This window comes from Geothrix sp. 21YS21S-2, from assembly GCF_030846775.1.
Taxonomy (GTDB): domain Bacteria; phylum Acidobacteriota; class Holophagae; order Holophagales; family Holophagaceae; genus Mesoterricola.
Genome location: NZ_CP132910.1, coordinates 3,530,293 through 3,585,792, shown reverse-complemented (window position 1 = coordinate 3,585,792; position 55,500 = coordinate 3,530,293). Strand labels below are relative to the sequence as shown.

Annotated in this window: 54 protein-coding genes and 2 pseudogenes (2 of these 56 cut by a window edge); 31 read left to right on the top strand and 25 right to left on the bottom strand. The window is 68.6% G+C overall.

Going from position 1 to position 55,500, the window contains the following annotated elements:
- From RAH40_RS15845 to RAH40_RS15830, 4 genes are all read left to right on the top strand, one after another.
- Window positions 1-979, top strand: partial view of a 2Fe-2S iron-sulfur cluster-binding protein gene (locus tag RAH40_RS15845; protein ID WP_306598538.1) — the 3' portion only. 449 nt of this gene lie to the left of the window's left edge; 979 of the gene's 1,428 nt are visible here — the last part of the coding sequence; the start codon falls outside the window, past its left edge; it ends in the stop codon at window positions 977-979.
- A complete protein-coding gene (locus RAH40_RS15840; protein WP_306598537.1) occupies window positions 980-1,303 on the top strand; it encodes a hypothetical protein in 324 nt (107 codons plus the stop codon).
- 35 nt (window positions 1,304-1,338) lie between these two features.
- Window positions 1,339-2,145, top strand: coding sequence for a ferredoxin--NADP reductase (locus tag RAH40_RS15835; protein ID WP_306598536.1), 807 nt, complete (start codon window positions 1,339-1,341; stop codon window positions 2,143-2,145).
- 154 nt (window positions 2,146-2,299) lie between these two features.
- On the top strand, window positions 2,300-2,854 hold the full coding sequence (locus RAH40_RS15830; RefSeq protein WP_306598535.1) for a hypothetical protein: 555 nt from the start codon (window positions 2,300-2,302) through the stop codon (window positions 2,852-2,854).
- Here the strand turns inward: RAH40_RS15830 and RAH40_RS15825 are convergent.
- Together RAH40_RS15825 and RAH40_RS15820 are read right to left on the bottom strand one after the other, a co-directional pair.
- The gene (locus RAH40_RS15825; RefSeq protein WP_306598534.1) at window positions 2,826-3,098 is read right to left on the bottom strand and encodes a hypothetical protein; all 273 of its coding nucleotides are present in this window, start codon (window positions 3,096-3,098) and stop codon (window positions 2,826-2,828) included. The two genes, RAH40_RS15830 and RAH40_RS15825, sit on opposite strands and share 29 nt — an antisense overlap.
- A 186-nt stretch (window positions 3,099-3,284) precedes the next feature.
- Window positions 3,285-3,935 carry a hypothetical protein gene (locus tag RAH40_RS15820; protein ID WP_306598533.1) on the bottom strand — a complete coding sequence of 217 codons (651 nt, stop codon included), beginning with the start codon at window positions 3,933-3,935 and terminating at the stop codon, window positions 3,285-3,287.
- A 145-nt stretch (window positions 3,936-4,080) separates the two neighbouring features.
- Between RAH40_RS15820 and RAH40_RS15815 the strand changes: the two genes are divergently transcribed.
- The 4 genes from RAH40_RS15815 to RAH40_RS15800 are packed head-to-tail and all read left to right on the top strand — an operon-like array spanning window position 4,081 to window position 7,924.
- Window positions 4,081-5,502, top strand: coding sequence for a sigma-54-dependent Fis family transcriptional regulator (locus tag RAH40_RS15815; protein ID WP_306598532.1), 1,422 nt, complete (start codon window positions 4,081-4,083; stop codon window positions 5,500-5,502).
- 12 nt (window positions 5,503-5,514) lie between these two features.
- A complete protein-coding gene (locus RAH40_RS15810; protein WP_306598531.1) occupies window positions 5,515-6,381 on the top strand; it encodes a 50S ribosomal protein L11 methyltransferase in 867 nt (288 codons plus the stop codon).
- Entirely contained in the window at window positions 6,378-7,169 is a 792-nt protein-coding gene (gene murI / locus RAH40_RS15805) for a glutamate racemase (RefSeq protein ID WP_306598530.1), read from the top strand. Before RAH40_RS15810 ends, murI begins: the two co-directional genes overlap by 4 nt.
- Window positions 7,169-7,924, top strand: coding sequence for a YiiX/YebB-like N1pC/P60 family cysteine hydrolase (locus RAH40_RS15800; protein ID WP_306598529.1), 756 nt, complete (start codon window positions 7,169-7,171; stop codon window positions 7,922-7,924). The genes murI and RAH40_RS15800 overlap by 1 nt, the downstream gene beginning before the upstream one ends.
- On the opposite strand, the gene rsgA is transcribed toward RAH40_RS15800, so the two are convergent.
- Both rsgA and efp read right to left on the bottom strand, forming a co-directional pair.
- Window positions 7,917-9,008, bottom strand: a complete 1,092-nt coding sequence (gene rsgA, locus RAH40_RS15795; RefSeq protein WP_306598528.1) for a ribosome small subunit-dependent GTPase A — start codon at window positions 9,006-9,008, stop codon at window positions 7,917-7,919. The genes RAH40_RS15800 and rsgA overlap by 8 nt on opposite strands.
- Complete coding sequence (gene efp, locus RAH40_RS15790) at window positions 9,008-9,583, bottom strand: elongation factor P (RefSeq protein WP_306598527.1); 576 nt, start codon at window positions 9,581-9,583, stop codon at window positions 9,008-9,010. Before efp ends, rsgA begins: the two co-directional genes overlap by 1 nt.
- Window positions 9,584-9,719: 136 nt before the next feature.
- On the opposite strand from efp, the gene RAH40_RS15785 reads away from it, so the two are divergent.
- Window positions 9,720-10,928, top strand: coding sequence for a serine/threonine-protein kinase (locus RAH40_RS15785; protein WP_306598526.1), 1,209 nt, complete (start codon window positions 9,720-9,722; stop codon window positions 10,926-10,928).
- Here the strand turns inward: RAH40_RS15785 and mce are convergent.
- Window positions 10,921-11,328, bottom strand: a complete 408-nt coding sequence (mce, locus tag RAH40_RS15780) for a methylmalonyl-CoA epimerase (RefSeq protein ID WP_306598525.1) — start codon at window positions 11,326-11,328, stop codon at window positions 10,921-10,923. The two genes, RAH40_RS15785 and mce, sit on opposite strands and share 8 nt — an antisense overlap.
- Before the next feature lie 57 nt (window positions 11,329-11,385).
- Here mce and RAH40_RS15775 point away from each other — a divergent pair, with 57 nt between their 5' ends.
- Together RAH40_RS15775 and tpx are read left to right on the top strand one after the other, a co-directional pair.
- Window positions 11,386-11,733 carry a hypothetical protein gene (locus tag RAH40_RS15775; RefSeq protein WP_306598524.1) on the top strand — a complete coding sequence of 116 codons (348 nt, stop codon included), beginning with the start codon at window positions 11,386-11,388 and terminating at the stop codon, window positions 11,731-11,733.
- Window positions 11,734-11,781: 48 nt separating this feature from the next.
- The gene (gene tpx / locus RAH40_RS15770; protein ID WP_306598523.1) at window positions 11,782-12,282 is read left to right on the top strand and encodes a thiol peroxidase; all 501 of its coding nucleotides are present in this window, start codon (window positions 11,782-11,784) and stop codon (window positions 12,280-12,282) included.
- 31 nt (window positions 12,283-12,313) lie between these two features.
- On the opposite strand, the gene RAH40_RS15765 is transcribed toward tpx, so the two are convergent.
- From RAH40_RS15765 to RAH40_RS15710, 12 genes are all read right to left on the bottom strand, one after another.
- Complete coding sequence (locus tag RAH40_RS15765) at window positions 12,314-12,718, bottom strand: DUF2752 domain-containing protein (protein WP_306598522.1); 405 nt, start codon at window positions 12,716-12,718, stop codon at window positions 12,314-12,316.
- Window positions 12,715-12,999 (bottom strand): hypothetical protein, encoded by a 285-nt coding sequence (locus RAH40_RS15760; RefSeq protein WP_306598521.1) that lies wholly within the window; start codon window positions 12,997-12,999, stop codon window positions 12,715-12,717. The genes RAH40_RS15765 and RAH40_RS15760 overlap by 4 nt, the downstream gene beginning before the upstream one ends.
- Before the next feature lie 60 nt (window positions 13,000-13,059).
- Window positions 13,060-14,289: an MFS transporter gene (locus tag RAH40_RS15755; RefSeq protein ID WP_306598520.1), complete on the bottom strand. Its 1,230-nt coding sequence runs from the start codon at window positions 14,287-14,289 to the stop codon at window positions 13,060-13,062.
- On the bottom strand, window positions 14,282-15,508 hold the full coding sequence (locus RAH40_RS15750) for an ABC transporter permease (RefSeq protein WP_306598519.1): 1,227 nt from the start codon (window positions 15,506-15,508) through the stop codon (window positions 14,282-14,284). Before RAH40_RS15750 ends, RAH40_RS15755 begins: the two co-directional genes overlap by 8 nt.
- A gap of 34 nt (window positions 15,509-15,542) precedes the next feature.
- Complete coding sequence (locus RAH40_RS15745) at window positions 15,543-17,036, bottom strand: efflux RND transporter periplasmic adaptor subunit (RefSeq protein WP_306598518.1); 1,494 nt, start codon at window positions 17,034-17,036, stop codon at window positions 15,543-15,545.
- A gap of 129 nt (window positions 17,037-17,165) precedes the next feature.
- Complete coding sequence (locus RAH40_RS15740) at window positions 17,166-18,653, bottom strand: NADH-quinone oxidoreductase subunit N (protein ID WP_306598517.1); 1,488 nt, start codon at window positions 18,651-18,653, stop codon at window positions 17,166-17,168.
- A complete protein-coding gene (locus RAH40_RS15735) occupies window positions 18,650-20,179 on the bottom strand; it encodes a NuoM family protein (protein WP_306598516.1) in 1,530 nt (509 codons plus the stop codon). The genes RAH40_RS15740 and RAH40_RS15735 overlap by 4 nt, the downstream gene beginning before the upstream one ends.
- Window positions 20,180-20,186: 7 nt before the next feature.
- Window positions 20,187-22,100 carry an NADH-quinone oxidoreductase subunit L gene (nuoL, locus tag RAH40_RS15730; RefSeq protein ID WP_306598515.1) on the bottom strand — a complete coding sequence of 638 codons (1,914 nt, stop codon included), beginning with the start codon at window positions 22,098-22,100 and terminating at the stop codon, window positions 20,187-20,189.
- 7 nt (window positions 22,101-22,107) lie between these two features.
- Window positions 22,108-22,428: an NADH-quinone oxidoreductase subunit NuoK gene (gene nuoK, locus RAH40_RS15725; protein ID WP_306598514.1), complete on the bottom strand. Its 321-nt coding sequence runs from the start codon at window positions 22,426-22,428 to the stop codon at window positions 22,108-22,110.
- A gap of 11 nt (window positions 22,429-22,439) precedes the next feature.
- Window positions 22,440-22,928, bottom strand: a complete 489-nt coding sequence (locus RAH40_RS15720) for an NADH-quinone oxidoreductase subunit J (RefSeq protein ID WP_306598513.1) — start codon at window positions 22,926-22,928, stop codon at window positions 22,440-22,442.
- Between the two features lie 9 nt (window positions 22,929-22,937).
- Window positions 22,938-23,501: an NADH-quinone oxidoreductase subunit I gene (locus RAH40_RS15715; RefSeq protein ID WP_306598512.1), complete on the bottom strand. Its 564-nt coding sequence runs from the start codon at window positions 23,499-23,501 to the stop codon at window positions 22,938-22,940.
- A 3-nt stretch (window positions 23,502-23,504) separates the two neighbouring features.
- A complete protein-coding gene (locus tag RAH40_RS15710; protein ID WP_306598511.1) occupies window positions 23,505-24,557 on the bottom strand; it encodes a complex I subunit 1 family protein in 1,053 nt (350 codons plus the stop codon).
- A gap of 184 nt (window positions 24,558-24,741) precedes the next feature.
- Here RAH40_RS15710 and RAH40_RS15705 point away from each other — a divergent pair, with 184 nt between their 5' ends.
- A complete protein-coding gene (locus tag RAH40_RS15705; RefSeq protein WP_306598510.1) occupies window positions 24,742-26,904 on the top strand; it encodes a nitric-oxide reductase large subunit in 2,163 nt (720 codons plus the stop codon).
- A gap of 96 nt (window positions 26,905-27,000) precedes the next feature.
- On the top strand, window positions 27,001-27,777 hold the full coding sequence (locus tag RAH40_RS15700; protein ID WP_306598509.1) for a transglutaminase family protein: 777 nt from the start codon (window positions 27,001-27,003) through the stop codon (window positions 27,775-27,777).
- On the opposite strand, the gene RAH40_RS15695 is transcribed toward RAH40_RS15700, so the two are convergent.
- The 4 genes and pseudogenes from RAH40_RS15695 to RAH40_RS15680 form a co-directional block, all read right to left on the bottom strand.
- Window positions 27,759-28,721, bottom strand: a complete 963-nt coding sequence (locus tag RAH40_RS15695; RefSeq protein WP_306598508.1) for a hypothetical protein — start codon at window positions 28,719-28,721, stop codon at window positions 27,759-27,761. The genes RAH40_RS15700 and RAH40_RS15695 overlap by 19 nt on opposite strands.
- 56 nt (window positions 28,722-28,777) lie before the next feature.
- Window positions 28,778-30,484 (bottom strand): glutamine--tRNA ligase/YqeY domain fusion protein, encoded by a 1,707-nt coding sequence (locus RAH40_RS15690; protein ID WP_306598507.1) that lies wholly within the window; start codon window positions 30,482-30,484, stop codon window positions 28,778-28,780.
- A gap of 1 nt (window position 30,485) precedes the next feature.
- Window positions 30,486-31,937 (bottom strand): glutamate--tRNA ligase, encoded by a 1,452-nt coding sequence (gene gltX / locus RAH40_RS15685; RefSeq protein WP_306598506.1) that lies wholly within the window; start codon window positions 31,935-31,937, stop codon window positions 30,486-30,488.
- 356 nt (window positions 31,938-32,293) lie between these two features.
- A pseudogene (locus tag RAH40_RS15680) lies at window positions 32,294-32,866 on the bottom strand (ATP/GTP-binding protein); the annotation flags it as partial.
- Window positions 32,867-33,035: 169 nt separating this feature from the next.
- Here RAH40_RS15680 and RAH40_RS15675 point away from each other — a divergent pair.
- The 3 genes from RAH40_RS15675 to RAH40_RS15665 all read left to right on the top strand — a co-directional run bounded on the left by RAH40_RS15675 (window position 33,036) and on the right by RAH40_RS15665 (window position 36,339).
- Window positions 33,036-34,004 (top strand): FHA domain-containing protein, encoded by a 969-nt coding sequence (locus RAH40_RS15675; protein ID WP_306598504.1) that lies wholly within the window; start codon window positions 33,036-33,038, stop codon window positions 34,002-34,004.
- Between the two features lie 110 nt (window positions 34,005-34,114).
- Complete coding sequence (locus tag RAH40_RS15670) at window positions 34,115-35,371, top strand: glucose-1-phosphate adenylyltransferase (RefSeq protein WP_306598503.1); 1,257 nt, start codon at window positions 34,115-34,117, stop codon at window positions 35,369-35,371.
- A 68-nt stretch (window positions 35,372-35,439) separates the two neighbouring features.
- Entirely contained in the window at window positions 35,440-36,339 is a 900-nt protein-coding gene (locus tag RAH40_RS15665) for a bifunctional 2-polyprenyl-6-hydroxyphenol methylase/3-demethylubiquinol 3-O-methyltransferase UbiG (RefSeq protein ID WP_306598502.1), read from the top strand.
- Window positions 36,340-36,493: 154 nt separating this feature from the next.
- On the opposite strand, the pseudogene RAH40_RS23055 reads toward RAH40_RS15665, so the two are convergent.
- Window positions 36,494-37,405: pseudogene (locus tag RAH40_RS23055) on the bottom strand (glycoside hydrolase family 5 protein); the annotation flags it as partial.
- 301 nt (window positions 37,406-37,706) lie between these two features.
- Complete coding sequence (locus tag RAH40_RS15660) at window positions 37,707-38,156, bottom strand: single-stranded DNA-binding protein (protein ID WP_306598501.1); 450 nt, start codon at window positions 38,154-38,156, stop codon at window positions 37,707-37,709.
- A gap of 99 nt (window positions 38,157-38,255) precedes the next feature.
- Here RAH40_RS15660 and RAH40_RS15655 point away from each other — a divergent pair, with 99 nt between their 5' ends.
- Window positions 38,256-38,984, top strand: a complete 729-nt coding sequence (locus RAH40_RS15655; protein ID WP_306598500.1) for a gamma-glutamyl-gamma-aminobutyrate hydrolase family protein — start codon at window positions 38,256-38,258, stop codon at window positions 38,982-38,984.
- Window positions 38,981-41,380, top strand: a complete 2,400-nt coding sequence (gene hrpB, locus RAH40_RS15650; protein WP_306598499.1) for an ATP-dependent helicase HrpB — start codon at window positions 38,981-38,983, stop codon at window positions 41,378-41,380. The genes RAH40_RS15655 and hrpB overlap by 4 nt, the downstream gene beginning before the upstream one ends.
- A 24-nt stretch (window positions 41,381-41,404) precedes the next feature.
- On the opposite strand, the gene RAH40_RS15645 is transcribed toward hrpB, so the two are convergent.
- Window positions 41,405-43,162, bottom strand: a complete 1,758-nt coding sequence (locus RAH40_RS15645; protein WP_306598498.1) for an ABC transporter ATP-binding protein — start codon at window positions 43,160-43,162, stop codon at window positions 41,405-41,407.
- Between the two features lie 60 nt (window positions 43,163-43,222).
- On the opposite strand from RAH40_RS15645, the gene RAH40_RS15640 reads away from it, so the two are divergent.
- Window positions 43,223-43,690 carry a peroxiredoxin gene (locus RAH40_RS15640; protein WP_306598497.1) on the top strand — a complete coding sequence of 156 codons (468 nt, stop codon included), beginning with the start codon at window positions 43,223-43,225 and terminating at the stop codon, window positions 43,688-43,690.
- A gap of 56 nt (window positions 43,691-43,746) precedes the next feature.
- Entirely contained in the window at window positions 43,747-45,366 is a 1,620-nt protein-coding gene (locus RAH40_RS15635; protein ID WP_306598496.1) for a hypothetical protein, read from the top strand.
- 95 nt (window positions 45,367-45,461) lie between these two features.
- On the opposite strand, the gene RAH40_RS15630 is transcribed toward RAH40_RS15635, so the two are convergent.
- Window positions 45,462-46,220, bottom strand: a complete 759-nt coding sequence (locus tag RAH40_RS15630) for an enoyl-ACP reductase (RefSeq protein WP_306598495.1) — start codon at window positions 46,218-46,220, stop codon at window positions 45,462-45,464.
- Between the two features lie 93 nt (window positions 46,221-46,313).
- Here RAH40_RS15630 and RAH40_RS15625 point away from each other — a divergent pair, with 93 nt between their 5' ends.
- The 11 genes in view from RAH40_RS15625 to RAH40_RS15575 are tightly spaced (at most 34 nt apart) and all read left to right on the top strand, a layout consistent with a single transcriptional unit that may run on beyond the window.
- Window positions 46,314-47,393, top strand: a complete 1,080-nt coding sequence (locus RAH40_RS15625) for a tetratricopeptide repeat protein (RefSeq protein WP_306598494.1) — start codon at window positions 46,314-46,316, stop codon at window positions 47,391-47,393.
- A gap of 34 nt (window positions 47,394-47,427) precedes the next feature.
- Window positions 47,428-48,555, top strand: a complete 1,128-nt coding sequence (gene rffA / locus RAH40_RS15620; protein ID WP_306598492.1) for a dTDP-4-amino-4,6-dideoxygalactose transaminase — start codon at window positions 47,428-47,430, stop codon at window positions 48,553-48,555.
- Window positions 48,556-48,563: 8 nt separating this feature from the next.
- The gene (locus RAH40_RS15615) at window positions 48,564-49,418 is read left to right on the top strand and encodes a bifunctional 2-polyprenyl-6-hydroxyphenol methylase/3-demethylubiquinol 3-O-methyltransferase UbiG (RefSeq protein ID WP_306598491.1); all 855 of its coding nucleotides are present in this window, start codon (window positions 48,564-48,566) and stop codon (window positions 49,416-49,418) included.
- On the top strand, window positions 49,415-50,350 hold the full coding sequence (locus tag RAH40_RS15610) for a lysylphosphatidylglycerol synthase transmembrane domain-containing protein (RefSeq protein ID WP_306598490.1): 936 nt from the start codon (window positions 49,415-49,417) through the stop codon (window positions 50,348-50,350). The genes RAH40_RS15615 and RAH40_RS15610 overlap by 4 nt, the downstream gene beginning before the upstream one ends.
- Window positions 50,350-51,291, top strand: coding sequence for a glycosyltransferase family 2 protein (locus RAH40_RS15605; RefSeq protein WP_306598489.1), 942 nt, complete (start codon window positions 50,350-50,352; stop codon window positions 51,289-51,291). Before RAH40_RS15610 ends, RAH40_RS15605 begins: the two co-directional genes overlap by 1 nt.
- Before the next feature lie 21 nt (window positions 51,292-51,312).
- Entirely contained in the window at window positions 51,313-52,839 is a 1,527-nt protein-coding gene (locus tag RAH40_RS15600) for an amino acid adenylation domain-containing protein (RefSeq protein ID WP_306598488.1), read from the top strand.
- Window positions 52,836-53,660, top strand: a complete 825-nt coding sequence (locus RAH40_RS15595) for a GNAT family N-acetyltransferase (protein WP_306598487.1) — start codon at window positions 52,836-52,838, stop codon at window positions 53,658-53,660. The genes RAH40_RS15600 and RAH40_RS15595 overlap by 4 nt, the downstream gene beginning before the upstream one ends.
- Window positions 53,657-53,884, top strand: a complete 228-nt coding sequence (locus RAH40_RS15590; RefSeq protein WP_306598486.1) for an acyl carrier protein — start codon at window positions 53,657-53,659, stop codon at window positions 53,882-53,884. The genes RAH40_RS15595 and RAH40_RS15590 overlap by 4 nt, the downstream gene beginning before the upstream one ends.
- Window positions 53,881-54,945: a 3-oxoacyl-ACP synthase III family protein gene (locus RAH40_RS15585; protein ID WP_306598485.1), complete on the top strand. Its 1,065-nt coding sequence runs from the start codon at window positions 53,881-53,883 to the stop codon at window positions 54,943-54,945. The genes RAH40_RS15590 and RAH40_RS15585 overlap by 4 nt, the downstream gene beginning before the upstream one ends.
- 20 nt (window positions 54,946-54,965) lie before the next feature.
- Window positions 54,966-55,187 (top strand): phosphopantetheine-binding protein, encoded by a 222-nt coding sequence (locus tag RAH40_RS15580; protein ID WP_306598484.1) that lies wholly within the window; start codon window positions 54,966-54,968, stop codon window positions 55,185-55,187.
- On the top strand, window positions 55,187-55,500 hold the start of the coding sequence (locus tag RAH40_RS15575) for an SDR family NAD(P)-dependent oxidoreductase (protein ID WP_306598483.1). It continues 427 nt past the right edge of the window; the window shows 314 of its 741 coding nt (coding positions 1-314); its start codon is at window positions 55,187-55,189; the stop codon falls past the right edge of the window. Before RAH40_RS15580 ends, RAH40_RS15575 begins: the two co-directional genes overlap by 1 nt.

The following is a 55,500-nucleotide window of genomic DNA, read 5'->3' as shown; positions in this document are numbered from 1 at the left end:
CCGTTGCGTGCGCTTCACCAAGGAGATCTCGGGCACGGGCGAGCTCATCGTGGCCAACCGGGGCTCGGAGCTGGAGGTCACCACCTACTCCGGGCGCACCATGGACGAGAACCCCCTGGCGGGCAACGTCGTGGACCTGTGCCCCGTGGGGGCGCTCACCAGCCGCGACTTCCGCTTCAACAAGCGCGTGTGGTACCTCAAGCCGGTGCCCACCATCAGCCGCCACTCCCCCATGGCCAACCCCATCTGGGCCGACGTGGACCAGAACCGCCTCTGGCGCTTCCGTCCCCGCCCCCAGGGGACGAAACTCTCCACCCAGTTCATGCTCGACGCCGAGCGCCTCGCCTGGCACCGCTACGACCTGGATCCCGCGACCCGCCTCGTCACGCCGCTCCTGGGCGGCGCGCCCGCCCCGGCCGAGGCCATCGCTGCGCGCCTTCGCGAGGCGGGCTCGGTGGCCGTGGCCGGCCAGGGCACCTTCGGCTGCGACGCCGCCCAGCGCCTGGGCGACCTCGCCTCCAGCCCCGACCTGCGCTACGGCACCGGCGACCGCCTGGAGCAGGTGCAGTTCCCCGCCCTGCAGCTCAGCGGCGACGGCATCTTCAATCGCCGCGGGTTCTCCGAGCGGGGCTTCCGCTTCGGTCACCTGGACGAGCTCCTGGCCCGGGTGAGGAGCGGCGAGGTGAAGGCCGTGGTCCTGCTCCACGACGCCGAGTTCTCCAGCCGCGCCGAGACCGCGAAGCTAGCCGAGATCCTGGAGGCCGTGCCCTTCAGCCTCCTCCTGGAGCCCATCCCTTCCGACCTGCACGGCTCCGCGCGCCTTCCGGTGGCCACCTACCTGGAGGAGAGCGACTTCGTGATCAACCACGAGGGCGAACTGCGCCGCTACCAGAAGGCCCTGGAACCTCCCAGGGGCGTCAAGACCCTCCCCGCCTGGGCCCGGGAACTGGCCGGCGCGATCCACGGAGTCAACGTCTAAGTGTCCGGCATTCTATTGATGGTCTATGACGCCGAGGACCACCGGTGCCGCCGCATGGTGGACTGGGTGGGGCGGCATGACCGGGACGGCCTGGTGGTGACCTTCCCCTACCAGAACGGCGAGCTGGTGCGGGTGGCCCCCGAACTGGCCGGCCTGGAGTTCCCCGGGGAGGTCTACACCCTGGACCTGGACAGCCGTGTGGTGCGCGGAGGCGCCGCCATGGCGCCGGACCTGCTCCGGCGCCTTCCGGGATGGTCCTGGGCCCAGGGGCCCGCGCGGATTCCCTGGGTGGCCCGGCTGATCATCGGGATCATTCGCCGCTGACGGCGAGGCGATAAATTGGATATCCTTTCACCCTCGTGAAAGGCTTCGCCATGCCGGACCTCAACGCCAAGGTCACCCAACGCAAGGATCTGGCGCCGGGCCTGATGATCATCCGGGTGAAGCCCGACGGCTGGGAGCTGCCCCCCTTCAAGCCCGGCCAGTTCGCGGTGCTGGGCCTGCCCGCCGAGGCCCCCCGGAGCCCGGGCGCCCTCCCCGAGGAGGGCAGGGACGCCTTCCCGCGGCGCGCCTATTCCATCGCGTCCTCCTCCCTGGACCGGGACTTCCTGGAGTTCTACATCGTGGAGGTGCCCGGCGGCGCGCTGACGCCGAGGCTCTTCGCGCTCCAGGAGGGCGACCGCCTTTGGCTGGGGCCCAAGCTCACCGGGCTGTTCACCCTGGACCAGGTGGCCCCCGGGCGGAACCTGGCCTTCATCGCCACCGGCACGGGCCTCGCCCCCTACATGTCCATGCTGCGCACGCACCTCGCCTCCGAGCCGGACCGGAAGTTCGCCGTGGTCCACGGCGCCCGCTACGCCAGCGACCTGGGCTACCGGAACGAGCTGTTCCACCTGGAGCGGGACCACGCGAACTTCACCTACCTGCCGGTCCTCTCCCGCCCGGAGTCCGGATGGCAGGGCTTCAGGGGCCACCTGCAGGACTTCTGGGCCGGCGGCGACCTGGAGAAGGGCTGGGGGCTCAGGCCCGCGCCCGGGGACACGGACTTCTTCCTCTGCGGGAACCCGGGGATGGTGGAGGCCATGCTGGGCATCCTGCAGGCGGAGGGCTTCCGGGAGCACACGAAGAAAGAGCCGGGACAGGTCCATTTCGAAAAGTACTGGTGACATCGCCCAAGGGGCGGATGCGGCGCCTTGAGGCGCTTTGTGGCACTTTGCCGTTTGCCGTCCCGGGGCCTTCCCTGGAAGAGTGGGCGTGTTCCAAAAAAACGGCTGACCGGCCCTGTCCGCAATCATTTTTACCTCAGAAAGGAGGACTCCCATGCGGAGGTTGTTCATCGTGGTCTTCCTCGCCTTCGCGGCGCTTTTCGCCGCCTCGGCGACCCAGCCCCCCAGCACCCTCCAGGTGAAGGGGATGGGCTGGGGCAAGTGCCCCTGCGACATCGTGCTCAACGACGGCGACTACTGGGGCGGTTCGATCTGGCTCACGCTGGACGGGAAGGAGTTCCTGGAAGGCGTCTGGTCCGGGCAGGACGGCACGGACACCTGGGCCGGGCCCGGCGAAGCCTTCGGAACCGGGAAGAACGGCGTCTATACCTACGCCTTCAACAAGCTCCCCGACGGGACCTACGCGGACACCTTCGTCGCGCACATCCCCATCGCGACCTTCTCCCTCCCTCCGGGCCTCATGGGCTTCGGAACCTACCAGGGCCCCCACCACATCGTCTCCGGCACCGGGCGCTTCAAGCACGCCAAGGGGATGATCGCGGTCAGCGGCACCTACGTCTGGGGCCCCGCCGCCGGCGGGACCGTGGAGGTGGGCTACTTCTCCCCTGAATACACAGGGTTCATAAACAACGTCCTTCCGGCGAAATAGGCTCCCGCAGGTCAGGAGGAACCTCCCGGCTCTCCAGCCACCGGTCGATCTCGACGGCATATGCGTAGACCGATCCCTGTTTCCGGTGCATGTGGCGGTGCACCGGGAGGTTCTCGCTCTTTTCCCACCGCTGGGCGGTGGCGACGCTGACACGGACGTAACTGGCGATCCCCTTCCAGGAATCCAGGCAATCGCCAGGGTGCCGCGCTTTCACGACGAGCGCTGCCTGCGTTTCGGGGGGCATCGGGCCTCCTCGGAAGGGCCATTGCAATAAATGCTGCATTGCTTTTATACCTGCAAAGATTGGCTTCGCCCGCCTGCCTGTCAAGGGCGCAAAAAACCGGTTGATGGGTTTTTGATGAACGGGAAAAACGGGCGCCCGACCAGGCTATATCTGGGGAAACACAGCCAGCCCCTGATCCAGCCCCCCCTAGAAGGCGACGCCCACCCCGAACGTCCACATGCGCTGGAATTCCTGTCCCGACCCCTGGGCGCCCAGGTAGCCGGCGACGTCGCCCACGGAATTGATGTTCACCGGCTTGTCCTTCGTGATGGGCTGCTGGTAGCTGGCCGCGAAGTAGGGATTGATCACCGGCAGCGGCAGGCTGTAGCGGATGCCCACGCGCAGCCAGGGGCGGGCGAGGTTCTTCGTCTGCTCCGCGCCGGCGAGGGTCAGCTTGTAGTTCTGGAAGCGCTCCATGACGCCCAGCTCCCCGGCGAGACCCGTGAAGGGCACCCAGAACTGGGCGTTGAGGCCCAGGCCCAGGCCCGACTGCTTCAGGCGGCTGTCCACGGTGGCGGCGCCCTGCTGGACCTGGCCGTTGGCCTTCCACTGGGAGAACTCGGCGCCCCACTCCAGCTTCAGGACGGGGCCCACCCGGACGATACGGTGGCTGGCGGTGAAGGTGAAGCCGCTGCCGGTGTCCAGGCTCTTCTGGCGGATCAGGGTGCCGGTGCCCTGGATGAGGGTCTGGGGGAGGTTCTGGCCCTGGGGGAAGGGCACGTCCAGGCGCAGATCCCAGGCCTGGGCGGAAAGGGGGAGGGCCAGGAGGGTCAGGGCCAGGGTCTGGGTCAGGTGCATGGGGGCCTCCGGAAACGCTTCCCTAGGATGCAGCAAAGGGGGTGGGGCTGGAAGTTTCTTGAACAATTCGCATGAAAGGGTGTCATGTTTTTGACTTGACCCTTTTCCCACACCATCTAGGCTATTTACAACTCAGAAAGTCCTGATGACCCCACTCCCCCGCCTCCACTGGTCCACGCTCGGCGAGCCCACCCTGGGGCTCGAGAACCGCTGGGCCGGCGCATGGGAAATCACGCTGGACCGCGCAGGCGCGCCGGCCCTGCCGCCCCGGGAGACCGATCTGTGGGTCATCACGGCCTCCGCCCCGGAACCGCCGCCCGCCCTGGTGAGGGCCGGCGCGGAGGCGGGGGCGCTGCCCATCCTCCTCCTGCTCCCGCCCGGGACCGACGGCGTGCAAGCCCCTTCGCTGTTCCATTGGAGCGCCCTGGGCTCGGTGCGCTGGGGGCCCATGCAGGACCTTCCTCCGGTGCCGGGGCTGCGCCCGGCCACCCTGCCTCCGCTCAACCTCACGGTCACCCAGGCCCTCGCGCTCGGCCTGGTGGGCATCGGCGCGGCCATGCAGGAGGTGCTGGCCAAGGCCAAGGCCGCCTCGGCCACCCGCGCCACGGTGCTCCTCCAAGGGGAGAGCGGCACCGGCAAGGAGATCATCGCCCGGGCCATCCACTCCATGAGCGCGCAGGCCGACCTGCCCTTCGTGCCCGTGCACTGCGGCGCCATCCCGGACAACCTCATCGAGTCCGAGCTCTTCGGCTACACCAAGGGCGCCTTCACCGACGCCCGCAAGGACGCCCCCGGCAAGTTCCGGGAAGCCACGGGCGGCACCATCTTCCTGGACGAGGTGAGCACCATGCCCCTGGGCGCCCAGGTGCGCCTGCTGCGGGTCCTCCAGGAACGGGAAGTGCAGCCCCTGGGCGGCGGAGGCCCCGTGAAGGTGGACGTGCGCGTGGTGGCGGCCACCAACTCCGACCTGTGGCAGCGGGTGCAGGAGGGCTCCTTCCGGGAGGACCTCTTCTACCGCCTGGAAGTGGTGCCCATCACCCTGCCCCCGCTGCGCGCGCGCCGGGAGGAGATCCCCTTCCTCGCCCAGCATTTCCTCAACCGCAAGGCCCGGGAGCACGGCCTCTATCCCAAGGCCATCCACCCTTCGGTGGATTCCCTGCTCATGGCCATGCCCTGGAGCGGCAACGTGCGCCAGCTTGAGAACGCCGTGGAGCGGGCCATCGTGCTCTCCGCGGGGCGCCCCGTGCTCACGCGGGAGGACTTCACGTTCCTGGCGGACCGCATCCCCGAAGGCCGGGAGATCGTCCAGTCCCTGCCCCCCATGGAGTCCTACGCGCCTTCCGGCGTGGTGTCGGCCGCGCAGTCCATGGACCTGCCCGCCGAGGGGGTCGACCTCAACCAGGTGGTCTCGGACGTGGAGAAGAAGCTCATGCTCCAGAGCCTCCAGGTGACGCGGGGCAACAAGAAGCGCGCGGCCGAGCTCCTGGGCCTCAAGCGGACCACGTTCCTGGAAAAGATGAAGCGGCTGGACCTGGAGGACGTCGCGCCGGACGGTGCCGAGGCCTGATAACCTAGTCGGATGGATCATGCATCTCCCCACACCCGCTGGCTGCTCGAGGTACCGGGGGCCGCGGAGGACCGCCTGGGCGACTGGCTCACCGAAGGGGGCGCCACCGCCACCTACCGCGAGGCGGACCCCCCCCACACCTTCTTCGCCTATTTCCCTCCGGGCCTGACCCCTCCCGACGCCGGAGGCCTGGCCGCCTTCGGCGCGCGCCTGCTCCGCGAGGAGCGCTTCGAGGACGAGGACTGGCTGGCCAAGAGCCGGGAGGGCTTCGGCCCCATCGAGGTCGGCCAGGGCTTCTACATCCGCCCGCTTTGGGACGCCAGCCCGGCTCCCGGCGGCCGCACCCCCATCGTCGTGAACCCGGGCCTCGCCTTCGGCACCGGCGGCCACGAGACCACCCGCCTGTGCATGGCCCACCTCGAGGAGCTGGCCGCGGCGGGCCGGCTCCAGGACCCGGTGCTGGACATCGGCGCGGGCACGGGCATCCTGGCGCTGACCGCCTGGCTCTGCGGGGCCCGGCGCATCGCGGCCCTGGACAACGACCCCGACTGCGGCCCGGCCATGGACGAGTTCATGGTCCTGAACGAGGCCGTCCTGGGCGGCGCGCGCCCCTTCACCCACTACGTGGGCCTCCTGGACGACCCCAGGGCCGACGGCCCCTGGAACACCCTCCTCGCCAACATCCTCCTGGAGACCATCCAGGACCTGCTGCCCCGCATGGCCTCCATCGCCGCGCCGGGAGCCCTGCTGGTGGCCTCGGGCATCCTGGCCGAGCGCCAGGACGAGGCCCTCATCAGCCTCGCGGCCTACGGCTTCCGGCCCCTGAAGGTGACCACCGAGGGCGCCTGGGTGGCCATCCTGGCGGAGAAGCTCCCATGAACCGTCAGGACCAGCCCATCGGGGTCTTCGACTCCGGCATCGGGGGGCTGACGGTGGTGCGCGCGCTGCGCAGGCTCCTGCCCGAGGAGTCCATCGTGTACCTGGGCGACACCGCCCGGGTGCCGTACGGCAACAAGTCCCACGCCACCATCGAGCGCTATGCCCTGCAGGCCGGGACGATCCTGGGCCGCCACAAGCCCAAGCTCATGGTCATCGCCTGCAACACCGCCTCGGCCCACGGCCTCGGGGCGCTGCAGGCCGCCGCGCCCTGCCCCGTCATCGGCGTGATCGAGCCGGGGGCGGAGGCCGCGAGCCTGGCCAAGGGGCCCGTGGGCGTCATCGGCACCCTGGCCACGATCCAGTCCGGCGCCTACGACGACGCCATCCGCCGACGGAACCCCCAGGCCGTCATCCACAGCCTGCCCTGCCCCCTCCTGGTGGGCTTCGCGGAGGAGGGCTGGCTGGACGACCCCATCACCGACGCCATCTGCCGCCGCTACCTGAACCAGATACCCTTCGAGGTGCGCACCATCGTCCTGGGCTGCACCCACTACCCCACCCTGCTGCCCAGCCTGAACCGCACCCGCCCGGACACCACCTGGCTGGACAGCGGCGAGCTCGCGGCGAAGGCGGTCGAGGACCTCCTGCGGGGCTCCCTGGGCTTCCGCACCGCCAGCGCCCGGGGCGACCTGAGGATCCTGCTCACGGACGCCGGCACCCGCCTCCAGGAGGTCGGTGAGCGCTTCCTGGGCGAGCCTCTGGACTCCGTGGAGCTCGTGGAGCTCTGATGCTCCTCCAGGACTCCCTGTCCCGCGCCCTGGTCGAGTACCTCACGGGCACCGTGTCCAGCTACCAGCGCCGGGTCCCCAACGACCCGGAGCTGCTGCGCGCCGTGCTGCGGCCCGGGGACGTGATCCTGGTGGAGGGCGACACCCGCATCAGCCAGATCATCAAGTACCTCACCCAGAGCTCCTGGAGCCACGCCACGATGTACATCGGGGACGCCCTCCTGCGCTGGGGCGGACCCGAGGCGGACCGGGCCCTGGACCGGTACGGCCCGGAGGCCGCGCGCCTCCTCATCGAGAGCGACCTGAAGGACGGCGTGCGGGTCGTGCCCCTGGCCATGTACCTGGACTGCAACCTCCGCGTCTGCCGGCCCCAGGGACTGCGTCCCGGGAGCCTGGACCGCGTGATGATGGAGCTGCTGACACACCTGGGCGTGCGCTACGACCAGCGCAACATCTTCGACCTGGCCCGGTACCTCTTCCCCTTCCATCTCGTGCCCCGGCGCTTCCGGCCGCGCAGCCTCTACCTGGGCAGCTCCAGCAGCCGCGAGGTGATCTGCTCGGCGCTCATCGCCAAGGCCTTCTACCGCGCCGGCATCACCATCCAGCCGCCCCTGGGCGAAGGCGCGGGGCCCCAGGTCCGCCACCCCAGCTACATCATGCCCCGGGACTTCGACCTGTCGGCCAACTTCCAGATCCTCAAGTTCGGGCCCCCGCGGCCCCTGCTGGAGACCGCGGCCCCCTGGGACCTCACCTGAAGACGTTCTGGTTCGGGTTGCGCTCGTCCATCTCCAGCCACAGCCGCTGCATGCTCAGGAGCCGCTCCGGGTAGTCCAGGCCGAGGGCCTCGTCCTCGGGGTCCAGGGCCATGGGATCCTCGATCCACTCCGGGGGGAATTCGGGAAAGATGGCCGGGAGCAGGGTGCGCGGGAAGCCGCGCACGCTCAGGTTCCGGATGCCCGGGGTGTCGATGAGGGTGCCGCCGGTGGCGCAGGGCAGCCACCGCGCGCCGGTGGTGGTCTGGCGGCCGGTGCCGTAGCGGCTCATGTCCCCCGTGCGCTGGTTGAGGCCGGGGGCCAGGGCGTTGATGAGGGTGCTCTTGCCCACGCCGCTGTGGCCCACCAGGGCCACCGTGCGGCCCTTGAGGAGCCCGGCCAGTTCCGGGAGGCCCGCGCCCGTCACGGCGCTGGTCTCGATAATGGGCAGGTTCTGGGCCCGCAGGGGGTCCAGTTCGGGGAGGGTGTCCTTGCTGGAGGCCCGGTCCCGCTTGGTGACGATGATGCGGAAGCCCAGGCCCGAGGCCAGGGCCAGCGTCTGGGCCCGCTCCAGGAGGCCCGGGCGCAGGGGCGGATCGACCACCGCCGCGCACACCCAGAGCTCCTCCGCGTTGGCGCAGATGAGCTGCCAGGGCTCCCGGTCGTCGATGCCGCCGCGCTTGAGGAGCGTGCGCCGGGGCAGCACGGCCACCACCTGCACCTGGGGGAGGTCCGGGTCCTGGGCCTCCAGGGGCACCGGGGAGAAGCGCACCCGGTCGCCCACCACCAGCTTCACCCCCTTGAGCTTGCCGGCCAGGGTGGCGCGGATGGGCGTGCGGTCGTCCAGCTCCAGGTCCACGATCTGGCTGTGGCGCCACACCAGCGTGGCGGCCTCCAGGTGGGCCCAGGGGGCCGCGTCGGGCAGCAGGAGCATGGAGTCGGAATCGTGGGATTCCGCCTCGGTGGTCAGGCGCTCGGCGGACTGCTGGCGGCGCTTGCTCTGGGCCTTGCCCTCCCGCGCGTAGGCGTCGGGGCTGTCCAGGTCGTGGGCGTCCCGGCTCTGGCCCAGGCGGTACTTGCGTCCCATCAGGCCCGCCCCGCGAACTCCCGGGTCTCCACGGCCACCTTGACCTTCTCGCCCTCCTTGATGAAGAGGGGCACCTTGATCTCGATGCCCGTCTCCAGCTTGGCGGGCTTGAGGACGTTGCCGCTGGCCGTGTCCCCCCGGGCGCCGGGCTCGGTGTAGGTGACCGAAAGCTCCACGTGGGTGGGCATCTGGAGGCCGATGGGATTGCCGTTGTACTTCTGGATCTGGATGATGGCGCCCTCCACCAGGAAGTCCAGGGCGTCGCCCCGCATCTCGTCATCCAGGGTCAGGGTCTCGAAGGACTCCTGGTCCATGAAGTGGGATCCGTCCCCGTCGGAGTAGAGGTAGGAGGCCTGCACCATCTGGAGGTCGGGCTCCTTGAACTTGTCGCCGGCCTTGAAGGTCTTGTCGAAGACCGCGCGGGTGAGGAGGTTGCGCATCTTGAGGCGCACCAGGGTCTGGCCGCCGCGGGCCGTGGGGGTGGAGATCTCCACGTCCAGGCAGTGGAAGGGGGTGTCCTCGAATTCGAAGAACATCTTTCGTTTTACGGCGATCGCTTCGATCAGGCTGGCCATGGCTTCCTCGGGGATAAAGAATTTCACATTGGCGCCCCCGTCGACAGACCCGTCCCGGAGACCGCTCAAGGGGAAATAGTGCCATGATCCGGGCAAAACCCCCAATTCCTGTATCATGGGGGGCAGGAACAACGTAATGGCGGATCTTCCAAAGAGCATAGGCCGGTATCTGGTCAAACGGGCCATTGGCCAGGGCGCCATGGGCGTGGTCTACCTCGCGGAGGACCCCCTCCTGAAGCGCCGCCTGGCCCTGAAGGTGGTCCGCGCCGCCGGCGAGGAGCGGGAGCAGGCCCTGGAGCGCTTCAAGCGCGAGGCCGAGATCTCCGCCCAGCTGAACCACCCCAACATCGTCACGGTGTACGACGTGGGCGACGAGCCCGCCATGGGCCCCTTCATCGCCATGGAGTACGTCGAGGGCAACAGCCTGGGCAAGTTCATCCGGGACAATTCGCTGGAACTCGAGACCAAGTTCGGGATCCTCATCCAGGCCATGCGGGCCCTGCGCGCGGCCCACCGCCACGCCATCGTCCACCGGGACGTCAAGCCCGACAACATCCTCGTGGCCGAGGACGGCCGGGTCAAGCTCATGGACTTCGGCATCGCCAAGACCATGGCCCCGCGCCTCACCAACGCCGGCGAGTTCCTGGGCTCGCCGGCCTACAGCGCCCCCGAATTGCTGCGGGGCGGCGACCCCACCCCCAGCTCGGACCGGTACGCGTTCGCCGTGACCTCGTTCGAGCTGCTCACGGGCCAGTTGCCGCACCCGGGCACCAACGTGGCCGCGGTCATCACCCACATCCTGACGGAGCCGCCGGTCTTCCCCGCCGGAATGTCCGGCGACATGACCAAGGTCTTCCGCCAGGCGCTGTCCCAGGACCCCGAGGAGCGCCCCGGCTCCCTCATGGACTTCCTGCTGCCCCTCGTGGACGCCTACCCCCTGGATTCCAATTGCCGCGCCCGGGTCAACGAGCTGTTCCGCCACGACGACCACGCCGGGGACATCGTGCCTCTCCGGCGCCTGCGCCCCTCGTCCGCCATCCCCCCCGAGCCCCCTTCGAGCGCCACCTCCACCGGCAGGACCACCGCGGGCCTGGGCGGCGTGCGGGCCACCCCGGTGCGCCCCATCCCCTCCTACACGCTCCCCAGCCCCGTCAAGATCGAGCTGGAGACCGAATCTCCCACGAGCACGCGCCCCCCCGGCCACGGGCAGGGCCCGGACCGCCGGCAGGGCGCAGACGAGGTGACGCCCCTGACCATGGTCAAGTGGTTCATCGCCATCCTGGTGGCGGGCCAGCTGATCTGGTGGCTCTACCGCCTCGTGAACAGCTCGGCGCCCCCTACCTAGGCGATTGGCAGAGCTCCATGAGGACCCCCCCCGTCTCCGCCGGGTGGATGAAGGCGATCCTGCAGCCGTGGGCTCCGGCCCGGGGCTCCTTGTCGATCATGCGCACCCCCTTGGCCAGGAGTTCCTTCACGGCAGCCTCCACATCGTCCACCTCGAAAGCCACATGGTGGATGCCGGGCCCCTTCTTCTCGAGGAACTTGCCCACGGGCCCCTCGGGGTCGGTGGACTCCAGGTACTCCAGCGTGCTGGGGCCCACGGGGAAGAAGGCGGTGCGCACGCGCTGTTCGGCGACCTCCTCCACGTGGTCGGCCTCCATGCCGAAGAGCCTGCCCATGCGGCCCATGGCCTCGTCCAGGGTGGGGGACGCGATGCCCAGGTGGTTGATGCGAAGAATTTGCATAGTGCCTCCTGACCCAGTTTACGGGAACCCGGAGGCCCGCGGCCGCATTCTGGATACATGCTCCCCGTGCTCCTCGCCCTTGCCCTGACCCCCTCCCCCGGGCCCACCCTCCCCGCCGTCCAGGGCCTGCGCAAGCCCCTGCCCGTGGCCGCGGACGTGGCGGCGTTCGTGAAGTGGTCCCTGGCCGAGGTGGGCCAGGCGGTGGTGGTGGTGGAGGGGGAATACGCCCTCCCCCTGCCCAGGGTGTCCACCGGCATCCGGATCCTGGAGGGGAGGATGCGCCTTTTCAGCGTGAAGATGCCCAACCCCGCCGACATCCCGGCGGCCCCCTGGATGGACACGAACACCATCCGATCCGGGGGGAATGTCGCCCAGAGAATATATCCGATGGGGTTGGGATATTAAAAAGGAGTGATAATGGGGCATGGGCTTTTCGGCCCGCAAGGAGACACCATGGCCCAGATCACCCTCAAAGGGAACCCCATCCACACCGTCGGCGACCTGCCCAAGGCCGGCAACCCCGCCCCGACCTTCACGCTGACGCGCAAGGACCTCTCCGAGGTCTCCCTGGCGGACTTCAAGGGCCAGCGGGTGGTCCTGAACATCTTCCCGAGCATCGACACGCCCACCTGCGCCACCTCGGTCCGCACCTTCAACGCCCAGGCCTCCAAGGCCGCCAACACGGTGGTCCTGTGCGTGTCCGTGGACCTGCCCTTCGCCGCCGGCCGCTTCTGCGCCGCGGAAGGCCTGGACAACGTCGTCCCCGCCTCCGCCTTCCGGACCCCCGAATTCGGCAAGGCGTACGGCGTGACCCTCATCGACGGCCCCCTGCGCGGTCTGCTGGCCCGCGCCGTGGTGGTGCTGGACGAGACGGGGAAGGTGGTCCACACGGAACTGGTCCCCGAGATCGCCCAGGAGCCCAACTACGAGGCCGCGCTCAAGGTGCTGAACTAGGGGCCGAGGTTCCCCGAGGAAAGAGGGCTTGTCAGATTCCCCTGTGGATCAGGTAGGCCCAGTTGGCCAGGACGGCGGCGGCGAGGCCGCACAAGGCCAGCCTGCGCTCCGTCCGGGTCCATTCGAAGCGCGGGGTCAGGCCCGTGGCGGCCCTGAAGGCGAACCACGCCACCGCGGCCAAACCCGCGGTCATCAGCAGGGGGTTCCAGAGGAAGGCCCGCCAGGGATGCCCGTTCAGCAGCGCCAGCGCCCCCCGGGTGGCGCCGCAGGTGGGGCACGGATGGCCCGTGAGGCGCTTGAACATGCAGGTGGCCACCTCCACCCCCCAATGCCGTTCCAGGAGCGCCTCGACCCCGGCCAGGGCGGAGAATGCCAGGGCCGCGGCCAGGGCCCAGACCGGGACCCGGGGGAACCTGGGGGCGGGCTCGAGCCTCACATCCGGTGACTGAGGAGGAACGGGATTGCGATGGCGGCGATCACGCCCAGGAGCCCGAGGATGCCGAGGATGGTCGCGATGATGCCCAGGATCCACCCGGCCCTGGTCTGTCCCTCTCCGGAGCGGTCCATGCGGCCCGCGGCCATCTCCTTGAGGTCGGAACCGCCCATGACCCAGGCGAGGATGGCGAAGACGAAGCAGCAGAGGAAGCCGACGATGCCGAAGGCGAGGATCATGCCGCCGCGGTGCGGCCTGGGGCCCTGGGGGGCGTACTCGTTCATGCGGGCTCCGGGAAGGGGACTACCCCATGGTGGCCGCGGGAGCCGGCGCGATCAATCCCTTCAGCCGGCGATGCGCTTGAGGCGGCGGAGCTCGGGAACCCTCCAGGCGATGGCCCCCACGACGCCCAGGGTCATCAGGCCCCCGAACACCACGGAGGGCACCACGCCCAAGAGGCGCGCGGCGAGGCCGGACTCGAAGCTGCCCAGTTCGTTGCTGGAGCCGATGAAGAAGCCGTTGACGGCCTGGACCCGGCCCATCATCTCGGGCGGGGTGCGGGTCTGCACCAGGGTTCCGCGAAGCACCATGCTCACGCTGTCCATGGCGCCGCTGGCGGCCAGGAGGATCAGGGAGACCCAGAACACGCTGGAGAGCGCGAAGCCGATCCAGCACAACCCGAAGCAGCCCACGCAGATGAGCAGGATCGTGCCGGCGTGGTTGCGGGGCGGATGGTGGGCCTGCCAGAAGCCCATGGCCACGGAACCCACGGCGGGCGCGGCCCGGAGGACCCCCAGGCCCTGGGGGCCGACCCGGAGGATTTCGGCCGCGAAGACCGGCAGCATGGCCACGGCGCCGCCGAAGAGCACCGCGAAGAGGTCCAGGCTCAGGGCGCCCAGCACGAGGTTGTGGGTGAACACGAACGTCACCCCTTCGCCCAGGTTCTGGAGGATGGGCGTCTTGGACGGCGTGCGGGGGTGGGGCAGCACCTGGAGGATCATGACGAGGGCCAGGCCCATCAGCAGGACCTCCACCTGGTAGGCCAGCGCGGCGCTCCCGAAGCTGTACAGGAGCCCGCCGAACGCGGGCCCCGTGACCTGCGCGAGCTGGAAGGAGGAGCTGCGCCAGGTCGCGGCGTTCTGGTAGGCCTCCCGGGGCACCAGTTCCGTCGCCAGCGCCTGGGAGGCGGGCCGGAAGAAGGCGCGGCCCAGGCCGGCCAGGGCCTGGATGGCATAGAAGGGCCAGGCAGCCTGGGGGACCCTGCCCGTGTTCATGGCCAGGAGCAGGAGCCCTCCCGTGAGCATGACGGCCATGGACAGGAGGGAAAGCGTCCTCCGGTCCCTGCGGTCCGCGGCCCAGCCGCCCACCAGGGTGAGGGTCAGGAAGGGGATCGCCTCCGCCAGGCCGATGAGGCCCAGGGACAGGGGGTCGTGGGTGATGTGGTACACCTGCCAGGCCATGGCCAGGGTCTGGATCTGCGTGGCCACCGTGAACGCGAAGATCCCCCCCAGGAACCAGCGGTACTCGGGGTACCGCAGGGACTGGTAGGCATCATGGCCCGGATCACTACTCATATCTGAGCGCGTCGATCACGTTCAGGTTCGCGGCCTTCAGCGCCGGGAGGAACCCGGCGACGATGCCCACCACCCCCGAGAAGCCCAGGCCCAGGGCCACGGCCCAGGGCTCGGCCACGGCCGGGAGGACCGCGGTGAACTTGAGGATCCAGATGATCAGGTAGGCGATGGCCACCCCCAGGAGGCCGCCCAGGATGGACAGCACCACGGCCTCGGTGAGGAACTGCATGAGCACGCTGTGGCGGGTCGCGCCCAGGGCCCGGCGCACGCCGATCTCCCGCGTGCGCTCGGTGACGCTCACGAGCATGATGTTCGAGATGCCGATGCCGCCCACGATGAGGGAGATGCTCGCGGCCATGGCCAGGAAGGTGGTGAGGACGCTGGCCTGCTGGTCCTGCATCTTCACCCAGTCGTCCTGCTTGCGGATCATGAAGGGGTTCTCGTCCTTGGGCGTCAGGCGCAGGCGCTGGCGCAGGAGCGCGGTGATCTCCATCTCGGCCAGGTCCGCCTTGCCCTCCTGCGCACTCACGAGGATGTTCTGGATGCGGTCGGTCCCGACGATCTTGTGCATGACCGTCGTGTAGGGGGCGACCACGATGTCGTCCTGGTCGCCCATCATGCCGGCGCCCTTGGACTCCAGGATGCCGACGACCTCGAAAGGCAGCGCGGCGATGCGGATGATCTTGCCGATGGGCTCCTCGCCGTTGGGGAAGAGCGTGTCGCGCACGGTGGTGCCCAGGACGCAGACCTTGGCCTGCCCCTTGGTTTCCTGTTCCGTGAAGAACCGCCCCTGCTGCACCTCCCAGCCCCGGATCTGGATGAACTGGACGCCCGATCCCTGCACGGTGGAGACCGTGTTGTTGTTCTGGTAGATGATGGCGCGGTTGGCCCGCACCTGCGGCGTGGCCGCGACCACGGTCGAACCGGAGAGGTCCCGCTCGATGAGCCCGGCGTCCTCCTCCAGGAGGATCGGGACCGAGCCCATGCCCATGGGGCCCCGGGCGCTGTTGGAGCTGCCGCCGCCGTTGAAGATGGTCAGCATGTTGGAGCCCATGTTCTGGATGATGTCGATGGAGGCCTTCTTGGACCCCTGGCCGATGCCGATCATGGCGATGACCGCGCCCACGCCGATGATGATGCCGAGCATGGTGAGGAAGGCCCGGGTCTTGTTCCGGGTGATGGCGAACAGCGCCAGCTTGATGAAGTCGAGAACGTTCATGACCGGGTCTCCGGAAGGATGGGGCTGCGCCGCATCAGCGGCGCATGCCGCCGGGAGCGCCGATGGGAGCGGCGGTCTGCGCCGACTTCTTCAGGTCCTCGACGCCGGTGAGCACCACGATCCCCTCCGTGACGCCTTCGCCGCTGACCTCGGTGAACATGCCGTCGCTGGCCCCCACCTTCACGGGCAGGGCCTTGGGCTTGCCGTCCACCAGGATCCAGACCCGGTCCTCCCGGCGGGACACCATGCCCTTGCCGGAACCGCCCGGACGGGCGCCACCGCCGCCGGGGCGCTGCTGGCCACCGGCCTGCTGACCGGCTGCCGGGCCGGCGCCCGGGGTCTTGGGCGCCGCGTCCTTGAGGAAGGCCGCGGGGTTGAACCGCAGGGCCGCGCTGGGCACCCGCAGGACCTGGTCCCGCTCCTTGGTGACGATGGTGCAGTTGGCCGTCATGCCCGGGAACAGGGCCAGATCGCCCCGGTAGACCGGGCTGCCCGGCAGGATGTAGCGGGCCGTGCTGGATTCGAGGTCGGCCGTCTGGGGTTTGCCCATGAGGACCGGCTTGCCGGCAGGACGAGCATGGCCGCCTTCCTGGCGCATGCCGCCGGGACGCCCCTCGGCGCCATGCCAGCCAGCAGGGGAGGGAGCGCCCCCACGCGGGCCCTGCTGGCCGCCCGCCCTATCCCCGCCTTCCCGCTTGAGCCCCTCGGGGGCCGCGTTGCGGGGTTCGTTGTTCACTTCCATGACCACCAGGTAGGTGACCACGTTCTGGTTGACCACGGGATTGAGCTGCACCTGGCTCACCACCCCCCGGAACTGCTTGTCGGGATAGCTGTCCACGGTGAAGAAGGCCCGCTGCCCGACCTGCACCTGGCCGATGTCGGCCTCGTCGATGGCGGCCTGGACCTTCATCTTGGACAGGTCCTGGGCGATGGTGAACATGTTGGGGGTGCTGAAGCTGGCCGCCACGGTCTGGCCCACGTCCACCAGGCGGTTCACCACGACGCCGTCCACCGGCGCCCGGAGGGTGCAGTAGTCCAGGTTCGTCTTGGCGCGGACCACGCCGGCCTTGGCGGAATCCAGGTTGCCCTGGGCGGTCTTCAGGACCAGCTCCTTGGCGTCCAGGTCGGCGTCCGACAGGAGCTTCTGCTCGTGGAGCTGCTTGTTGCGCTTGTAGTCGATCTGGGCGTTGAGGAGCGAGGCCTTGCAGCGGTCCAGGGTGGCCTGGGCGTCCTGGATCTGGGTGAGCCAGGGCGTCTCGTCGATCTTCCCGATGACCTGGCCCTTCTTGACGAGGCTGTTGAAGTCGGCGTAGATGCCCGTGACGACGCCCGAGACCTGGGTGCCCACCGGCACCTGGATGAGGGCGTTCAGGGTCCCGGTGGCGCTGATGCGGGCCGTGATGCCGCCCTTGTCGACCTTGGCCGTGCGCCACTTGATCTCTTCCTTGGGGCCCTTGATGAGGTAGGCGGCGCCGGCGCCCACCAGGACCACGGCCACAGCGGTGACGATCCAGACTTTTCGACTCATAATTACCTCGAAGCCAAGGGTTCAGATACCTCTACCTTGCCATGTGAGGCACGGATCGGCAAAAAGGTTGAGCCCGAAGGCCGAATTGTGACCGGATCTCAGAGGGTGTCTGCAAAAGGGGAGGCCCTCTCAGCGCAGGAAGGGGAATGTGTCCGTCACCACCCGCCATGCGAAGGCCGTGTAGAGGGTCCCGGGGAAGAGTCCGATGACCACCACCAGGATCCCGCACACCAGCACCGCGGCCCCGGCCAGGGGGGCCCGCAGGGCTGGGCGCTCCGAGGCCTCCCGTTCGGCCTTCTCGGTGGGCTTTTCCAGGAACAGGGCCACGGGAAGGCGGAAGTAGTAGTACACGGACACCAGGCTGGCCAGGACGCCGGTCACCGCCATGGCGACATGCCCCTGGAGAATCAATTCCTTGAAAATCATGTACTTGCCGTAGAAGCCGGCCATGGGGGGGATGCCCGCCAGACCGAAGAGGCACAGGCTCGCCGCGATGGCCAGGTCGGGCCGCTTCCAGCCCATCCCCTTCACGTCGTCGAAGGTGGTCTTGTCGCCCACCAGGCCCAGGCAGGTGAGGATGCCGAAGGCGCCCATGTTCATGACGAGGTAGGACACGAGGTAGAAGATGATTCCGCCATAGGCGGCGGGGGTGCCGGCCACCAGGCCCAGGAGGATGTAGCCGGCGTGGCTGATGCTGGAATAGGCCAGCATCCGCTTGATGTTGTTCTGGGCCAGGGCGGCCAGGTTGCCCACCACGAGGGTGAGGATGGCCACCACGGCCAGGGCGGCCTGGATGCGCAGGGAACCGGGCGCCGGGATGCCGGCGCCCAGCACCCGCAGGAGGGCCAGGATGGCCACGCCCTTGGTGGCCACGGACATGAAGCCGGAGATGGGATGGGGAGCGGCCTCGTACACGTCCGGCGTCCACTGGTGGAAGGGCACGGAGCTGACCTTGAAGAGGAAGCCCATCATGAGGAGGGCGGCCCCGGTCAGGGCGATGGCGTCGGGGGTGCGGGAGGCCAGGGCCTGGCCCACGGCGACGATCTCCAGGGAGCCCGTGACGCCGTACAGGAGCACCGAGCCCATGAGGAAGCTGGAGGCGGCCACGGCCCCGGTGATGAAGTACTTCATGCCTCCCTCGAAGGCCTTGGCGCGGGTCCGCACCGTGGCGGTGAGGGCGTACAGGGGCAGGGAGAGCAGTTCCAGTCCCAGGAACAGCAGGATGAGGTTCGAGGCGGCCACGAAGAGGATCATGCCCACCGCGGAGAAGAGGAGCAGGCTCAGGGTCTCCCCCTTCACCCAGCCCTCCTGGTGGAGGTGGTCCCACAGCTGGAGCACGGCCAGGGCCGCGGCCACCAGCACGAAGATCCCGGCGAACTGCGCCAGGCGGTCCATGTGGATGGCGCCGTAGGCCGGCTGCGCCCCGGTGGCCCACAGGCGGGTGATGTAGAAGAAACCCCCGGCCAGGCAGAAAAGGGCCATGAAGAACATGGCGCCCCGGACCCACTTGACCGTGGCCTGGTCCTTGTCCAGCGCGGCCAGCGGCAGGAGGCACGCCCCCAGGGCCGGGATGAGGAGCGGCAGGATGGCGGAGAGTTCGCTCGCGGTGATCATCATCGCTTCACCTCGCCACCGGCGGTCTGGAGGAGGGCCCGGGACACGTGGGCTTCGGACTGGCCGAGGAAGGTCTCGGGATGGATGCCCATCCAGAAGATCAGGACCACCAGCGGCAGCAGGACCGCCACCTCGCGCAGGTTCAGGTCCGCGTGGAGGTGGGCCGTGCCGCTTTCGGGATCCGGGTTGGCCGGTCCCCAGAAGACGCGCTTGACCATCCAGAGCATGTAGGCCGCGCTGAGCAGCACGCCCAGGGTCGCGACCACGGCCGCGGCCTTGCCCCAGTGGAAGCCCGACAGGTACGTGCCGTTGAGGATGAGGAACTCCCCGGCGAAGCCGTTGGTGAGCGGGAGGCCGATGCTGCTGAGCGTCACGATCATGAAGAACGCCGTGAAGACGGGCATCTTCAGCGCAACTCCGCCGAAGTCGGCGATGCGCCGGGTATGGGCCCGGTCGTAGAGCATGCCCACCAGGATGAAGAGGGCGCCCGTGGAGATGCCGTGGTTGAGCATCTGGAGCATGGCCCCCTGGGTGCCGATGACGGTCATGGAGGCGATGCCCAGCATCACGAAGCCCATGTGGCTGACGGAGGAGTAGGCCACCAGTTTCTTGATGTCGGTCTGCACCATGGCCACCAGGGCGCCGTAGATGATGGCGGCCACCGACAGGCCCGCCAGCAGCAGCGAGAAGTGGCGCGCCGCGTCCGGGAAGATCGGGAAGGCGAAGCGGAGGAACCCGTAGGAGCCCAGCTTCAGCAGAACGCCGGCCAGGATCACCGAGCCCGCCGTGGGCGCCTCGGTGTGGGCGTCGGGAAGCCAGGTGTGGAGGGGGAAGAGCGGAACCTTGATGGCGAAGGCCAGCGCGAAGGCGATGAAGAGCGTGCCCTGGGTCTTCCCGGGCAGGGCCTGCACGGCCTGGGCCATGACGCCCGGGGCGAAGCTGCCGGCCTTGCCGGCGGTGTAGAGCAGGGCCACCAGCCAGAGCAGGGAGCCCGAGAGGGTGAAGAGCAGGAACTTGGTGGCCGCGTAGCGCCGCTCCGCGCCGCCCCACACGCCGATGAGGAAGTACATCGGGAGCAGCATGGCCTCCCAGAACAGGTAGAACAGCAGCAGGTCCTGGGCCACCAGGGCCCCCAGCATGCCGGACTCCAGCATCAGCAGCAGCGCGAAGGCGGTTCCGGGGCGGTTCGGGAGGCTGTTCCAGGTGCCGAGCATGGTCAGCGGCACCAGGAAGACGGTGAGGATCACCAGCCAGAGGTTGAGGCCGTCCGCCGAGAGGTGGTACTCCACCGGGATGCCCACGGCCGAGAACCAGTGGAAGCGTTCGACGGCCACCTGCCCCAGGGCGTCGGGCTGGCCCCGAAGGAGCTGCGCGGCGGCCACGGCCAGGACGCCCGCGGCGCCCAGCACGGCCAGGAGCTTGACCAGGGGCGCCTGGCGCTCCGGGAAGAGCAGCAGGAGGGCGCCCCAGGCGAAGGGGGCGAAGACCAGGAAGGTCAGCAGGTGGGAGTTCATCCAGGGCGTGATCACGGGGCGGCTACCTCAAGAAGATCCAGAGCAGGAGCACGGTCCCGAAGGCCATGCCCAGAGCGTAGTTGCGCACCCGGCCCGTCTGGGTCCGAGCGGTGAAGTCGCCGGCGATGCGGGCCAGGGCCCCGGGAAGGTTCACGCCGACGCCGTCGATGAGGATGACGTCGAAGAATTTCCAGGCGAGGTTGGCGATCCAGCGCACCGGGGCGAGGAGGCCCGCCTCCACGCCCTCGTCCACGAAGTACTTGTTGGCGAGCACGCGGTACAGGGCCGGGTTCCGCTCGGCGAAGGCCTCCTCGGAGGCGGTGCCCTTGCGGTAGATGAGGAAGCCCGCCAGGCCGCTGGCGAGCGCCAGGGTGGTGCTCAGCGCCATGAGGCCCCACGCCAGCGCGTGGCTGCCGTGCTCGGCGGCCCCGGGCGCCTCGGCCTTGCCGAAGGCCAGGGCGGGCTCCAGCCAGCCCTCGATGGCGAAGGTCCCGCCCCAGATCTTCGGGAGGCCCAGCAGGCCCGCCAGGAGCGCGCCCGCGGCGAGCAGCGCCAGGGGCAGGGTCATGGTCCAGGGGCTCTCGTGGGCATGCTCATGGGCGTGGTGGTCCCGGGGCTTGCCCCAGAAGGTCAAGGCCATGAGGCGCCACATGTAGAAGGCGGTGCACACGGCGCCCAGGAGGCCGACGACGTAGAGCGCGGGGCTCTTGAGGAAGGCCAGGTAGAGGATCTCGTCCTTGCTGAAGAAGCCCGAGGTGCCCGGGAAGCCCATGATGCAGAGCGTCGCGATGAGCATGGTCCAGAAGGTCACGGGCATCCTGTCCTTCAGGCCGCCCATCCTGAAGAGGTCCTGCTGGTGGTGCAGGCCGTGGATGACGCTGCCGGCGCCCAGGAAGAGGAGGGCCTTGAACCAGGCGTGGGTGAACACGTGGAAGAACCCGGCGGCGAAGCCCGCGGCGCCCAGGCCCAGGAACATGTAGCCCAGCTGGCTCACGGTGGAGTAGGCCAGCACCTTCTTGATGTCGCGCTGGAAGAGGCCGATGGTCGCGGCGAACAGCGCCGTGATGCCGCCCGTCCAGGCCACGATGGTCATCGTCGTGGGGGCCAGCTCGTAGAGGGGCGCCAGCCGGCAGATGAGGTAGATGCCGGAGGTGACCATGGTGGCGGCGTGGATGAGGGCGCTGACGGGGGTGGGGCCCGCCATGGCGTCGGGCAGCCAAAGGTACAGCGGTATCTGGGCGCTCTTGCCGGTGGCGCCCACGAACATCATCAGCGTGGCGAAGGTGATCACGCCGAAGGAGGCCTCGGGGGCCAGGTGCCCGGCCCTGCCCAGGATGTCGCCCACGGTCAGCGTGCCGAAGGCCGCGAAGAGCGCCATCATGCCCACGATCATGCCCAGGTCGCCCACGCGGTTGAACAGGAAGGCCTTCAGGCCCGCCGCCGAGGCGAGCTCGGTCTCGAAGTAGTAGCCGATGAGCAGGTAGCTGCAGAGGCCCACCCCTTCCCAGCCCACGAACAGGAGCGGCAGGGAGGAGCCCAGCACCAGGGTGAGCATGAAGAAGACGAACAGGTTCAGGTAGCAGAAATACCGGGCGTAGCCCTCCTCCTCCCACATGTAGCCCACGGAGTAGAGGTGGATCAGCAGGCCGATGCCCGCCACGACCAGGGCCATGACGGAGCTGAGGGGGTCGAAGACGAGGCCGAAGGGAACCCGCAGGTCGCCCACGGCCATCCAGTCGAAGTAGGCCAGGTCGAGGCGGTGCCCGGGGGCGGCCTTGGCGGCGAAGAAGAGGGCCAGGGCCAGGGCGAAGGAGGCGCCCACGGTGCCCAGGGCCACGGCGGTGACGGCGGCCTTGCCCGCCCTCTTCCCGAGGAGGCCGTGGAAGGCGGAGCCCAGGAGGGGCAGGACGGGGATGAGCCAGGCGATTCTCTGCATCATGCCCTCACAGCTTGAGCGCGTCGGCGCGGTCGGTGTCGGTGGTGGTGCGGTGGCGGAACAGGCCCACCACCAGCGCCAGGCCCACGGCGGCCTCGCACGCGGCCACCGCGATGATGAAGAGGTAGAAGACCGTGCCCTGCACGTCCCCGCCCCTCGCCCGGGCGAAGGCCAGGAGCGCGATGTTGGCGGCGTTGAGCATGAGCTCGACGCCCATGAACTGGACCAGGACGGTGCGCCGGCTCAGCACGATGAAGAAGCCGATGACGAAGAGCAGCAGGGCCACCAGGACGTACCCCTGGAGGCTGCCTTGAAGGAGGGTGGTCACGGTCGGCTCCATCACAGGTCCCTCTTCACCAGGACCACGGCCCCGACCATGGTCGCCAGGAGCAGCAGCCCGACGATCTCGAAGGCGGCGAGGTGGTTGTTGAACAGGGCGTTGCCCAGGGCGTCGAGGTTCATGGGGGGCGGCACGCCCACGGGCCGGGGCGACCGGAGGATGCCGGAGGCCAGCACCACCTTCACGGCCCCGCCCGCCAGGGCCAGGGCGGCCACGACCGAGCCCCAGCGCTGGATGGGATGGGCCTTCAGGGCCTCCTCCTCCTCGTGGGCGCTCAGGAGCATGATGACGAACAGGAGCAGGACGACGATGGCGCCGGAGTAGACGATGACCTGCAGGGCCGCGGCCACGGGGTTGGCCAGCAGCAGGAACAGGCCCGCCACCCCGAAGAAGGTGAGCACCATGCAGAGCCCGGCCACGACGAGGTTCTTCTGGAAGGCCAGGGAGAGCCCGCCGAGCAGGGTGATGAGGGCGAATATCAGGAACATGGGCGGGTCCTACAGCGAGGTCGGATTACGGGGGACCGAGGGCGTGGGATCCTGGGTGATCCTGGCCTTGCCGTCCTTGTCCGCATAGGTGTTCATGAGGTCCCACTTGCCGAACTGCATGGAAAGCCGGTCGTAGGACGCCTGTTCGTAGTCGCCGCGCAGCCAGATGGCGTCCTTGGGGCAGGCCTCCTCGCACATGCCGCAGTAGATGCACCGGAGCATGTCGATCTTGAAGACCGCGGGACGCTTCTCGTCGAAGCCCTGGGACTTGTTGAGGTCGCCGTAGGCGTCGGCCTCGATGGTGATGCACCGGGCCGGGCAGGCCTCGGCGCACATGAAGCAGGCCACACACTTGATGGACCCGTCCTCGAAGCGCTTGAGCTCGTGGAGGCCGCGGTAGCCCGGGCCCACTTCGCGCTTCCAGTCGGGGTACTGGACCGTGAACCGGTCCCGGCTCCGGGTGAAGATCTGCTTGAGGAAGTGCTTCATGGTGATCGCCATGCCCTGGAGCACGGGGATCACGTAGGTGCGGTCCACCCAGGTGAGTTCGACCTTCTTGACGATGACTGCCATGGTTCAACCCCGCCTGTACATGAGGAACGCCTGCACCATGAGATTGCCCAGACTCAAGGGGAGCATCACCTTCCAGCCCATGAACATCAGCTGGTCGAACCGGAAGCGGGGCACGGTCCACCGGATCCAGATGAAGACCCAGCAGAAGAAGACCAGCTTGAGGACGAAGGCGGCGATGGAGAGCGAGACGGAAGGCGCGGCCACGAAGGGCACCTGCCAGCCGCCGAAGTAGAGCGTGACGATGAGGGCGGCGGCCGTGACGATGTGCACGTACTCCGAGAGCTGGAGCAGCGCGAACTTCATGGAGCCGTACTCGGTGTGGAAGCCGGCGACGATCTCGCTCTCGCCCTCGGCGAAGTCGAAGGGGAGCCGGTTGGTCTCGGCGAACATGCACACGAAGAACACCAGGAAGCCGAAGAACTGCGGCACCACGTTCCAGATGACGGCCTGGTGATTGATGATCTCGTGGGGATCGTAGCCCCCGGTGCGCAGGAAGATGGCCACCACCGCCAGGCTCATGGCGAGCTCGTAGCTGACCATCTGGGCCGAGGCGCGCATGCCGCCCAGGATCGACCACTTGTTGTTGCTGGACCAGGCGGCGGTGAGGATGCCGTACACCGCCACGGAGCCGATGGCCAGGGGGTAGAGCATCCCCATGCCGTTGCCGGGCTCCAGGAGGCTCATGTGGTAGGTCTGGCCGCCCGACACCAGGGCCCGGCCGAAGGGGATGACCGCGAAGCCCATCATGGCCGGCACGAAGGCCATGAAGGGGGCCAGCCAGAAGAGGAGCTTGTTGGCGTCGGTGGTGACCAGGTCCTCCTTCAGGAAGAACTTGATGCCGTCCGCGGCCAGCTGGGGCAGGCCCAGGAGGCGCCAGCGTCCGAAGAGCAGGGCCCGGTTGGGGCCGATGCGGTCCTGGATCATGGCGCTGCCCCGGCGCTCCACCCAGGTGAGGATGGCGGCCAGGGTCAGGGGACCCGCGAAGACGATGATCACCTTGGCGATCATCCAGAAGGTCTGGGGCTGGAGGTGCAGGAGTCGGGCTAGGAATTCCATCGGGCAGCTTTCCGGCAGGCTTCCACTGGGAAGCCCGGCTCTTCCAAATTACCAGGGGGATCATATAAGAACAAACGGCGTGGTTGTTAGCATACCGGGTTCCGGGCGAGGAAAAAGAGGGTCCCTTGACCCGGATCAAGGCGGGGGCGGGCCGCGTCCTCCAGGCTGGTCGCTGGAGGTAGTCATGAAACAACGTTGGCTCATTCTTCTTCTGGTGCTCATCGCCAGCTTCGGGGTGCTGGGCATCGGGGGCAGGCAGATCGCCCTGAACGCCCCGCCCATCCCCGCCAGCGTGGTGGGCCCCGACGGGGGCGAACTGGTGGGCGCCGGGCAGATCCTGGCTGGCCAGAAGAGTTACCTGGGCCACGGCGGTCAGCACATCGGGTCCGTGTGGGGCCATGGGGCCTACCTGGCCCCCGACTGGACGGCCAAGGCCCTTCACCGCTGGGCCGAGCTGACGCTGGCCCAGGCCCGGGCCGCCGGCCTCTCCGACGCCGAGGCCCGGGCCCGCACCCAGGCCGCCTTCCAGACCAACACGTTCAAGGACGGGGTCCTGACGCTGGACGCCGCCCGCGCCTCGGCCTACGTGGCCACCCGGCAGGAGCTGGCCCGCACGGTCTCCGAGGGCGACAAGGACGCTTCGATCCCCGCCCGGTGGATCCCCACGAAGGCCGAAGGGGAGCGGGTGGCCGATTTCTTCCTCTGGACCGCCTGGACCGCCGCGGCCCGCAGGCCGGGGGAGGACCATTCCTACACCCAGAACTGGCCCCAGGAATCCCTGGTGGGCAACCAGATCACCCCCATCAGCCACCTGTGGAGCATCCTCTCCATCGTCCTGCTGATCCTGGGCGTGGGCCTCATGGTCTGGTTCCAGGCCTCGCAGCCCGAGGAGGCCTTCCCGGACCCCAAGCCCATGGTCCCCGCCCCCGCCACCCCCAGCCAGCGCTGGTCGGCGATCTACTTCGCCGTGGCCATGGCCCTCTTCCTCGTCCAGATCTTCATGGGCGTCCTCACCGTCCACTTCGGCATCGAGTCCAACGCCGTCTACGGCGTGGACCTCTCCCGCATCCTGCCCTACGCCGCCACCCGCACCTGGCACCTGCAGCTCGCCGTGTTCTGGATCGCGACCTGCTGGCTGGCCACGGGCCTCTACCTGGGCCCCAAGCTCGCCGGCCGTGAGCCCAAGGGCCAGTACCTGGGCGTCGCGGGCCTCCTCCTGGCCCTGGTCGTGGTGGTCGTGGGCGCCCTCGCCGGCAGCCAGCAGGCCATCCTGGGCAAGCTCAGCGGCTCGTTCATGCTGGGTCACCAGGGCTACGAGTACGTGGAGCTGGGCCGCCTCTGGCAGATCCTTCTCACCGTGGGCATGGTGGGCTGGCTCGTGCTGGTCGTGCGGGCCCTGCGCCCCGCGCTCGCCGAGGAGAAGGGCCGCCTGGGCCTCCTGAAGCTCTTCCTCCTGGCCGCCGTCGCCATCCCCCTCTTCTACTCCGCGGGCTTCATGTACAACCGCGAGACCAACCTCGCCCTGGCCGAGTACTGGCGCTGGTGGGTGGTCCATCTCTGGGTCGAGGGCTTCTTCGAGGTGTTCGCCACCGTCGCCATCGCCCTGCTCTCCACCCGCCTGGGCCTCCTGCGCGAGAAGACCGCCCTGCGCACCGTGAACCTCAGCATGGTGCTCTTCCTGGGCAGCGGCATCATCGGCACCTTCCACCACCTCTATTTCACGGGTTCCCCGGCCTTCATCTCGGCCCTGGGCTCCATGTTCAGCGCCCTGGAGATCGTCCCGCTCACCATCGTCGGCTTCGAGCTGGCCCAGAGCCTGCGGGCCGGCCGCGCTCTCGGCAGCGGCTACGAGTGGCCCTTCAAGTATTTCGCCGCCGTCTGCTTCTGGAACCTCATCGGCGCCGGCGTCTTCGGCATGCTGATCAACCCCCCGTCCATCCTCTACTTCGGCCAGGGCCTCAACACCACGCCCATCCACAGCCACGCGGCCCTCTTCGGGGTCTACGGCTTCCTCGCCATCGCCCTGATGCTCTTCGCGCTGCGTGGCATGACCCCCGACCGCGCCTGGGACGGCAGGCTGCTGAAGGTCGGCTTCTGGGGCCTCAACCTCGGCCTGGTGCTGATGCTCGTCATGAGCCTCATCCCCAGCGGCCTCCACCAGATCGTCCAGAGCCTGCAGCACGGCACATGGTACGCCCGCAGCGCCGAAGTGGTGCAGAGCCCCCTCATGCGGGCCTTCACCTGGCTGCGGCTGCCCGGGGACGTGCTGTTCGGCATCGGCGCCCTGGCGGTGACGGCGTTCACGGTCAAGGCCGTGGTCGCCGCCTGGAAGTGGCGCAAGGCCTAGAACCCCTGCATGCCCGAAACGGCCTGCCCTCCGGGGCGGGCCGTTTCCCTTTCCGGGTACCGCGATATCCTTCAGGCACAGCCCACGGAGGTCCTCGTGCCACCCATCGCCCGAGCAGGATTTCTGGGCCTCCTCCTCCTGGGTTCCCTGCCGACCTTCGCCGAGTCCCCCCGGACCTACCGGATCACGGCCCGGAGGCTTTCCAGGGAGGCCCTGGCGACACCCCCCCAGGAGCTGCGGAGCCTGGAAGAACGGGGGAAGTCATCGGTCGCGGTGGTGGTCGTCCCCGACACCCGGGAGGGGCCGCCCGGCGACGGGGTCCTCGACCCGCGCTTCCGATACGACCCGGCCGTGGCCCGGTTCCTCCTTCCCACGGACCGGATCCAGTGCGGCGACCCGGGGATCGCGAGACTCGCGGCCGCCCTGCCCGGGACCCGCACCCTCGAGGTCATCCGGGCGGGCCTGGCCCTCGTGTCGCGGTCGGTGACCTACGATCCGGTCCTGGCCAAGGCCATCTCGGAAGGGACGGCGTCCCCGAAGGACGCGCTCGCGGTGCTGCGGGAGGGCACCGGGACCTGCAGCGAATACGCGAGCCTCTTCGTGGCCCTGATGCGGAGCCGGGGGATCCCGGCGCGGTACGTCGTGGGCCTCCTCTACGCGCCGGAGAATGACGCGGACTTCGTCCATGCCTGGGCCGAGTGCTACCTGCCGGGCCACGGCTGGCTTGGCGCGGACCCCCAGGCCGGAAGCCTGGGGCTCGCGCCGGACCACATCAGGCTGTTCCTCGGGATGGACTACCCGGACTGCGGCGCCGGGCCGCTGCCGCAGCTGTGGCCGCTGAAGGCGGTCCGGATTCAGTCCCGGCTTCCGTAATAGGTCCACGACCACAGCCGGATCGAGGTCCCCTCCACCGGCCCCCGCTGGTAGAGCCGGATCCAGCCCGCCGGCTGCGCGCTCCATTTCACCAGGAGGGCCTGGTTGTCGGCGTTCTCCCCCAGGCCGGAGGCGTCGACGAGATAGGTGGGGTAGCCGGGCTCGGGGAAGGCCACCTGGATCCAGTCGCCGCGCCGCTCCAGGGGCGAGACCACGATGTCCCGCACCTTGCGGGGGGTGCGCTGGACGTCCAGGTCCTCCTGGCTGTGGGGGGGGGTGTTGCGGCCGGGGGCGAACTCCCGGGGGGCGGAGGTGCGCCACAGGGCCTCGCCCACCATGCGCCCGTCGGGGAAGCCGCTGGAGGCGTAGGGAGCGTCGTCCCGGGGTTCCGTGCGCACGGGCTGCAGGGCCAGGCTGAGCATGAGGCGGTTGTGCAGGGTCCATCCCTCGTGGCTGGTGCGCTCCTTCACACAGACGCGGGAGTTGGCGAGGATGGCCTCCAGGTGGCTCTCCAGGGTCGTCACCTGGGCCCGGCTCGCGGCCAGGTCCACCCAGCCCCAGCCCAGGGGGCCGCCCCACACCAGGGCACGCCCCTTGTCCAGGGCGAAGACGGCGGGGTGTTCGCTGGGCTCGCCCGTGACCAGGGGCCCGGAGAGGCTGAGGCATTCCACGGCCATGACCTTCTCGGGCTTGGGGCCCTTGAACCAGTCCAGGAACTCCAGGCCGGGAAGGGTGGTCCCCCCGCGGGCCTTGACCCAGTAGACGGTGAAGTCCTGCTGGCCCTTGCCGGGGCCGTCCAGGACGCCCATGGCGCCCTCCTCGGGGGGCTGCCGGTCCAGGTTCAGCCAGGCGGTGACGGGGGGCGCGGCCTTCTTCCGGCGGCAGCCGGTGCCGAGGCCCAGCCCCACGACCAGCCCAAGCATCAGTGCGACTCGGAGTTTCATGGTCCTGCTCCCGTTGTCCCGTGTGAACGTGGCACCAGGATAGCGGAAATACCTGGCTACTTGGCTTCCGCCTTGGCCCAGGAATCCTTGAGGCTCACCGTGCGGTTGAAGACCGGGTTCCCCTCCCGTCCGTCCGGGTCGGCCACGAAGTAGCCCAGCCGCTCGAACTGGAAGGCCTGGCCGGGCTTCGCCTTGGCCAGGGAGGTCTCCACCTGGGCCGATGCCAGGATCTCCCTGCTCCCGGGGTTCAGGAAGTGCCGCCAGTCCTCGCCTTCGGGCACGTCCATGGGGTCCTTGGCGGTGAAGAGCCGGTCGTAGAGCCGCACTTCGCAGGCCAGGGCGTGGGCCGCCGACACCCAGTGGAGGGTTCCCTTGACCTTGCGGCCGTCGGGGGCGTCCCCGCCCAGGGAGGCGGGATCCCAGGTGCAGCGGAGCTCGGTGACCTCGCCCGCGGCATCCTGCACCACGCCCGTGCAGCGCACGAGGCATGCGTTCTTCAGGCGCACTTCGGCCCCGGGGGCCAGGCGGAACCATTTCTTGGGGGCCTCCATCTGGAAGTCCTCCCGCTCCACGAAGACTTCCCGGGAGAAGGGGACCTTGCGGCGGCCCAGGGCCTCGTTCTCGGGGTGGTTGGGCACGTCCAGCCAGTGCACCTCGCCCTCGGCCAGGTTCTCGATGACAAGCTTAAGGGGGCGCAGTACGGCCATGGCGCGCGGGGCGCTCCCGGCCAGGTCCTCGCGCACGCAGTGCTCCAGGAGGCCCACGTCGGCCACCATGTCCCGCTTGGCCACGCCCACCTTGTCCGCGAAGGCCCGGATGCTGGCGGCGGTGTAGCCCCTCCTGCGCAGGCCGGTGATGGTGGGCATGCGGGGGTCGTCCCAGCCGCTGACGAAGCCTTCCTTCACCAGCTCCAGGAGGCGGCGCTTGCTCATGACGGTGTAGGTGAGGTTGAGCCGGGCGAACTCGATCTGGCGGGGGTGGGGCCTCGAGAAGAACTTCCCCTCCGTGTCCTGGGCCAGGAACCAGTCGTAGAGGGGGCGGTGGTCCTCGAACTCCAGGGTGCAGATGGAGTGGGTGATGCGCTCGATGGCGTCCGAGATGCCGTGGGCGTAGTCGTACATGGGGTAGATGAGCCAGGCGTCGCCGGTGCGGTGATGGTGGGCGCGCTTGATGCGGTACATGAGGGGATCCCGCATGTTCATGTTGGGGCTCTGCATGTCGATCTTCGCGCGCAGGACCTTGGCGCCGTCCGCGAACTCCCCGGCGCGCATGCGCCGGAAGAGGTCCAGGTTCTCCTCGGGGCTCCGGTCGCGGAACGGGCTGTTTCGCCCCGGCTTGAAGAAGTTGCCCCGGTAGTCCTTGATCTCCTCTTCGCCCAGGTCGCACACATAGGCCCTGCCCTGGCCGATCAGGTACTCCGCGTAGTCGTACAGGAACGGGAAGTAGTCCGAGGCGTAGTGCTCCCCGGCCCAGTCGAAGCCCAGCCAGCGCACGTCGTCGCGGATGGAGTCCACGTACTCGACGTCCTCCTTGACCGGGTTGGTGTCGTCGAACCGCAGGTTCGTGGTGCCGCCGTACTTCCCGGCGAGGCCGAAGTTGATGCAGATCGACTTGGCGTGGCCGATGTGGAGGTAGCCGTTGGGCTCGGGGGGGAAGCGGGTGCAGATGCGGCCCCCGTGCTTGCCGGAAGCCCCGTCGGCCTCCATGATCTCCTCGATGAAGTTGAGGCTGCGGGTCTCGGGGGCGGGGGTCTCGTTGGTCATGTCAGATCCATTTTTCCAGGCGGGCGCACACGTCCCCGCGGCCCAGGAGGGCCATGGTGTCGAAGATGGGGGGGCTCACCAGCCTGCCGGTGAAGGCCAGGCGCAGGGCCTGCGCCAGGTCCTTGAGCTTGAGGCCGTGCCGGGCCAGGATGGCATCCACGTCCGCCTTCAGGGCGTCGTGCTCGTAGTTTTCCAGGGCCAGGACCTCCCGGAGGGCTGGACGCACGGCGGAGGTCAGGTACTTGGCCACGTCCGCCTCGGCCGGCTCGGCGGCCCCGGAAAAGAGGAACGCGAGGGTGTCGGCCATCTCGACGAGGGTGGCCCGGTTCTTGTTGCAGCCGATGGCCAGGGCCTTCCATTCGTCGGACCGGGCGTCCCAGGCGGCCTCCAGGCCCCGCATCTGCCACTGCCAGCGCAGGTGCGGCGCGATCTCCGTCCAGTCCAGGCGCTGGATGAACTTCTGGTTGATCCACTTGAGCTTGTCGATATCGAAGACCGCGGCGGCCTTCTGGATCTCGCCCAGGTCGAAGTTGTCCATGAGCTGCTGGTCGGTGAGCAGCTCCTCCTCGACGCTCTCGGCGGCCTTGCCGTCCACCTTGGGCGTCCACCCCAGCTTGGCCAGGCACAGGCGCACCGCCACGGGCAGGTAGCCCTCGTCCCGGAACTCGGTGATGCTGGCGGCTCCGTGGCGCTTGCTGAGCTTCTGCTTGTCCTTGCCCAGGATCATGGGCACGTGGGCGAACCCGGGCAGGTCGTAGCCCAGGGCCCGGTAGAGGACGATCTGCTTGGGGGTGTTGGCCACGTGGTCGTCGCCGCGCACCACGTGGGTGACGCCCATGTCCACGTCGTCCACCACCACGCAGAAGTTGTAGGTGGGGGTCCCGTCCTGGCGGGCGATGATCCAGTCGTCCAGGCTCGAGGCGGGAACGGCGATGCGGCCCTTCACCAGGTCCTCCAGCACGATCTCGCCCTCGTCGGGCATGCGCAGGCGGATGGCGCTGGGCACGGAGGCGTCCAGGTGCTTGTCCCGGCAGCGCCCGTCATACATGAAGGGGCGGCCCTCGGCATCGGCCTGCTTGCGGCGGGCGTCCAGGTCCTCCCGGCTGCACTCGCAGCGGTAGGCGAGGCCCTTGTCCAGCAGTTCGGCGATCTTGGCCCGGTAGAGGTCCATGCGCAGCATCTGGCGGTAGGGGCCGTGGGGACCGCGGTAGGCGTTGGGGTCCCCGGGGACGGGACCCTCGTCCCAGTCCAGGCCCACCCACTCCATCCCCTCCTCGATGATCCGGATGTTGTCGTCGGTGCTGCGGGTGAGATCGGTGTCCTCCACCCTCAGGATGAACGTCCCATGGTGCCGCCGGGCATAGAGCCAGCAGAACAGGGCGGTGCGGACCCCCCCGATGTGGAGCATGCCGGTGGGGCTGGGGGCGAAGCGGGTTACGACGGGTTTTTGCATCTAGACCTCGGGCCTGAACCTTATAGTCTGCCCGATGCGGCCCGAACCCCCAAATCCTACTTGAGGTACAGCTTCAGGCGGATCTCCACGGGGCCGGAGCTGCTGAAGAGGCTGCGGTCCAGGACCACGGGCACTTCCACGACGCTGGTGCTGGGGTGGGCCCCGGGTTCCCCGGTGGGCATCCCGCCGGCTTCCGTCACGGGCAGCTCGTCGATCTCCTCGAGCATCTCGCCTGCGCCCAACTCCTCTACTTCCAAAGGCATACGTTCCTTGGCCGCCTCGGCGCGGGCGCTGGGGCGGGCGGGGAACATGTCGCGCTGGGGCTCCGCGGGGGCGCCCCCGCCGTATTTCTCTGTGAGGTGCTTGAGGACCAGCCTGGCGACCCCGGACAGGGTCTCCCGGACCCCCTGCCCCCGGGTGGCGCAGGCCTCGAAGGTGGGGACCCCGAACCGGTTGATCTCCCGGTTCAGCACGTCCGTGGGCAGGGCGTTGGGCGTGTCCCGCTTGTTGAACTGGATGACATGGGGGAGTTTCTCCAGCTCCGACCCCTGCTCCCGCAGGTTGTCGATAAGGTTCTGGAAGCTCTCCTTGTTGCCCTCCAGGGCCTGGGCCTGGGAATCGGCCACGAAGACCACGGCGTCGGCCCCCCTGAGCACGAGCTTGCGGGTGGCGTCGTAGAACACCTGGCCGGGCACGGTGTAGAGCTGGATCCGGGTCTTCATGCCCCGGATCGTCCCCAGCTCGATGGGCAGGAAGTCGAAGAAGAGGGTCCGGTCCGTCTGGGTGGCAAGGCTGAGCATCTTCCCCCGGCCGTCCTGGGGAAGGGAATCATAGACATGCTGAAGGTTGGTGGTCTTGCCACAGAGGCCGGGGCCGTAATAGACGATCTTGGCGGTCAGCTCTTTGGTAGCTGCGTTGAAAAGGACCATGCGGCCTCCACGGGGGAGAAGGGATGCCAGATTGGCTGAATCCAGGGGGTCAGGTCAAGGTTGAAGCCCGTCCGGGGCAAATTAGCCGGGCCCGGGGGGGTTGACTGTTTGCATAACCCATAGGACACCACTAGACTGCTCAAGAGATCCAGAAAATAAAGGGGAGACCATGGCAAAACTGCTCGTTCAAGAGAGTAATGGAGCCCGCGAATTTGAATTGGTCGACAATGAGGTGAGCATCGGGCGGGAGCTGGACAACACCCTCCGCCTGGCCGACCCCAGCATCTCCCGTCACCACGCCGTGCTCCGCAGGACCGCCACGGGCTACGAGGTCCAGGACCTCGGCAGCAGCAACGGCGTCCTCATCAACGGGATCAAGGTGGAGACCGGATCCCTGAAGGACGGGGACCGCATCACCCTCGGCCAGATGCAGCTCACCTTCGTGGACCCCCGGCCCGTGGAGGACGTGAACCCCCTGGGCACCGTCCGCATGAACCTGGACGAGATGGCCAAGATCCAGGGTGGAGCGCCCGAGCCGGCCCCCATCGCCCTGGAGCCCCCGGTGCCACCGGCGCCCCAGGCGCCCCCGCCCGCTCCTCCCCCGCCCCCGGCCCCCCGTCCCATGGCCCCCCAGGGCGACAACCCCGCCCCCGCCTTCCTGCAGCCCTACCTGCCCGGCGTCCCGGACGACGCCCAGCCCCTGATCTACGGCGGCGCCATCGAGCGGGGGGATTTCGGCACGCGGTTCGTGGCCTACCTCATCGACGTGGGCATCTGGCTGCTCCTGTTCGTCGTGTTCATCGTCGCCTCGGCGGTTCTGGGCGCGGTCTCCCACGGCATCACGGTCCTCTTCAGCTGCCTCCTGTACCCGTTCCTGGGGCTGGGCTACATGGTCTTCATGCTCTGGAGCATGGTCAAATTCAGGGCCACCATCGGCAAGAAGATCATGAAGCTCCGCGTCGTCCCCGAGATGAACCCCGCCGGCAACATCGACTGGGGCCAGGCCATCCTCCGCCTCGTGGGCCACTGGGTCAGCGGCATGCTGGCATGCCTGCCCTACCTCCTCATCCTGGGCGCGGACCGGAAGGGGTTCCAGGACATGTTCTCGAACTCCATCGTGATCAAGGTGGACCGCTAGGACGCTTTTCATCACAATGGCTCATTCCGGCCCCCCAGGGGGCCGGTTTGGGCTTACTTTGGATATACCGATCCAGTTCGCCTTGCCTCCGGCCTTAGACAGGAGCACCCATGCCCAAGCTGAACAACGTCCTCGCCGTGATTCTCGGAGGGGGCCGCGGCGCGCGGCTCTATCCGCTCACCAAGATGCGCTCCAAGCCCGCCGTCCCCATCGCCGGCAAGTACCGCCTCATCGACATCCCGCTGAGCAACTGCATCAACTCCGGCATCTTCCGCATGCACGTGCTGACCCAGTTCAATTCGGTCTCGCTGCACCGGCACATCTCCGAGAGCTACAAGTTCGACGTGTTCCACACCGGCTGGGTGCAGGTGCTGGCCGCGGAGCAGACCCCCACCAGCGAAGGCTGGTACCAGGGCACCGCCGACGCCATCCGCAAGCAGCTGTTCCAGATCCAGGTGGTGGGCACCGAGCACGTGCTCATCCTCGCCGGGGACCACCTCTACCGCATGGACTACGCCCCCATGGTGGCCCACCACATCGCCAAGGGCGCCGACATCACCGTGGCCGTGCAGCCCGTGGCCAAGGACGAGGCGGACCGCTTCGGGCTCCTCAAGCGCACCCCGGACGGCAGGATCGTCAACTTCGTGGAGAAGCCCAAGACGCCCGAGGCCCAGGAGGCCATGGTCAGCCGGGACGACCCGGAGCGCCCCTTCCTGGGCTCCATGGGCATCTACCTCTTCAAGACCGAGGTGCTGGTGGACCTCCTCACCAGCCACCCGGACTTCGACGACTTCGGCCACCACGTCATCCCCTTCGCCATCAGCCGCATGAACGTCTCCGGCTTCGACTTCGACGGCTACTGGCAGGACATCGGGACCATCCGCTCCTTCTACGACGTCAACCTCGAGCTGACCCGCCCCAACCCCGAGTTCAACCTCTACGACGCCCACCACCCCATCTACACCCACTCCCGGTTCCTGCCCGGCTCCATCTGCTCGGACACCAAGCTCAAGGACGTGCTGCTCTGCGAGGGCTGCGTCATCGAGGGCGGCGGCGAGATCACCCACTCCATCATCGGCGTGCGCAGCCAGATCGGCCCCGGCACCCGCATCCTGGACAGCATCGTCATGGGCGCCGACTACTACCAGCGCCTCCACAAGGAGGTGCCCCTGGGCATCGGCCCCGACTGCCACATCGAGGGCGCCATCCTGGACAAGAACGTGAGCATCGGCGCGGGCGTGGTCATCAGGCCCTTCCCCCGCGGCACGGAGCTGGACGCGGGCGACTACGTGGTCCAGGACGGCATCGTCGTGGTGCCCAAGAACACCGTCCTGTGCGCGGGGACGCGCATCGGGCCGGAGGCCTGAGACGAGCCGTGGCCTGCGCATTCTGTGGAGGAGGACCCCTGGAACCGTGGAGGCCCGGCGAGCCCGCCGTGGTCCGGTGCCGGGCCTGTGGTGGCGCCAGCCTGGATCCCCTGCCCGAACCCGCGGCGCAGGCGGAACTCTACCAGGAGGACTACTACCAGGAGGACTCCGGCGGCCGGTTCCTGGGTCTGGCGGAGGCCCTGGTGGTGGGCCTGAAGTCCTCAAGGTACCGGGCCGTCGCGGCAAGGTGCGGGGGCGGGAACTCCATCCTGGACGTGGGCTGCGGCCGCGGGGACCTGCTGGCCCTCTTCAAGGCGAAAGGCTGGACGGTGAAGGGCACCCAGGTGTCCCGCACCGCGGCCGAGGCGGCGCGGCGCCTCAGGAACATTGATGTCGCCGTGGGGGAGCTGCCGGACCTTGGCCTGGAACCGGCCTCCTTCAATGTGATCACGTTCTTCCATGTGCTCGAGCACCTCGCGAACCCCAGGGCCTACCTGGCCTGTGCCCGGGATCTCCTTGCCGACGGGGGACTCCTGGTGGTGGAGGTCCCCAACTTCCGCACCTGGGGATTCAGGCTCCTGGGACGCCGCAACCTGTGCTTCGACTACCCACACCACCTCCATTTCCTCACGCCTGCGGCCCTGGCCGGACTGGTGGAGCATTGCGGCTTCAGGGTCGAGGAGCGGACCTGGTATTCCCTGGAATATTCGGCGTTCACGACCCTCCAGAACTGGCTCAACCTCCTCCCGGGCGAACCCAGCCGGCTGTACCGGGCCCTCATGGGCAACCCCGCGGGCATCTCCCTGCGCCGAAGCCCCTGGACCTGGCTGCACCTCCTCCTGGGGACGCTTCTTGGTCCCCTGGCCTTCCTGGTGTCCGCGATGAGCCTGGCGCTGCCCATGGGGAACACGATCCGTTTCTACTGCAGGAAGGTGCCGGGCGCGAGGGCCTTTCCCTTTCGGCCTTGAGGCGGCGGGCGATGGGTTCATAGAGAGACGTCGTGGTCCGCTCCCATTTCCAGGGCCGGCCTTTTTTCTGGGCCTGCCAGAAGGCCCAAGGGGCCTTCCAGGTGCCCAATTCGTAGCCGAAACCGTCATACGTGTCTTCCCGGAACGCGTAGAAGGCCCAGTGGGACCCCTGCCCTTCCACCACCGAGAGCACGTCCTCCAGATAGGTGGCGCACCCCGGCGAGAGCCGGTGGCAACCGAATTCGCCGACCACAATGCGATGGGCCGGGATCCCCTGTTCCCTGGCCCAGTCGTAGGCCGGCTGCAGAAAACGGGCTATCGCCGCCCGATCCCATTCCTGCTCCCGCCCGGAAACGGAAGGAACCGGGCCGGGGTATACCCACGGTTCGGCCCGCCGGAAATTCGCCGGACTGGACCAAGGGTAGGGTTCATACATGTGGAAGGCGTAGAGCGTCTTTTGATCACCCACCGGATCCGGCCAGTACGTGAAACCCGTGGCCCGTGCGTACCACCCCGAATCCAGCAGCACAGGCATGTCAGGGTCAACCCTCCGGACGGCGGCCAGGACCAGCTTGTAGAACCCGGGAAGATCGCAGGCGGACCCTTTCACGGTGGCGTACCACGCTTTCAGTTCCTCCGGCGAAGCATCTTCCGCTGCGCCGCCCTCCCGTTCAGGGGCGGGTTCGTTGACCAGGTTGTACCCTGCCACGGCCGGGTGGCCCTTCAGCTCCTTGGCGAGGTCGCCCCAGAACCTCGCCGATTGTCTCCACCCTTCCTTGTCCCGCCAGATCCGTCCGTCGAATCGGGCGCCGTTGTTCTGGCTCCAGCGCATCCCGGGCAGGGAGAGGGGCACCACCACGACCTTGATCCCTTCCGCATGGGCGCGATCGAGGGTGGCTTTGAGCGTTTTCAGATCGGCCGCCACCAGTCCCTCGTACCGGCTGGCGTCTCCCAGCAGGAAATCACGTCTGGCTGGTTTCCATTTGTCGTAGGCCAAGCGGAGCCATTGGATGCCCTGCCTGCGGGCTTCCTTGAAATAGGCCCTGGATGGAGGGCTTCCGTTCATGCAATTGGCACCACACCGGGGCCGGCCGGTCCAGAACTCCATCCCTGCACCTGGCGCCACCGAAGCTGGGGCAGCCCCCTGCGTCTGGGCGTGGAGGCCCGCCGCCGCCAGGAGCGCCATCAAGAGAAAGAACGACCGCATCATCGGGGCACTTCCATCGTTACCCAATGTCCGGGAGTGCCCGATGGTTCCCGGGATGGTAGGGCGACCCCAGCCTGGACTCGAGGCTTCAATCATGAAAAAAGCCCATATTCCTATGGGCTTTTTTCAAATCAAGCTACACGGTCGGCTCCGGCACCCCTCAGAACGGGATGTCGTCGTCGTAGACCTGACCGCCGCCCGAAGCGGGAGCGGGCGCACCGGTGGGCTCGTACTCGTCGGCGCCGCCGCCGCCGGAGGGCCGGCCGCCGCCTTCCTCAAGCCGGCCGAGCATCACGAAGTTGTCGCAACGGATGTCGCAGGCCGTCTTCTTGACGCCCGCCTGGTCGGTGTACTCACGGTACTGGATGCGGCCCTCGATGAGGACCTGCTTGCCCTTGCGCAGGTACTTCTCGGCGATCTCCGCCTGCTTGCCCCAAACCACGATGTTGTGCCACTCCGTCTTGGTCTGCTTCTCACCCTGGGGGTTCTTCCAGGTCTCGGTGGTGGCCACGGAGAAGCGCGCCAGGGCCTGGCCCGACGGGGTCATCTTGAGCTCGGGATCCCGGCCCAGGTTTCCGATCAGCATCACTTTGTTCAACGATCCGGACATGTTCTTCCTCCTTGTAGGTGGCGGAGCTCTCCGCCTCACCGAATGCCTCAGTCCGTCTGAGCTGGTGGTAGGGTGACAATGATGATAGCGGGAGTTTTCGTGTCAAGCCTTCTCATAACCTGCCGAGACAAGTCATCCGCGGGCCGACATTACGTTCCGGCGGTCCGGGCGGGGGGCTGGGAGGGGGAGATCCTCCTTGTGGGCCCCGGGGACCCGGTCCCCCCCCTGGAGGGCTTCCGGGGGGTGCTCCTCACCGGCGGGGACGACATCCACCCCGCCAACTGGGATCCGGAGGAGGCCGTGCACCCCGAGGCCGAGCCGGACCCTGAACGGGACGCCCTGGAGATCCCCCTGGCCCGCCGGGCCTGGGACCTGGGCCTGCCCATCCTGGGCATCTGCCGAGGGGAGCAGCTGCTCAACGTGGCCCTGGGGGGCAGCCTCGTGCAGGACATCCCGGATCACTACGGCTGCGGGCCGGAGCGTCACTGCCTGGGTTCCTCCAGCCTCCCTCCCGAACTCGCCCACTGGGTGATCGTGGACCCCGCCTCCCGGCTGCGCGCGCTGGTGGGGGCCGAAGCGGTGGAGGTCAACAGCCGGCACCATCAGGCCGTGGGCCGCCTGGCCCCGGGCCTTCGGGCGGTGGCCTGGCACGGCACCGCCAGGGACGGGCGGCCCCTGGTTGAGGGCCTCGAGGCCGCCGACACCTCCCGGTGGGTGGTGGCGGTCCAGTGGCATCCCGAGAACCTGGTTGCCATGGACCATCCGGCGGCACTGAGCGCCCTGGGGATCTTCCGGGGCTTCGCCGAGGCGCTCCGGGAGCGGTCTTGACCCTTTCCCCCCTGCCCATCGACCCCTTCCTCCCGGCGATCGTCGAGGCGCTGCGCGACCGGGGCTGCCTGGTTCTTGGGGCGGAGCCCGGCGCGGGCAAGACCACGCGCGTGCCCCGGGCCCTGCTTGATGCGGGGATGCTCGCCGAAGGCGAGTGCTGGGTGCTGGAGCCAAGGCGCCTGGCGGCGCGCCTCGCCGCGGCCCGGGTGGCCGCGGAACTGGGGGAGCCGCTGGGCGGCGCCGTGGGCTACGCGGTGCGCTTCGAGCAGAAGGTCTCCCGCGCCACCCGCGTGCGCTTCGTCACCGAGGGGCTGCTGCTGCGCAGGCTCCAGGACGACCCCGCCCTGCGCGGCATCTCCACGGTCCTCCTGGACGAGTTCCACGAACGCCACCTGCAGACGGACCTGGCCATCACCCTCCTGCGCCGGCTGCGGAAGGGGGCGCGCCCGGACCTGCGGCTGGGGGTGATGAGCGCCACCCTGGACCCCGGGCCCATCTCGGCCTTCCTGGAGGCCCCCGCCCTGGCCTGCCCCGGGCGCCAGTGGCCCGTGGAGATCCGGCACCAGCAGCGGCCCGAGTCCGCCCCCCTGGAGGACCAGGTGGCGGGTGCCGTGGACCGGCTCTACCGGGAGGGCCTCAAGGGCCACACCCTGGTGTTCCTCCCCGGCGCCGGCGAAATCCGCCGCTGCCTGCGCAGCTGCGCCCGGACCGCCGAGACCCACGGGCTGCGGCTTCTGCCCCTGCACGGGAGCCTCCCGTTCGATGCGCAGCAGGAGGCGGTGTCCCCCAGCGAGCGATTCAAGGTCATCCTCAGCACCAACGTGGCCGAAAGCTCCGTGACCTTGGAGGGGGTGGGTGCCGTGGTGGACTCGGGCCTGGGGCGGGAGGCCTTCCACTCCCCCTGGTCGGGCCTGCCGGGGCTGCGCACCGTCCGCATCAGCCAGGCCCGCTGCGTGCAGCGCGCGGGGCGGGCCGGGCGCACCGGGCCCGGGGTCTGCCTGCGGCTCTTCTCCCTGGCCGAGTTCAATGCCCGGCCTCCCTTCGATGCCGCCGAGCTCCTTCGCACGGATCTGGCCGAACCGCTTCTGGCCCTGGCCGACCTGGACATCGGCGCCGGCCTGGAGTGGTTCCAGGCGCCCCCGGCAAAGGCCCTGGAGGCCGGCGGCAAGCTCCTGGAGAGCCTGGGGGCCATGGAGGACGGTCGGATCTCGGCCCTGGGCCGGCGCATGGCGCGGTTGCCCCTCCACCCCCGCCTGGCGCGCCTGGTGACCGCCGGCGAGGACGCCGGCATCCCCAACCTCGCAAGGCTCGCGGCCGTGCTCCTGGAAACCGGGGACCTGGTCGCCCGCAAGGACCTGGCCCCCCGAGGCGCCCCCCAGGGCCATGCGCTGGATTCCGATGTCCTCGCCCGCATCGACCATTACCTGGAGCCTGCGGGCACGGATCCTGCGGCCCTGCGCCAGGCGCGGCTGGCCTTCAGGGCCCTGGGCGGCGGCGCCCTGGAGGAGGACGAGGAGGGGCTCCTGCGCGCCATGGTTGCGGCCTACCCCGACCGCATCGCCCGGGTGGGCGGCAACGGCACCTGCACCCTGGTGGGCGGGGGCGGCGCGCGCCTCGCGCCCCAGTGCCGGGTGCGCCGGGCGGGGTGGATCCTGGCCCTGGAGGCCGACGGCGTGGGCGGGCAGATCCAGGTCCAGGCCGCCTCGCGCCTGGAGCCGGACTGGCTCCTGGACGCGTTCCCGGACGCCATCCGCGACACCGAGGAACTGGCCTTCAACGGGGGCACGGGCCGCGTTGACCTCTATTCCCGCCTCTGGTTCGAGGACCTGCTCCTCATGGAGAGCCGGCGCCCCGCGCCTCCCGGCCACCCCGGCGCGGCCCAGGTGCTGGCCCGGGCCGCCACGGGCGCGGCCCCCCTGGAAGGCCTTCTGCCCCGCCTGGCCTTCCTGGCGAGGCTGCGCCCCGACCTGGCCATCCCGGACGAGACCGGTCTGCGCGAGGTGCTGCTCACCGGCGCCTGCGAGGGCCTCGCCAGCCTGAAGGAACTGGAGGCCGCGGACTGGCCCGGCGCCGTGCGCCGTGCCCTGGGGGCCGAGACCGCGCGGCTCCTGGACGCCTGGGCACCGGAATGGATCCAGATCCCCCGGCGCCGCCTGCGCGTGAACTACGGGGACGGCGCCCCCTGGGTGGCGTCCCGGCTCCAGGACTTCGTCGGCCTCAAGAAGGGTCCCGCCATCGGCGGGGGCGAGGTTCCCCTGGTGCTCCACCTCCTGGCCCCCAACAACCGCGCCGTGCAGGTCACGACGGACCTGGCGGGGTTCTGGCAGCGGGTCTACAAGGAGATGAGGCCGGGGCTGGCCCGCAGGTACCCCAAGCACCACTGGCCGGAGGTCTAGGGTGTTTTAGAAATAGAAGGCCCTCTAGGAAGCCGCTTCGCCCAGGATCTCCCGCTCCAGGCTCTGGAGGCGCTTGATCCGGCTGTAGTGGCCGGGCTCCTGGGCCAGCTCCTGGGCGGTTCCGCGCTGAACGGCATGGCCGTCCTCCAGCACCAGCACGTGGTCGCACAATTCGGCCACGAAGACGCGGTGGGTGGCCAGCACCAGGGTGGTGTCCACCAGGAAGGTGCGCAGGTTCTCCAGGATCCGGCTCTCGGTCTCGGAATCCACGGCGCTCAGGGCGTCATCCAGGAGCAGCAGGCGGGGCTTGCGCAGGAGGGCGCGGGCCAGGGCCGTGCGCTGGCGCTCGCCGCCGGAGAGGACAACGCCCCGCTCGCCCACCACGGTGTCCAGGCCCATGGGCAGGCGCCGGATGAGGTCGTCCAGGCACACCACCCGGGCCACCTCCCACAGCTCCTCCTCGGAGGCGCCGGGACGGCCCAGGGCGAGGTTCTCCCGCAGGGACAGGCTGAACAGGAAGGCCTCCTGGGGCACCCAGCCGATGCCGGCCCAGTGCTCCCGCAGGAGGCCCTGGTCCAGGACCCTGCCGTCGAGGGTCAGGGTGCCCTCCTGGATCCCCCTCAGACCGGCCAGCACCTGCAGGAGGATGGTCTTGCCCGAGCCGATGCCGCCCACCACGGCCAGGCGCGAGCCGGGCGGCAGTTCCAGGTCGAGGGGGCCGATGCCCCGGCCCGAGTCGAAGCGGTGGGCGGCGGCCCGCAGCTCCATGGCCGCGGGGCCGGAAAGGGGGGTCAGGGGCGCGTGCTCCGGCAGGACACCGCCGGGATCCTGCAGGACCTGGTCGATGCGCTCCTGCCCGGCCTTGCCCCGCTGGAAGAGGTTGGCGGACCAGCCCAGGCTCATGATGGGCCAGGCCAGGGTGGCCAGGTAGCCCGTGAACGCCGTGAGGTCGCCCAGGGTCAGGTTGCCGCGGAGCACCAGGCTTCCGCCGTAGGCCACCAGCACCAGGGCCGCCAGACCGGCTGTGAAGGCCGACAGCGGCATGTAGGCGCCGAAGAGGATGGTCTGCTGGATGCTCATGCGGGCCTGGGTGCGGCTCAGGCCCTCGAATTCGGCCACCCGCAGGTCCTCCAGGCCGAAGGCCTGGACCACCTTCTCGCCGGAAATGGTCTCGTGGCTGAAGGTGTTGAGCTGGGAAGTGACCACCTGGATCTTCTGCTGGATCCGGTGGCTCCACTTCCCGATGAGGTAGAACCCCGCGGCCAGGAGGGTGAAGGGCATGATCACGGCCATGGCCAGGCGCGGGCTGGCGTGGAGCATGAGGACGAGGGTCATGGGCAGCAGGCTGGCGGTCTGCAGGAGGCTCATGAGGCCGGGACCCGTAGCCATGCGCACGGTGTTCACGTCGTCGCCCATGCGGCTCATGAGGTCGCCGATCCGGCTCTGCTCATAGAAGGAGAAAGGCCGCGCCAGGAGCGAGTCGTAGAGCTCCTCCCGCTGGCGCTTCTCCACTTCGCGGCTCAGGCCGATCAGCGTGTTGCGCATGAGGTAGCGCCCCAGGCCGGCGAAGACGGTGAAGCCCAGCATCCAGAGGAGGTCCTGGCGGCTGGCGTGCCACTGGCGCAGTTCCAGGGCGTGCACGGCCCGGCCCGACCAGAAGGGGACCCAGGCCGCGGCGAGGCTGCAAAGCACCGAGGCCGACAGGCCCAGGAACAGGATCTTGCGGTGGGGTGCCACCAGCTTCCACCACCAGGGCTTCCAATGTCGGGGGGATCGGTCCAAAGCGCCTCCAGACAGAATCCTACCAGGGTGCTAGCCTTTTCCATCTGCGTGGAGGCATCCTTGAGTCCTGTCGGCAAACCCCTCCCCCCGTTCTCCCTTGTGGATCACCTGGGAAATACCGTCACCAACGCGACCCTCGCCGGTCACTGGGCGGTGATCTATGCCTATCCGAAGGATTCCACGCCGGGCTGCACCACCGAGGCCTGCGATTTCCGGGACAGCTGGACCCGCCTGCAGGCTGCAGGCGCCCTCGTGTATGGAATCTCCCGGGACTCCCTCGCCTCCCATGCGAAGTTCGCCGGGAAATTCGAACTGCCCTTCCCCCTCCTCTCCGACCCGGACAAGCTGCTCCTCGCCCCCATGGGAGCCTTCGGCAAGAAGGTCATGTACGGCAAGGAGATGGAAGGCATCATCCGGTCCACCCTGCTCGTGGACCCCAAGGGCGTCGTGCGCAAGGCCTGGCCCAAGGTCAGCGTGAAGGGGCACGTTCAGGAGGTCCTGGCGGCGCTGGAAGCCCTGGGATGCTAGGGGCGCCCTCCCAGAAGGGCCCGCTCCGTTTCTGGTTGGCCGTTCTTTGCGGCCTCATGGCCCTGTCCTTCGCCCTGGCCATGACGCGGGTCTACCAGGTCGACGAGGCCCAGACCGTGTACATGGCCACGGTGCTTGCCAAGGGCTGGACGGGGTCCCTTTTCACCAGCGGCCAGCTCCATCTCCATCCGCTTTCGCTCCTGGCCCACATCGGCTCCACCTCGGCGACCACCTTCCTGGTCTTCCGGGCCTGCTTCTGGGCCCTGTTCTGGGTGAACGCGGCCCTGGCGGTGCGGGCCTCCGGCATGCGGGTCCGCAGCCTTCATGGAGCGAAGGGCCTGGTCCTGGCGGGAACCCTGGCCACATGGTGGGCTTACGCCCTCGAATGCCGCCACGACAACATCCTGATCACCGGTCTCCTGGTCCTGTGGATCCTCGCGCGGCGCACCCGCTTGCCGAGGGACCTGGTCTTCCTGTCCCTGGGGTTTGTCTCCCTCCTGCTCCATGCCTGCCTGTTCAAGTCCATCGCCGTCTGGGCGCCCTTGACCGCCCTGCTGGTGGGCCTGGAGCCCGGCGGCTGGGCAACCCGGGCGCGACGGGCCGGGTGGTGGCTCCTGGGAGCCGCCGGGTGCTACCTGGCCTGCTGGGCGTTCAAAGCCCACGCGGGCATCCAGTCCCTGGGCGCCAACGGTCAGAACGCCCTTCGTGTGGCCGTGTCCTCGGAGCGGTTCGCGCCCTGGCATACCTTGCAGATGCTCCTCGGGACGTCGCCCCTTCTGGTCGCGGCCATGGGAGGGCTCGTCCTTCTCGGGGCCGCGCAGCTCCGCCGCCGGGGGCTGCGCAAGGCCTGGGAGGAGGAGGCCGGGTTCCCGGAGGTGCTGCTCTTCGTCTTGTGCGCCTTCGCCTTCCTCGCCAACCCCACGCCCTTCCCATACAACCTCGCCACGCTCAGCGCCGGAGCCCTGGTCGCCATCCTGGCCCTGGGCCGCCCCTGGCTCGAGCCCGGGGCCTTCCGGGAGGCCCGGGGCCTTCCTTTCCTCGTCTCCCTGGGTCTCCTCCTGCACCTGACGCCCTGGGCCATGCGCGTGGCCGAGCTGTTCTCCATGCCCAACGACCGGCAGGAGGAGATCATGGCCATGACCGAGGCATTCACGGGCCCGGACGACCCGGTGTACGACGGCATCGGGATGGTGCCGACCCGGAAGGCCCCGACCTATGAATGGGTCATCAATTGGGCCAACCAGGGCCAGTTCCATGAGCGCCCCCTTTTCGCGAACCTGGGTGACCGGGTTCCCCCCGTCGTGCTGCCCAGCTACCGGCTCAACTACCTGCCCCCCGCCGACCGGGCCTTCCTGGCCGCCAACTACCTCCTCCTGCACAAGGACTTCTGGGTCCTCGGGGCCTCGCCCAGGACGAGCGCGGAGCCGGGAACCTGGACCTGCCTCCGGTCCGGCAGGTACGCGCTGATCCCCCTCAAGCCCGATCCCGGCCCCGTCACCCTGGACGGGCAGATCATCCCTCAGGGCATCACCTGGATCGCCAAGGGGACACACCAGCTGGCCATGGACCCCGCCTCGCCCAGCGCCCTGTCCTGGGTGGGGCCCACCGTCCAGCGCGTCCCTGTTCCGGGCAACGACGGCGCGCCCTCCCTCTGCCCCGTGCCTGGGGGGTTCTAGACCATTGTTCACGGAACGGCTTGAATCTACGGCCCACAACGCATGAGGGGCCGCAGGTCAGACGGCGAGGTGCCCTGTCTGCCTGGGCACGGCCCCTAATCGCCCATGATGCTGAAGCCGCCGTCCACGTAGAGAACCTGCCCCGTGATGCCGCGGGCCATGTCGCTCAGCATGAAGAGGGTTGCGTCCCCCACCTCGGCGGCGTCCGTGTCCTTGCGCAGGGGGGCCCGGTTCCGGTGGTGGCGCTGCATTCCGCCGAAGCCGGCGATGCCGGAGGCCGCCAGGGTCTTGATGGGGCCTGCCGAGATGGCGTTCACCCGGATCCCCATGGGCCCCATGTCCGCTGCGAGGTAGCGCACGCTGGCCTCGAGGGAGGCCTTGGCCACGCCCATGACGTTGTAGTTGGGCACAACGCGGGTGCCGCCCAGGTAGGACATGGCCACGACCGAGCCCCCTTCGCCCATGATGGGCGCCGCGCTCTGGCACAGGGCCGCCAGGGAGTATGCGCTGATGTCGTGGGCGATGCGGAAGTCCTCCCGGCTCGTGGCCAGGAACTGGCCTTCCAGGGCCGCCCGGGGGGCATAGGCGACCGCGTGGACGATGAAGTCCAGGTGCCCCCAGACCCGCTTGAGCAGCTCGAAGGTCATTAGGATCTGCTTGTCCGAGGTCACGTCCATGGGGATGAGGATGGGATCCTTTAGGTCGGCCGTGAGTTCCCTGACGTTCTTGCCCAGGCGGTCGTTCTGGTAGGTGAAGGCCACCTCGGCCCCCTCCGCCAGGAGCCGCTGGGAGATGCCCCAGGCGATGGACCACTTGTTGGCTACCCCCACCACCAGCCCGCGTTTGCCCTTCATGAGCATGGCCACCCCCCTTCTGTCGAAATCTGCGACAACCTCTCAAATTAGCCCAAACGGCGCGTGACCGCCACCGTGTCCTATACTCGGACCATGATTCTGCGGGCCGTACCCTTTTCCATCCTCACCCTCGCCCTGGCGGCCGGGGGCTATTCCCCGCGCCCCGACCTGGACGCCGGGCACTACCTCAAGGCCTTGGCCGCCGCTGACGCAGAACTGAAGGCCGACCCCGCCAACGCGTTGGCCCTGGCGGCCCGGTCCCAGGCCCTCACCGCCATGATGCGCCTGCCCGAGGCCCTTGCCGCGGGCCGCAGGGCCGCCGAGCTCAACCCCCGCCTGGGGGAGGCTCTTCTGGCCCGGGCCCTGGCCAGGGCCGGCACCGCCATCCAGCAGAAGAACCTGGGCAGTCTCCGGGGCGTGTCCGCCGCCATGGACGACCTCCGCGGGGCGGTGAAGGCTGAACCCGGCCTGGTGGCGGCCTGGATGGCGCTGGGGCTCGGCTACGAGCAGCTGCCGGGCATCCTGGGCGGCTCCACTCGCCGGGCCCTGGAGTGCGCCGAAGTCGTCCGTAAATTGGACCCAGGCAAGGGTTCGGCCCTCAAGGGCACGATCCTGTCCATGGAAGGGGAGTGGCCGCAGGCCGAGGCCGCCTTCGGGACGGCCCTCGCCATTTCTCCGAAGGATCCGGAAGTCACCATGGCCTACCTGGACGCCCTGGGCAGCCGGGAGACCCGCAAGGACCTCGGTGAAGAGGAACAGAAGCGGCGCCTGGCCCGGGAGGCCCGCAGGCTCCTGCCCGGTGCCAGGGGCAGCGCCCGTGCCCTGTGCTCGGTCTGCGACGCGCTGATCGACGCGGGCATGGGCGAGGAGGCCTGGAACGCGGCCCTTGCCGCCCTGCCGGCGGTGGACGCGCCCAGCCTCATCCAGCTTGAGCTCGGCAAGATCTCTGCCCGGACCGGCGTCCACGCCGACCAGGGGTTGGCCTTCCTGGACCAGGTCCTCAAGGCGCCCCTGGAGGGCGGGTCCGGCGGCTACGGAACGGCCCACTGGCGGCGAGGGCAGATCCTCAAGAACCTGGGCCGCAAGAACGAAGCCCAGGCCGCGGCCAGGGCCGCCCTGGCCCTCGACCCCAAGGACGCCAAGGCGTCCAGGCTTCTGGAGGAACTACGCTAGGTTCGCTTCCCGCCGCCATTCCCCAGGAGATTCGATGATCCCCTTCAATCGGCCCCACTTCACGGGTAGGGAAGTGGAGTTAATCCAGCAAGTTTTCGAAAGCGGCAGGACTTCAGGCAATTTTGCGTTCACGCGGCGGTGCCAGGCCTTTTTTGAGCAGCGCTACGGTCTGCGGAAGGCGCTCCTGACCACGTCCTGCACGGATGCCCTGGAACTCGCCGCCCTGGCCTGCGGCATCGACCCCGGGGACGAAGTCATCCTCGCGTCGTACGGCTTCGTGTCCACCGCCAACGCCTTCGCCCTGAGAGGCGCCCGCCTGATCTTCGCCGATTCCGGTCCGGACCATCCCAACATGGCCGTCGCCAGCATCGCCGACCGGGTGACGGAAGCCACCCGCGCCATCGTAGTGACGCACTACGCGGGCGTCGCCGTGGACATGGACCCCCTGCTCGCCCTGGCAGATGTCCGGGGCATCCGGGTGATCGAGGACGCCGCCCAGGGGGTCGAGGCCACGTACAAGGGAAGGCCGCTGGGCAGCCTGGGGCACCTGGGCGCCCTCTCCTTCCATGAGACCAAGAACATCCAGTGCGGCGAGGGCGGCCTCCTGATGATCAACGCCGCGGAACTCGCCGCCCGCGCGGAGATCATGTGGGAGAAGGGGACCAACCGGGCCGCGTTCTTCCGGGGCGAGGTGGACAAGTACACCTGGGTCGACCTGGGGAGCAGCTTCTCCCCGCCGGAAATCACGGCCGCCGTGCTCTGGGCCCAGCTGGTGGACCTGGACGCCATCCAGGTCCGGAGGATGGAGGTGTGGAACCGCTACCACGCCGCGCTGGCCCCTCTGGAAGCGGCGGGCCATGCCTTGCTTCCCCGCATTCCCGCCCATTGTGTCCACAACGGGCACATCTACTACCTCGTCCTGGACAGCCTCGCGACCCGCACCCGGCTGATCGAGCACCTGAAGGCCCACGGGGTCAATGCCGTATTCCACTACCAGTCCCTCCACCGCAGCCCCTATTTCGCCCCCCGCCACCACGGGGGGCCGCTCCCCAACTCCGACCGCTACAGCGACTGCCTTCTTCGGCTGCCGCTCTGGCCGGACCTGGGCCCCGCGGACCAGGACGCGATCATCGGGGCCGTCGCGGGGTTCTTCGGCGCATGAGGCGCTGCGTGAGATGCTCCGCTCCCCTCGCCGAGCCGGCCTGGCGCTGCGCCGCCTGCGGCTGGGCCGCGGAGGTGCGGGAGGGCATCCCCATCCTCTACGGGGAGGTCCCCGACGGAGAGGGGTTCTCCAAGGCGGCCTTCCAGGATCTGGCCGGCCAGGAAGCCCGGCATTTCTGGTTCAGGAGCCGGAACCGCCTCATCGCCTGGGCCCTGGGCAGACACGCCCCCCGTCCCGGGACCTTCCTGGAGGTCGGCTGCGGCACGGGGTTCGTGCTGCAGGGCCTCGCGGCCCTTTTCCCCTCGACCCGCTTCACCGGGGCCGAGTTCCACGTCGAGGGCCTGCCCTTCGCCGCCAAGCGGGTGCCCGGGGCCGACTTCCTTCAGCTCGACGCCCGGAGGCTGCCCTTCGAGGCGGAATTCGACGTGATCGGCCTTTTCGATGTGCTGGAGCACATCCCCGAGGACGACCAGGTCCTGGTGGCGGTCGCCGCGGCCGTCAAGCCCGGAGGAACGGTCATGGTCACGGTCCCTCAGCACCCGTGGCTGTGGAGCGTGGTGGACGAGAAGGCGTCCCACGTCCGCCGGTATACCCGCGCCATGCTCCTGGACAGGCTGGCCGGAGCCGGGCTGCGGCCCGTCCTTGCCACCTCCTTCGTATCCCTCCTCCTTCCCCTGCTGGTACAGGTCCGCCGCCGCCGGGACAGGGAGGCGTTCGAACCCCTGGCCGAATTCGAGATCGCTCCCTGGAAGAACACCCTGCTCGCGCTCGTGATGGCTCTGGAACGGCTGCTCATCAAGGCTGGCGTGCGCTGGCCCTGGGGCGCCTCCCTGCTCGTCGTGGCCCGGCGCCCCGGCCCATGAGGCGCCCCGGGCTCCCCGCCCTCCTCGGCTGGGCCCTGGCCGTCGGCTTCCTCGTCTGGGTCGGCCTGACCTTCGAGTGGCAGAGCGCGTGGGGAATCCTCCTGAAGGCCCGGTTCCTGGTCTTCTTCGGGGCCACGGCCGGCACCCTCCCGCTGTTCTTTCTCATGCGGACCTTCAGGTGGCAGAGCCTCCTTCCCGACCAGGCCCGCTCCGGGTCCCTGCTGGACCGGTACCTCGCCATCGGGATCGCGGTGGGACTCGGATCCGTCGTCCCGCTCCAGGGGGCGGAGATCCTGAAGGTCGAAGCCGGGCACAGCGGTTCCGGGCTGGGCCGCAAGCGCGGCTATTCGGCCCTCCTGCTGGAACGGTGCCTGGATCTGGCCTCCATCCTCCTCCTCTTCTTCCTGTGCTACCCCCGGTACCTGCCGGCCCAGGGACGGATGCTCGCCGCCGCCCTGCTCTCCATCGCCCTGGCCGGACTTCTCCTCGCGCCATGGCTGGGCAGGATCCCCGGCACCGGCCGGTTCGAGGCGTGGGGAACCGGCTTTCGCAACCTGGTGGCTTCGCCGGGCCGGCTCACGGGGGCGCTGGCCTCCACCGCCGCGGCATGGCTGCTGGTCCTGGCCGGGTGGTACGGGGTCCTGGCCTCGCTGCAGATCCACCTGCGTCTCCCGGATCTGGCCGCGCTGATGTCCGGGATTGCCCTGCTGGGGATCTTCAGCCTGATTCCCGGCGGGATCGGCATCTGCGAGCTGGGCATCACCGGCATGCTCGTCCTGGCGGGGGTGGAGCCGGCACGGGCCCAGGGCGCCGCCCTCCTTCTTCGCGGCTATTCGCTGGCTTCGGCGGCATTGGGGCTGGCGTTCCTTCTCTGGCAGCGGTACCGGGCGGCCTCCAATGGGGGTATTCTCGGAACATCCCGGAGGCGTTGATGGTGCACATTTCGGTTGTGACTCCGGTCTACAAGGCCGCCAGGATCCTGCCGGAACTTTACCGCCGACTCAGGCTCGCCCTGGAAGCGATCACCCCGGATTTTGAGATCCTCATGGTCAACGACCACAGTCCAGAGAACGACTGGGACGTCATCGGCGAGCTCGCCCGCACCGATCCCCGGGTCAAGGGCCTGGATCTCTCCCGGAATTTCGGACAGCATTTCGCGATCACTGCAGGTCTCGACCATGCCCAGGGGGAGTGGATCGTGGTCATGGATTGCGACCTCCAGGATCAGCCTGAGGAAATCGCGAAGCTCTACGCGAAGGCCCAGGAAGGCTATGACGCCGTGTTCGGCCGGCGCCACGCGCGCAAGGACGCCTTCCTCAAGAAGGCCATGTCCAGCGCCTATTACCGGCTATACGAATACCTAATTGATGAAACGATTGACGGCTGCGTGGCCAACTTCAGCATCATCTCCCGGCAGGTCGCCCAGAGCATCGGTGAAATGCGGGAGCAGAACCGCTCCTACGGACTGTTCGCGAAGTGGGTCGGATTCCGGACCACCGCCATCGACATCGACCATGCGGCACGCTACGAGGGGCTGACGTCCTACACCTCCGGACGCCTGATCCGGCTGGCCGTCGACAGTATCGTCTCCCAGTCCAACAAGCCGCTACGGCTGTTCATCCGGCTCGGCTTTCTGATCGCCCTGGTGTCCTTCGCGTTCATCATCTACATCCTCTACCGGCATTTCTTCGTCGGAATCAGGATCGAAGGCTGGGCGAGCGTGATGGTCTCACTCTGGTTCATCAGCGGCCTGCTGTTCATGAACCTGGGGATCCTGGGACTCTACATCGGCAAGACCTTTGACGAGGCGAAGCGCCGACCGCTATATGTCATCCGGGACCGCATCGGCCTTTCCGACCGCCCCCGGAAATGAAGCACAGGAGGGGCCGGGACCATGCAACTCAATCTGCTGGACTACTTCTGGAACGGCGCCCTGCGGACCCACCCCGCCAAGGTGGCCATCGAGGACAACGGGACGGCCACCTCGTTCCAGGAGCTCCGGCAGCACGCCTTGCGTTGCGCCGCCGCTATCCAGGCCCGAACCGGGTCCCTCAACGAGGCCATCGCGGTCCTGCTGCCCAAGGGGACGGCGACGATCGTCGCCGATCTGGGCATCCTCTGCAGCGGAAACTGCTATACGAACCTCGATGTCAAATCGCCTGCCCAGCGCATCCGGAACGTGGTTGAAAATGTCGGCCCGGCCCTGCTGATCACGTCCCGGGACCTGGCGGAGGCCGCGGCCGGACTCGGCGTGGCGCCGGACAGGCTCCTGTTCGTCGAGGACTTTCCCGGCGCCGCCTACGACGCCGAGGCCATCCTCTGCCGCCTGGAAAAGGTCATCGACACGGACCCCGCATGCATCATCAACACCTCGGGGTCCACGGGCACCCCCAAGAGCGTCGTCCTCAACCACCGGAGCATCATCGACTTCATGGACTGGCTCTTCGGGAGGTTCGGGTTCGGGCCCGAGGAGCGCATCGGCAGCCTCTCTCCGTTCCACTTCGACATCTATACCCTGGAACTCTGGTACACCCTCGCCAAGGGCAGCACCTTCGTCATCATTCCCGAGCAGCATGGCATCTTCCCCACCAGGCTCGTGGAGTTCCTGGCATCGGAACGCATCTCCTTTCTCTTCTGGGTCCCGACGGTGATGGTCAACATCAGCAACCAGGACACCTTTGCCGCCGCCAAACCCAAGGCGCTGCGGAACGTGCTGTTCGCCGGCGAGGTGTTCCCCACCCGGCACTTCAACTACTGGCGCCGCCATTTCCCGGAGGCACTGTTCGTCAATCTCTATGGTCCCATCGAGATCACGGTGGACTGCACCTACTATGCGGTGGACCGGGAATTCGCCGACGAAGACCCGCTCCCCATAGGCTTCCCCTGCCGGAACACCGACATCCTGATCCTGGATGAGGACGGTCGTCCAGCCCCGCCGGGAACCCAGGGCGAGCTCTGCGTGCGCGGGACCTCCCTGGCCATGGGCTACTGGAACGACCCCGAGAAGACCCGCAAGGCCTTCGTCCAGAACCCCCTCAATACCCGTTACCCCGAGCTGATCTACCGAACCGGGGACCTCGTCCACCTCAACGCCGCGGGCGAGATCCTGTTCGACGGACGCAAGGATTTCCAGGTCAAGCACCTGGGCTACCGCATCGAACTGGGGGAGATCGAGCACGTCCTCGTCAACTCGGTGGAGGACATCGCCAACGCCTGCGTCCTGTACGACCGGGACCGGAAGGAGATCGTCCTCGTCTTCGAAAGCGCACGGCAGGTGACGCCAGCGGAGATCCGCAAGAGGCTCCAGCAGGTCCTGCCCAAGTACATGCTGCCCACCGTGTTCCATCAGGTTGAGGCCATGGTGCGTAATCCCAACGGCAAGATCGACCGGAAGCGGCTTCAGGAGGAGTTCCTCGGATGAGCGGCTTCGCGCGGGTCCACGGCCTCGAAGCCCTCATGGCCGCAGTGAACTCGGTCAGGGCCGGGGCGGGAGCCTTCGTCACCAACCTCTACCTGGATCCCGAGAAGGCCCGCGAATGGATCGCGCGCGGGGATCTCGCCTGCCTGGAGACCGGCGGATGCGCCCTGTTCTTGCGCAGGGACCGGTGGTTCCGGCATGTCCATTTCTGCGCCGCGGACCCCGCGGCCCTGGCCGGTTCCCTTGGCCACCTCGAGGGGGAGGGACCCCTGACCCTGGATCTCCTGGGCCGCCCGGACCGGGTCGAGGAGATGGGTGGTTGGTTCCATGCCTCCGGTTTCAGGACCTATTCACGCCTCACCCGGCTGGCCCGGATCGCGGTCCCTGGCGCTCCGCCCGCACCCGCGCCACCCGCGGAGACCGAGACGGCGGTGGCGGCGGACGTCGACGCCCTGCTCCGGGACCTTGAGGCCTGCTTTGATCCCCTCAAGGAGCACCTCCCGTCCCGCGGGGAGCTGGACCTGGCGGTGGCGGCGGGCCGGGTTCGGCTGGTCCGCAGCGGAACCGGAATCGCCGGGTTCCTTTACTGCGATACGGTCGGCGCCAGTTCCACCCTACGCTACTGGCTGGTGGACCCCGGCCACAGGGACCAGGGCATCGGCGCTAGACTGATTCGTGACTACTTCCACAGGAACCCCGCCGTAAGGCGCTACCTCCTGTGGGTGCTCGATTCCAACGCAGACGCCATCGCCAAGTACGGCCACTACGGCTACGCGCCGGACGGCCTCGTGGACCAGGTGATGATCAGGGGGGTACCGCAATGAAGCTTGTCCTGGACATCCTGAACGAGATCCGGCCTGAATTCGATTTCTCCACCAGCCAATCGTTCATCGCGGACGGGATGCTGGATTCCTTCGACCTGTTGACCCTGGTCGGGGCTCTCGAAGAATCCTTCGGCATCCGCATTGACGGCCAGGACATCGTGCCCGAGAATTTCGCCAACCTCGCCACCATCGGACACCTGATCGAGAAGAGCCAAAAGAAATGAACCTGACCTACGAAGGGAAGAAGATCTCCGGGATCCTCACGGTCCTGCCGGCCAACGTCTCCAGGTTCGACGACGAGACCGGCAACTACACCTTTCCCAAAGAGAAGACCCTGAGGCTCAAGCCGCTCATGGGCTTCGACGAGCACCGGATCGTGGAGGACGGCGTCTGCGTCTCGGACCTGTGCGTTTTCGGGCTCAAGGACCTCTTCGCCCGGGGCCTGCTCCGGAAGGAGGACATCGACGCCCTGGTCCTCGTGACGCAGTCGCCCGACCAGTTCATGCCTCCGACCAGCAACATCATCCAGGGCCTGCTGGAACTGAAGCGGGACATGATCTGCCTGGACATCAACCAGGGTTGTGCCGGCTTCGAGATCGGGCTCCTGCAGGCCTTCGCCCTCCTGGACCAGCCGGCCATCCGCAAGGTGGTGCTCCTCAACGCCGACGTCCTCAGCCGGAAGACGTCCCGGCAGGACCGGAACAGCTTCCCGCTCATCGGAGACGGGGCTTCCATCACGGTCGTGGAGAAGGACCCGGAGGGCGGCCGGATCCACGCCAACATACAGATGGACGGGACGCTGCGGAACGCCCTGGCCATCCCCGCCGGCGGCTTCAGGATGCCGTCGACGCCGGAAACCGCGGCCCCCGTGGACGACGGCACCGGCAACCTGCGGGCCAAGGACCATCTGGTCATGAACGGCCAGGACGTGTTCACCTTCGTCATGACCGAGGTCCCCCCCATGATCCTCTCCCTTGCGGAGACCGCCGGGATCGGGCTCGCGGACATCGACTGGTTCCTGTTCCATCAGCCCAACAAGTTCATGATCCAGAAACTCGCCGAGAAGCTGGAAGTCCCCCCGGGGCGGATGCCCGGAAACGTCGTCGAGAAGTTCGGCAATGCCAGCGGCGTGACGATTCCCACGAACGTCTGCCTCAACCTGGGCGAAAAGCTGAAGGACCAGCGCTTCACCGTCTGTTTCGCCGGGTTCGGGGTCGGATTGACGTGGAGTTCGATTCTCATGACCATTGGGAACATGGAATTCTGCGAAATTGTGAATTACTGATGGAACCGGGAGAAGTGCCCATGGACGTTTTCTACCAGAAGCTCCGCGAGATCCTGGAGTGCGAGGACGTCCGCCGGGAGTCCGACATCGGCGACTTCGAGAACTGGGATTCCCTCGGGGTCCTCACCATCCTGGCGATGATCGATTCCGTCTACAAGGTTCCCGTCTCCTCCGAGGAGTTCCTCAAGGTGCGCAAGGTCGGGGACCTCGAGGACCTGCTTCGGGCGAAGCTGGGCAGGTGATGGACGCCCCGGCCTGCACCCTGGTCACGGGCGCCTCCTCAGGGATCGGGCGCGGCGTGGCCCTGGCGCTGGCCGAAGACCGCAGGCTGATCCTGCACGGGCGGGGCCGGGAGCGTCTCGAAGCGGTGCGCAGCGCCTGCCCGGGGCGGGACCACCTGGTGTGGACTGCCGATTTCGCGCGGGCAGAGACCCTCGCGGAGGACCTGCGCGGCTTCCTTCAGGCCTCCGGCACCCGCGTCTCCGCGCTGGTCCACTGCGCGGGGGAGGTCAGCGTGAGGCCCACCCGGCTCGACGCCTACGAAGACAGTCTGCG

Excerpts from the sequence above, each read along its gene's own strand:
- rsgA (WP_306598528.1), bottom strand. The coding sequence starts at position 9,008 with ATGGGACGCAAGTACCGCCTGGGCCAGAGCCGGGACGCCCACGACCTG.
- RAH40_RS15695 (WP_306598508.1), bottom strand. The coding sequence starts at position 28,721 with ATGAAACTCCGAGTCGCACTGATGCTTGGGCTGGTCGTGGGGCTGGGC.
- RAH40_RS15760 (WP_306598521.1), bottom strand. The coding sequence starts at position 12,999 with ATGAACGAGTACGCCCCCCAGGGCCCCAGGCCGCACCGCGGCGGCATG.
- gltX (WP_306598506.1), bottom strand. The coding sequence starts at position 31,937 with ATGCAAAAACCCGTCGTAACCCGCTTCGCCCCCAGCCCCACCGGCATG.
- mce (WP_306598525.1), bottom strand. The coding sequence starts at position 11,328 with ATGCAAATTCTTCGCATCAACCACCTGGGCATCGCGTCCCCCACCCTG.
- RAH40_RS15625 (WP_306598494.1), top strand. The coding sequence starts at position 46,314 with ATGATTCTGCGGGCCGTACCCTTTTCCATCCTCACCCTCGCCCTGGCG.
- RAH40_RS15785 (WP_306598526.1), top strand. The coding sequence starts at position 9,720 with ATGGCGGATCTTCCAAAGAGCATAGGCCGGTATCTGGTCAAACGGGCC.
- RAH40_RS15830 (WP_306598535.1), top strand. The coding sequence starts at position 2,300 with ATGCGGAGGTTGTTCATCGTGGTCTTCCTCGCCTTCGCGGCGCTTTTC.
- RAH40_RS15585 (WP_306598485.1), top strand. The coding sequence starts at position 53,881 with ATGAACCTGACCTACGAAGGGAAGAAGATCTCCGGGATCCTCACGGTC.
- RAH40_RS15590 (WP_306598486.1), top strand. The coding sequence starts at position 53,657 with ATGAAGCTTGTCCTGGACATCCTGAACGAGATCCGGCCTGAATTCGAT.
- RAH40_RS15800 (WP_306598529.1), top strand. The coding sequence starts at position 7,169 with ATGCTCCTCCAGGACTCCCTGTCCCGCGCCCTGGTCGAGTACCTCACG.
- RAH40_RS15675 (WP_306598504.1), top strand. The coding sequence starts at position 33,036 with ATGGCAAAACTGCTCGTTCAAGAGAGTAATGGAGCCCGCGAATTTGAA.
- RAH40_RS15815 (WP_306598532.1), top strand. The coding sequence starts at position 4,081 with ATGACCCCACTCCCCCGCCTCCACTGGTCCACGCTCGGCGAGCCCACC.
- RAH40_RS15660 (WP_306598501.1), bottom strand. The coding sequence starts at position 38,156 with ATGTCCGGATCGTTGAACAAAGTGATGCTGATCGGAAACCTGGGCCGG.
- rffA (WP_306598492.1), top strand. The coding sequence starts at position 47,428 with ATGATCCCCTTCAATCGGCCCCACTTCACGGGTAGGGAAGTGGAGTTA.
- RAH40_RS15670 (WP_306598503.1), top strand. The coding sequence starts at position 34,115 with ATGCCCAAGCTGAACAACGTCCTCGCCGTGATTCTCGGAGGGGGCCGC.
- RAH40_RS15595 (WP_306598487.1), top strand. The coding sequence starts at position 52,836 with ATGAGCGGCTTCGCGCGGGTCCACGGCCTCGAAGCCCTCATGGCCGCA.
- RAH40_RS15600 (WP_306598488.1), top strand. The coding sequence starts at position 51,313 with ATGCAACTCAATCTGCTGGACTACTTCTGGAACGGCGCCCTGCGGACC.
- RAH40_RS15610 (WP_306598490.1), top strand. The coding sequence starts at position 49,415 with ATGAGGCGCCCCGGGCTCCCCGCCCTCCTCGGCTGGGCCCTGGCCGTC.
- RAH40_RS15825 (WP_306598534.1), bottom strand. The coding sequence starts at position 3,098 with ATGCCCCCCGAAACGCAGGCAGCGCTCGTCGTGAAAGCGCGGCACCCT.
- RAH40_RS15755 (WP_306598520.1), bottom strand. The coding sequence starts at position 14,289 with ATGAGTAGTGATCCGGGCCATGATGCCTACCAGTCCCTGCGGTACCCC.
- RAH40_RS15605 (WP_306598489.1), top strand. The coding sequence starts at position 50,350 with ATGGTGCACATTTCGGTTGTGACTCCGGTCTACAAGGCCGCCAGGATC.
- RAH40_RS15705 (WP_306598510.1), top strand. The coding sequence starts at position 24,742 with ATGAAACAACGTTGGCTCATTCTTCTTCTGGTGCTCATCGCCAGCTTC.
- RAH40_RS15820 (WP_306598533.1), bottom strand. The coding sequence starts at position 3,935 with ATGCACCTGACCCAGACCCTGGCCCTGACCCTCCTGGCCCTCCCCCTT.
- RAH40_RS15690 (WP_306598507.1), bottom strand. The coding sequence starts at position 30,484 with ATGACCAACGAGACCCCCGCCCCCGAGACCCGCAGCCTCAACTTCATC.
- RAH40_RS15745 (WP_306598518.1), bottom strand. The coding sequence starts at position 17,036 with ATGAGTCGAAAAGTCTGGATCGTCACCGCTGTGGCCGTGGTCCTGGTG.
- RAH40_RS15810 (WP_306598531.1), top strand. The coding sequence starts at position 5,515 with ATGGATCATGCATCTCCCCACACCCGCTGGCTGCTCGAGGTACCGGGG.
- RAH40_RS15775 (WP_306598524.1), top strand. The coding sequence starts at position 11,386 with ATGCTCCCCGTGCTCCTCGCCCTTGCCCTGACCCCCTCCCCCGGGCCC.
- efp (WP_306598527.1), bottom strand. The coding sequence starts at position 9,583 with ATGGCCAGCCTGATCGAAGCGATCGCCGTAAAACGAAAGATGTTCTTC.
- murI (WP_306598530.1), top strand. The coding sequence starts at position 6,378 with ATGAACCGTCAGGACCAGCCCATCGGGGTCTTCGACTCCGGCATCGGG.
- RAH40_RS15710 (WP_306598511.1), bottom strand. The coding sequence starts at position 24,557 with ATGGAATTCCTAGCCCGACTCCTGCACCTCCAGCCCCAGACCTTCTGG.
- tpx (WP_306598523.1), top strand. The coding sequence starts at position 11,782 with ATGGCCCAGATCACCCTCAAAGGGAACCCCATCCACACCGTCGGCGAC.
- RAH40_RS15740 (WP_306598517.1), bottom strand. The coding sequence starts at position 18,653 with ATGATGATCACCGCGAGCGAACTCTCCGCCATCCTGCCGCTCCTCATC.
- nuoL (WP_306598515.1), bottom strand. The coding sequence starts at position 22,100 with ATGCAGAGAATCGCCTGGCTCATCCCCGTCCTGCCCCTCCTGGGCTCC.
- RAH40_RS15720 (WP_306598513.1), bottom strand. The coding sequence starts at position 22,928 with ATGTTCCTGATATTCGCCCTCATCACCCTGCTCGGCGGGCTCTCCCTG.
- RAH40_RS15630 (WP_306598495.1), bottom strand. The coding sequence starts at position 46,220 with ATGAAGGGCAAACGCGGGCTGGTGGTGGGGGTAGCCAACAAGTGGTCC.
- RAH40_RS15750 (WP_306598519.1), bottom strand. The coding sequence starts at position 15,508 with ATGAACGTTCTCGACTTCATCAAGCTGGCGCTGTTCGCCATCACCCGG.
- RAH40_RS15580 (WP_306598484.1), top strand. The coding sequence starts at position 54,966 with ATGGACGTTTTCTACCAGAAGCTCCGCGAGATCCTGGAGTGCGAGGAC.
- RAH40_RS15635 (WP_306598496.1), top strand. The coding sequence starts at position 43,747 with ATGGCCCTGTCCTTCGCCCTGGCCATGACGCGGGTCTACCAGGTCGAC.
- RAH40_RS15715 (WP_306598512.1), bottom strand. The coding sequence starts at position 23,501 with ATGGCAGTCATCGTCAAGAAGGTCGAACTCACCTGGGTGGACCGCACC.